The organism is Litoreibacter sp. (genome assembly GCF_058136045.1).
The window spans coordinates 166754-222900 of the sequence record NZ_JBYVDD010000004.1; the positions used below are offsets into that span (position 1 = coordinate 166754).

A 56147-nucleotide genomic window follows, 5' to 3' on the forward strand; every position below is an offset into this window, starting at 1 on the left:
CTATCTGGCCCTCTAGGTGCCCTCAAAGGTCAGCAGGTTAATCTTGCGGCGCGCCCGCATTTTTGACGGCGTAACCCCGTATTCATCCTTCACCGCTTTGGACAACGTGTTGCTGGACCCAAATCCCGTGGCCACGGCAATCTCGACCATCGGCATCAGCGTTTCCTCGATCATGGCGCGGGCTCTCTTGGCGCGCAGGCGTTTGTAGAACCGCGCCGGGCTATCATCGAAAACATTGCGAAACACCCGCTCCAAATGACGCGTAGACAGGCCTACCCGCGCGGTCAATTCTGCCATGGGCATCGGGTCCGCAATCGTGTCTTCCATCAGCCGGATAGCCTGTGTCACATGCGCATCAAACAGCCCCTCATTGTCGGCAATATCTTTGGGTTGCTCCGCATCACTTTTGCGGATCGTGTGGAGCAGCAAGCGATTGCCCAACTCAGCCACTTGCGATGATTTAAGTTGCGACGCAATGAGGCCAATGACCAATTCCGCCGTCGCTCCGGCCCCGGCCGCAGTGACAATCCCGTCGTTATTCTCAGAAAACCGAGTTGTAAGGTTAGGGTGATACCCCTCCTCGCGAAGCGCCGAAATATCGCGCCAATGGGTTGTGACACGCCCCGCAGGCGAGTTGGTCGATTTAATGTAGGCCGTGGCCGCGTCTGACAAAAGAACAACCAGCCGCGCCTTTTTCTGCATGGCACGCGCACGGCGCAACCAGTGCGGGGTTTTGGCGTGCTTGCCACCGACAACCACCATCAGGTCAGAGAACCCATAGTTGTCAATCGCAGGCTCCGCGCGCACCATCATACCGGTCTCTCCAGACACCAACCCCGGCGTGTCCGAGATATAGCGCCAAGTAAAAACTGCCTCGGATAGAATCTGATTGGCAAGCGTCAATGTATGGGTGACCGAAGACAACTCCTGCTCGGAAAACCTGTCGCTAACGTATAGCTCAAAGGCGCGGCGCGGTGTCATGTTAGCAATGCCCTCCCTCGGCTATCGTGCCCCAAGTGGCCATGATTTCGGTGCAGCCTCTAACACTGGGTTGCGCATTTCTACGACGAACGCGACATATCCATCAACCTTTGCCGCATCAAAGGGCCGGAGGAAACAAGAGTGGGGACTGGAGCGGGTAGCGGGAATCGAACCCGCGCCTTAAGCTTGGAAGGCTCTTATGATACCATTTCACCATACCCGCCCAGAGGGTTCAGGCTATATTTTGAGGGGTCTTGGTCGTCAAGGGGAGATTGGTGCTCACGCGGCAATTTTGCCCCGTAACTTCGCCTTACGGTGGCTGCCACCCGTCATAAAGTGCATGGGTACGTGGCAATGGAAGTTGTTCCTGCCTGCCAGTGCGCGCCGACGCATAAAGGGCCGTCACCAGCTCCACCGACGCGCGGCCTTGAGCCAAGGTCACCGGATCGTACTCGGTTGCGATTGCCTGTAAGAACCCCTCAAATCCCAGTGGCGGACTTTGAAAGCCGCTCAATGCCGCGTCGATCTCTGCTTTGGATGCACCACGCGGTGTGAACGTCCAAGGGTGTGCGGCTGGCGCGTAAGGAGACAGGCCGCTCTCGGCGGTAAACCCTTCAAACATCAGCTTAATTCGCGAAGTATCATTGCCCGCCCCAAGTGTGGCCGATGAACTCACCAACGCACCGCTTTCCATCACGAAACTCAGCGCCGCCGTGTCCTCGGTCTCGATCCCATTCACCCGCGTCGCCAATTGCGCGCTGACCTGCGCCACGGGCCCAAGAAGCAGGCAAATCAGATCATGCGCATGGATAGCGTGGCCAAGGATCACCCCGCCCTGCTCGCCCTTCCAAGTCCCGCGCCACGCCACGTCGTAGTAGTCGCTATCACGCCGCCAGTGGGTCTCGACAGAGGCGGCAAACGCCTTGCCCGCCAGCCCCGCACGGATCAGATGCAAAACTTGCCCGACGCCTATGCCAAAGCGGTATTGGAACACCGGATAGAGCGTCTGACCCGTCTGGGCGGCCACGGCTTCCAGCCGGTCCACATCGCACAAGGCTGTCGCCAGTGGCTTTTCGCAGATCACGTCTTTGCCCGCTTCCATCGCCGCAATAGCCGTCGAGACATGCAGGTGCGGCGGCAGGCAGACGTCGACAATATCCACATCCGCGCGCAGGGCTGCGGCCATATCTGTCTCGACAGGGATACCGTCTGCGATGCTCTCGGCGCGGCGCGCGTCAAGGTCACAGATCAACGAGACCTCGAAGGCGTCCGGAAACGCGCGGTAGGCCGCCAAGTGTTCACGCCCGATGCCCGCGCCAAATATCGCGACCCGCCGCTTCATTGCCCGTCCGCCATGGCCTGTGCACGCAGCGCCAACTCCATCACCTTAAAAGCGTGCGCCTGTGACATCGCGGTCTCGGTGCGGTCGCGAATATCTGCGGCGAGGCGCGCGAAATATGGCAACCCGGCACCGCTGGCATCAATGCGTTCGCAGCGCGTTGCATTCGTTAGAAGCAAGTGATCGGTGCCTTGCACGCCACCGACATCGACATATTTGCGCAACTCAATCGTCCCTTCCGTACCCAAAATCGTAAGCCGGCCATCGCCCCATGTGGGCAGCGCGTCGGGTGTGAACCAGTCCACCCGTATGTAGCCATGACCCTCGGGCGCGCGCAGGGCAATCTCGCCGAAATCTTGGAAGTCATGGTGCACACAAGACGCCGTGGCCAAAGTCACCTCGGCATCGCGCGCCCCCGTGAAATACAAAAACTGGTCAATTTGATGCGATGCAATATCAGTCAAAATGCCACCATTGCGCGCGGGGTCAAAGAACCAATCGGGCCGCGTCGGGCGGTTCAAGCGGTGCGGGCCAAGGCCAATAGTCTGGATAACACGCCCGATTGCCCCCGCCTGAACCAACTCCGCCGCCAGCGTGACACAAGGCACCTCAAAGCGCTCCGAAAAATCAACCGACCAGATGCGCCCTGTCCGGGCCACGCAGTCTTGAATGTCGCGGAGTTGCTCGGGCGTGGTGCAGCCGGGCTTGTCAGACATAACGTCGAAACCCGCCTCCATCGCGCGAATGGCCAACCCCGCGCGGTCACAGGGAATGGCCGAAATAATCACCAAGTCTGGCCGCGCCTCGAACACCGCCTCGACTGTCGGCAAGCGCGGAGCATCGGGGAAGCGTTTGCTAAACCCTTCAAGCGTTTCCGGGGTGCCATCAGTCCACCAGCCGACACAGCTCGCCCCCTGCTCCAACATATTGCCCAACATTCCAAACGCGTGGCGGTGATCAATGCCAAGGACGGCAATTTTTAATTCAGACATTTGGAACTTTCATACGTTTTCCCTCGATGGAGGATTCAGTTAACGCCTCGATCAGCGCATGGGTTTTCAGCGCATCACGCCCGGAAACCAGTGGCGCGCGCCCCGCATCCAACGCCTGCGCGAAATCATCAATGATGCCTTGATGCCACGCATGGGTGAACGCCATCGGGTCCGCACCACCGCCGGACTGTGCGGCGCCCCCGTGGCTCTCGACCCGCCCGTCTTGCCAATGAATGAGCAACTCCCCCGACGCCAATCGCGCCGAGCCTTTGGCGCAATGCAGCGTGATGCTTTCCGCCCCACCGGGGAAGCTGGCGGTCGAAGCGGTCAGCGTGCCAACCGCCCCCGATGCAAAATCCAAGCCTGCGGCAACCACATCCTCGCCCTCCATATTATGCAACTTACTGGTGCGCGCCATTGCTTGCACTTGCGAGACTGGCCCGGTTAGCGACAGGGCCAAGTCCAGCGAGTGAATGGCCTGCGTGATCAACACGCCGCCCCCGTCTTGCGAAAACGTCCCGCGGCCCGGCGCGTCGTAATAGGCTTGATCGCGCCACCACGGCACAGATATTTCCGCAACGGCCAGAGGGCCGAGGGCGTCGTGTTTTATCAGCGACGCCAGCTTTTGCGACGCTGCGCGCATCCGGTGCTGGAACACAATTCCCAATGGAACTTGAGCCACTTCGCATCGCTCAACGATTGTGGTTGCGGCATTCAGGCTGCGCTCGACGGGCTTTTCCATCAAGATAGGTTTGCGGCTCTGAACCAGTGCCGCGACAATCTCTGTGCGGGCATTGGGCGGAGTGGCAACGATCACAAAATCAATGTCAGGATCGGCCGCGATCTCTATTAGGGTCTTCGCACTCAGCCCGTGTTGCGCGGCGTAGGCATCAGCGTGCTCTGCCCTGCGCGCGCAGACCGCCACAAGCTCAGCGTGCTCCGATGCCTCTAGGGCCAAACGGTGGGTGTCAGCCACCATTCCCAACCCAATTAATGCTACTTTTTTCATTGCTTTCCCCTTGTCGGGAATACGGTGGGCCAATCAAGCCGAAGCGTCAATGTCGCGAAGCCTGCAATCCGCAACACGACCACTCATGAGAGGCTTTGCATCCGCGTACGCATCCAAATCAGCATGCCCGATCCGATAATTATAGCCGCCCCTGACAGGGTGGCTGCGTCAGGCACATGGCCCCAGATCACGTAGCTGGAAATTGTTAGGTAGATAAGGAATGCGTAGGAGTACGGCATCAAGGTATTGGCCGTCGCGAAGCGGTGCGCGCGGGTTAAAAGCTCATGCCCTGCCCAGCCAAAAAAGCCCAACGCTACCAGCAGTAGCCAATCCAGTGCTGAGGCTGGATTGGTCCAGAAATAAACCGCGAAGGGCAGCAAGACGACGCTGCCAAAGGCCCCGGCATAGAACTGCATGATCTCGGCCGAGACCACCCCGGACAGCTTGCGCGTCACGATAGAATAGAGCGCCATTGCCACGGCATTATGCGCGGTCAGCAGCATCGCCCAGTGGAAATCCGTGCCAAAGGGGCGCATCACAACCAGCACCCCAATGAAGCCAAGGAAGATGCCGAAGATACGCCATGGGCCGGCACGCTCGCCAAGCAATGGCCAACCTAAAAGGCATACCAAAATCGGAGACGTAAACATGATCGAGGCCGTGAGTGTGAGCGGCAGATAAAGCAAGGCCACGAAATTAAGGACCGTTGATGAGGTAAGAAGGTAGGCGCGAAAAAGGACCAACCCAAAACGATCCGATTTGAAGCGTTCCCGGTCCAAACCGCCGCGCGCGATCAGCCAAGTCGAGATGGCAAAATGGCCAATGTAGCGCATGAATGCCAGTTGCAGCGCAGGCAACCCTGCAAGTACCAACCACTTCACCGAGGTGTCGATGAAGGAAAAGAACAGCCACGCCGCCAATATCATTGCAATGCCAAGGCTTGCTCGGTCTTCTAACGCAGGTATGGCGACGCGGCTCATGTCTTATGGCTTCAGTTTTGCGGCGTAGAAGTCCACAATCTGGCCGACCATATCCTCACCACGGCCGTCGTCTCGTGCAGCTTCCAACGCGTTTAACGTGCCTTTCGACATGATGGATTCCACTCCGGCATCCCCCGCCATTTTGGCATAGTAGCCCACGTCTTTGGCCGCATTCTTGATGGCAAAGGCCAGCATGTTCGGGTCACCGTCCACACCGTAGGCCTTGACGAAATCCATCATGCCGGAATGCAGCGGCCCCGCACTCATCACGTCATATAGGGCTTGGCGCTCCACGCCTTGCACATCGGCCATGGCAAAAGCCTCGGCCATCGCGTTCGCCGTAGTCATGGCAAAGAAGTTGTTGATCAGTTTGATGGTGTGACCAGACCCAAGCGCCCCAAGGTGGAAGACGTTCTCGCCCAGATCATCCAGCACAGGGTTCACCGCATCAAATGTGGCTTTATCACCCGAGCACATAATATTCAGCAGCCCATCTTTGGCATGGGACGGCGTGCGGCCCAGAGGCGCATCCAGATAAGTCCCACCAGCGGCGGCGACCTCGGCCCCAAGCGCCTTGGTCGACGCTGGCAAAGAGGTGCCGAAGTCAACCACAACGCTCCCTGCCTTCAACCCTGCAATAACGCCATCAGCGCCGCGCATCCGGCTCTCCACCTGATCCGATGTCCCCATGCACAGCATGATTATGTCACTGCTTTCAGCTATTTCGCGGGCGCTCACGGCTTCGCGGGCGCCGCGCGCGATGGCCGCATCCAGATACGTGCGGTCAGTGTTGCCCAGCACGACCAACTCATGGCCCTTATCTTGCAACCGGCCCACCATTGCGCCGCCCATTAACCCTAGGCCAATAAATCCAATCTTACTCATAGCTCTTCTCCTGATTTTTCAAGTAATAATGCCGCTCCAAGGCGGCCAATTTCATCGCTGCATTTAGCCCCTGCCCCATTCCCACCCGCACAGATGGTTATGCGCTCAGACTGGCTGGAAATTTCGGGGCGCCGGTCTTTGGTCCATGAGGTCACACAGGCATCCATAGTGACAGAGCATACATCGAGATCCGGCATCAGCTCCATGATCATTGCGTGCAGATGGTCGCGCACTTGAGCGTTTCCACCTGACCGGAACCAGTCGCCGACATCCCCTTCCCCGACAAGCGGAACATCGGTAGGATCGCCCCCCAGTTTTACGTAAAACTTCCCGTCCGGATACCGGATCGGAGGCAACAGATATGGATCCTCCGGCATGTCATAAACTAGCGTCGGCATCGTTTGAAGGCGGTGGGCCTCCTGCTCTGAGACTTCGAAAAACGCCACCGTCCTTGCGAAGACATCAAGCTGCGAAGCACGCCCCAAGACCGCATCGCTATTATAACCCGCCGCAACAAGGACCTGCTCGAACCGATGCACCCCTTGATCCGTGTGCACGTCGATATGACCCGGTTGCTCATCCAGCCCCGTGACGGTGGCCGCGAGTATAGATGCGCCAAAATGCTGCGCAGCATTTACCTGCGCCGCGACCAGTTTCCGCGGGCTAATATGCCCCGCCTGATGTGGCTCGTGGGCGCCAGAAAAATGCTGCGGAAAGGTAAAGAACGCAAAGCGATTGGCCAAGGTGGCATGATCCATCACCTCACACGGCACATGGTATTTAGCGCGCCCAACCTCGATGCGGTCCATAAAGGACTGCCCGCCCGCCATGAGGGCACCACACTCGGTATAGAACCGAATGCCGCTTTGCGCTTCGATCTGCGCATATCGCTCAATTGCTGCGACTGAAACCTCGACCCAAAACGGGTCCAAAGCGTTCTTGCGGGTAATCCGGCCCTCATCATAATGCGACCCAAAAACGCCCGAGTGGGCCCGCTTGTCCTCAGGCTCCGGCGGCCCGACAAGCGTGACGTCATAGCCAGCCATCGCCAGATGACGCGCCGCAGCAGATCCCCAAAGCCCACGACCAATGACAGCAATTTTTCCGACATTCAAAGAGCCCGACATCATGGCCGCACCCCCTCAAGTCTTGGCAGGAATTCTTTGGCGTCTAGCGATATCCCTGTGAAGCCCGCAAAACTGCGAATAGCCATGTGCCGGAAAAGGTCAAACCCCGTCAAACACTGTAGACCCGCGGCCGCCGCATCTTGCAAAAACCTCGTGTTGGTAGGGGTATAGACGGCATCAAAAGCCCAGACCTGCGCCCCTAAATCATCCCTGTTGAATGCCGATCCGGGATACTCAACCATCCCCAAAGGCGTTGCATTCACAACGCCCGAAGCAGCACGAACAGCCTCGCGCAAATCTTCTTCAGGGATGGCGCGGGCGGGTGGGCCGAGGCCGCAGGCGAGGTCAGCCGCCCGTGCTCCATCCATGTCATAAATGGCCAGATCCGACACCCCTTCCCGCAGCAATGCAGCGGCAATGGAGCGTGCAACACCCCCCGCCCCCACCATCGCCACAGGACCCCGATCCGATATCTGCGCAAAAGCCGCTAAAAAGCCCGTGTAATCAGTGTTGAGCCCAACCAAAGGGTCGCGAAACACCAGTAAGTTTGAAGCCCCAAGATGTGACACATCGGCAGACATTCTCGCCCCAGCATATCCTGCCGCTCGGGTCTTGAACGGGTGGGTTACTGCGACCCCATCCCACCCTTGCATACGTTTTTCATCAACAGATTTCTCAAAGTCGAAACCCGTAATTTTCGCTGTATCAATCAATTCGAACTCCAGCTTCATCCCATGCGCATCACACAAAATCTGCAACGCTGCTGGCAATCTTGTGCGGGAAATATGCTCGCCAATAAGCCCCGTTTTCAACACAGTCATGCGGCCCTCCCCATTGGGGCAACAGCCGCCTCAATCGCCAAAGTCGTGTCGAGTGTTTTACGTCCTTCCACGGCATCTATCACCGGAAGAATATGGCCTTCACAAACTTGCTTAAAGTGGAGAATCTGCGCGACAAGTGGCACATTTCCCTCATAATTTTCCTGCCGACACGCAGGTGTCTGCGACCAATCCTCAGCCCCCGACCAAACCGTCAGTGAGGGGAACGATACCGCGCCTTTGGTCCCACAAATACGTAAATAATCTTCACCAGTCGTCGCTATGTTGGGGTTCTCGCCAGTGGCCGCTTCAAATCCGTAAGGGCTGGCGCAGGTGTCAGAGAAGGCGATGCTTGCGCTCACCCCACCCTCAAATCCCAACACTGCCACGCCACTTTCAACCCGCGCCGCGCCGCGCTGCGCATTTGAGCCGACACCTGCCACAGACATGACGTCACCAAATAAATAGCGCAGAAGATCAACCTCATGGACCAAGTTTAACGCCACCGGAGACCCATTCACCCCCGCCCGCCAAGGCACTGAAAAATAAGGGTCTGGTTTCTTCAGCGCCCAAATTATAGAGGCCAAAACGGGCACACCAACCACCTTTTCATCCAGCATCTCCTTAAGGCGCGCCACCCCTGCATGGTGGCGTCTGTGGTGCCCGACAAGGGTCTGAACCTGCGCCTGTTTTGCAGCCGCGATGATCCTGTCCGCCGCCTCCAGAGAATGGGCCACGGGCTTCTCAATCAACATGTGCCAACCGCGCGCGGCAGCGGCCTCGGCGTGATCAGCGTGTAGCTGGGACGGAGTGGCAATCACAATCGCATCAGCATCGACATCAACAGCATCTATACTGGCAAAATGCGGCACATGGTTTTGCTGCCGGCTTGGGTCGATAACCCCGACAACTTCGATCTCTGGCATCGCCAAAGCGTGCTGCAAATGCCGCGCGCCAATCAAGCCAATGCCAGCAATCAGCAGCTTCACATCACCGCCCCTATTTGCCACGGCACAAACTCATAATCGCCCAAACCCTGTGCCTCAGACTTTGAGACCTCCCCCGAGGCCACCCGCAAAATTTGCTCGTAAATCTCGCGCCCCTTTTCCTCCAGCGTCACCCCACCGCTCAGCATGTCGCCAGCATTCACGTCCATGTCACCCGTCATGCGCGTGAACATCTCGGTGTTAGTCGCGACTTTGATCGTTGGTGCAGGCTTGGATCCAAACGCCGAGCCGCGCCCCGTGGTAAACACCACCACCTGACAGCCCCCTGCAATTTGCCCCGTCACGGATGCCGGATCATAGCCGGGGCTGTCCATGAAGGTGAAGCCTTTGGCCGTCACAGGTTCCGCATATTTATAGACCCCCATCAGCGGCGAGGTGCCGCCTTTGGCTGCCGCCCCCAGAGATTTCTCCAAAATGGTCGTCAGCCCACCCTTTTTATTGCCCGGCGACGGGTTGTTATCCATCGAGCCCTTGTTGCGCTCGGTATAATCCTTCCACCACTCGATCAGCCCAACCAGCCGCTCGCCCACATCGCGAGACGCCGCGCGCCTTGTGAGCAGATGCTCCGCGCCGTAGATTTCCGGCGTTTCAGCCAACACCCCCGTGCCACCCTGCGCCGCCAGCAAATCGCACGCATAGCCCAGCGCCGGATTGGCCGTCACACCGGACCACGCATCAGAGCCGCCACATTGCAAGGCCACTTTCAACTCGGACACAGGGCATTCGCTACGCGTTGCCTGATTGGCAATCGGCAGCATCGCCTCGATTTTTTTGATCCCCAGATCAATGGTCTTTTGCAGGCCCGCAACGCCTTGGATATTCATCACTTGAAAGGTAGGCGAGGCCTTTAATCCGTAGGCCTCCAGCAGCCAATCAATCTGGTTCATCTCGCAGCCCAACCCGACCATCAACACGCCCGCATGGTTGGGGTGTTTGGCATAGCCCCACATGACGCGTTGCAATGCCTCGAACCCGTCGCCATCCCCGGCCATGCCGCATCCCGTGCCGTGAACAAAGGCGCAAACGCCATCCACATTGGGGTAGTCTTTCAAGCGCTCGGGGGTGAAATAATCGGCAATACGCCGCGCCGCAGTAGCCGAGCAATTCACCGAAGTTACAATGGCAATATAGTTGCGCGTGCCGACCATGCCGTTGTCGCGACGATAGCCCATAAACGTGTCGCCCTGCGCCGGTGTAACAGGACGCATATCAGTGCCGAACTCATAGGCGACACTGGTGTTTTGGAACGCACAATTATGGGTGTGTACATGGTCGCCAGCCGCGATATCTTGCGATGCAAGGCCAATAAACTGCGCGTATTTTCTAATCTGCTCACCTTGCGCAATAGCGCGTGTGGCGATCTTATGCCCCGAGGGGATCAGGCCCGTCGTAGCTGTATTCTCCACAGATTTCCCAGCCTCCAAGGCACGGGTTGCGGTGACGACATTGTCGTCCGGATCAAGTCGTATGGTGTCTTTCATAAGTCTTCTTTCAAGCGCAATACGGCGCGTCGGAGGTCCAGCGGTGAATATCTATATGGGGCTCTGAGGAGAGGCGCGCGCGCGCGTCTTCCCACAATTTACGCCACGCTTTCCAGTCATGCAATTCTGTCTCAGGGTTCGCGCGCGAGCGTGCCACAAAGTCGGGAAAATGACCGCGCCCTGTGGGCTGGCCCGTTTTGTTAAACCGCAAATCAAACGACCAGCGGATATTTTGCGACAGGTTGGGCCGCGATGCATGGGGCACCAGCGGATGGAAAATCACCACCCCGCCAGAGGGCACAGGCAATGGCACCGCGCCCTCTTCATTAATGAACTCGTCTGCAATGGCGGTTTGCAGCTTGGGGCAATGGGGCAATATATCTTGCGGGCCGGAAAAGGGCTGCACTTTGAGGCATCCGTTTTCAAGCGTCGCATCCGTCACGGCAAGCCAGACGGTGATCATTTCAGTCTCATCCGCCTCCTCCAAGGCCACCGCGCGGTCTTGGTGCCAATCCGTCGAGGCGATATGCGCGCGGACCTCGCCGTCGCGCAGGTCTGTGGCAGGCGGCTTGATGCGCACATGTTGGATCGGGTTGGAGGTGATCTCTGGCCCGATCAAATCCTCGACCATATCTAGCAAGCGCGGATGGGTCGCCATATCAAACACTTCTGGGCCAAGGTGCATGGGGGTGTCGGGCGCTATACGCTCGCCCGGAAGTGAAATATCCATCGGTTGAAACCAGTCACGCCCAGCCCGATAGGCGGTGATCAGCTTTTGTTCAAACCCCTGCACCTCGGGCAGGTCCCAACCGGCATATAGGGTGTCGAGAAGCGTCGCGTACTCCGCCCTCACACGGTTCAATACATCTTGCGGGATGACGTCTGGGACGACCAGATACCCATCTCGGTTAAAGGCAGAAATCTGGTCATCGCTTAGCATTTTCATCCCCTATGGAAGTAAGAGCGACACGATTGGCGGATAAATCAAAAGCACCGACAATGCGCAGAGTTGCAGCACGATGAACGGCAAGAAGCCTTTGAAGATATCCGTCAGCGAGATATGCGCCGGTGCTACTGATTTCAGGTAGAACGCCGCTGGGCCAAAGGGAGGCGACAAGAAGCTAACCTGCATGTTCATACAGAACACAACGCCAAACCAAATCGCAATGTGACGTGGGTTCAGGTCACCGAACATGCCGATTTCTTCAATCGGGAGGCGCTGCACAATTGGCAAGAACACTGGAATAATCAGCAACACAATGCCAACCCAATCCATGAACGCGCCCATGAACAATAAGATCAGCATCATCAGCAAGATGATCCCCATGGTCGGCAAGTCAGAGCCAACAACCATATCAGCCACGAAGACCGGACCGCCTGCAATCGTATAGGCCCCTGCAAGCGCCGCCGCCCCAATCGTCACCCAGATAATGGTGCCGGTAGATTTCAGCGTCCGCATCAGCGAATCCCAAACCAGATCAAACGAGGCTTCGCCACGTAAGATCGCCATGACCAGAACCGCAGCAGCGCCCATGGCAGCCGCCTCGGTAATCCCGGTGATCCCCATATAGATAGAGCCAAGCACCACGCCGATAATGATAATCGGTGGCACAAGCCCTTTGCCCATATCCCAGCCGGTTTTGGAGCGCTCTTTGCCGAACACAAATATGGTAAGCAACAAGGCCACCGCAATCATGCCGCCGAACCAAGGCAGGTAGTCTAGCGTGCCAAAACGAATAGGATCGCCGGTGCTCGCCGCATTTTGTCCCGTGAATTCAAAGAACAAAACCCGCACGAAAAAGAAGCCGCAAAAGCCCATGACGAGGCGTGCTAGGAATGCAAAGAAGAGCAATGACTTCTCAAGACCGCGTGGTTCGCCCTCGACAGGTTCAGGCAATGGCGCATCTTCTGGGCGCAGGCGTGTGCGCACGATGATGTAGATAATAATGAACGATGCCAACATGAAACCCGGCAAGAAAGACGCGGTGAATAGCGCTTTGATCGAGGTCTCGGTGATTAGGCCATAGATGATGAGCACAATAGAGGGCGGGATCATCGTGCCAAGGCAGCCAGACGCACAGATCGTGCCGATCGCTAAGTTCTGATTATACCCAAGCCTCAACATTTGTGGCAATGCAATTAAGCCTAGCAAAACAACTTCGCCGCCAATGATGCCAGACATCGCGGCCATGACCACAGCCATGATGGACGTCACGATAGCAATGCCACCACGGGTGCGGTTCAGCCAGACGTTCAGCGAGGAATACATATCTTTGGCAATGCCGGAGCGTTCAAGCAAAGCGGCCATGAAGATAAACAACGGGATAGATATAAGAACATAGTCCGTTAAGAGCCCGTATATCTTTTGCGCTAAGATATTGAGCGGCCCCGATCCCGGTCGCCCCGTCAATATCCCGTCGCCAAAGGCCATGGGGTTGGCCAGCAAGCCGGGCTCGAACTTCATAACCAGCACTAAAACTGCCAAGATGGCCGACGCAAAGCCAAGCGGCATCCCGATGGCGAGCAAGACAATCAAGCCCAGCATCAACACCAGTGAAATTGTTCCAATATCCATTACTCTGTCCCCACAGCTTTTTTCAGCCGCTCAATTTCGTCTTCATCAATGTCATCAGCGGCGGAATGCAAAACGGGCTCGGCATTCCAGTCCGAGAACAAATTGATCACAGCCTGCACCGCCACCAGCGACACAACGATCAACACCATAGGTTTGACCGTGGCCGGAATAGGTGGGTTAAAGGCCGAGCCGAACAACTCCCAACGCCCGAACTTTTTGAACGCCTCGCCGTAGCCGCCGTAGACCAAGAAGAAGGCAAACAGCGCAATCAAAAAGGTCGAAAGGATATCGCAAGCCCGCTGCAAGGGCCGCGGGAACAAGTCATAGATTAAGTAGATACGAATATGGCTGCGTTGCTGCATGGCATAAAGCCCGGCGCATAGGAAAACGAAACTGGCCAACCAAAGTGACAGCTCATTTGCCCAAAGCGTCCCAGCATTGAGCAAATAGCGCACGAAAACTTCGTAAAGCATAACGCTGGTCAGAAGGACAACCAGCAGCATGGTCACGCGACCAATAAAGATAGAGAGACGGTCCAGCGGGCCCCAAGCCTCAAATTCCATCGGCGCGCGGCGCACTGTCATAACGCCCCAAATGGCCATGAGCGGAATACCGATCAAAGCCAAAATATCAATGATGTCGATATGCTCTCCCATCACGACAGGCATGCCCGGCGCGACATCGGTACGTTCAAAATGCGCTGCGAGTTGATCCTGGTGCCCGCCCCAATCAAGAATAAAGGCCGGCATATGCCAGATCACCCACCCTGCGCATAAAATGAATGCTAAGGGCACAAGCCACTCAACAAGCGTGCCATATTTTTGCTTCACGATGTTCTCCCCTAACGACCACGCGCACCTGCGCTGGCCTGCCGTCCCTGATCGAAAATTTTACGGACAATGCCTGTACCAGTAAGACCTAATGAGAAGGGCGGACGCGGATGCGCCGCCCTTCCTTTTTGATCTTACTTAACCAGACCTAATTGAGTGAGGTACTCAATGTGCGATGCAACCAAAGCTTCTGCTTCTGGCGTATCGGCAAATTCACCCCAAGCTGATTGCGCAGCAGCGCGGAACTCAGCCATGTCTTCTGGAGCCCACTGAGACAAGGTAACACCTTGCTCACGCAGTTTTGCGGCAGCTTCAGCATTCTTCTTCTCGAATGTCAGTGCGGTGCGCAATGCAAGCGCTTCCATGGTGACTTTCATAATACGCTGATGCGCTTCTGGCATCGCGTCAAAGACAGCCTTGTTACAAGTAAGGTGATCAGATGGCATCGAGTGGAAGCCAGGGTAGTTGGCATATTTAACGATGTCATACAGACCCAAACCAACGTTGTTGGCCAGACCAGACGCGTCAGCGCCATCAATGATACCGGTTTCAAGCGCGGTAAAGATTTCGGTGAAATCCATCACGATTGGCTTGGCGCCCAGTTTTTCAAAGATTTTGGTTTCCATGCCTGGAGGCGAACGGAATTTCCAGTTTTTGAAATCAGCTACTTTTGTGATTGGCTTGCTGGAGGCAAAGGATTCTTGACCGTAGATCCACCAGCCGATCAGCTCCATGTCGTACTTGTTGTACAGTTTGGCTGCGGCTTCCAAGCCACCGCCGTAGTACAACCAGCTCAGCTGTTGGTATGGCGTGTCGTAGCCGCCCATGATGTCGCCCACGAATTGGAACGCCGAGTTTTTACCAGTTTGGTAGCCACCGCCGGTCATGTCGCAGTCAATGATGCCAGTCGCAGCCGCATCAAAGGTCTCAACTGATTTCACAACGGAGGACGAGTAGAACATTTCCACTTCGATGCCGCCACCTGACATGGTTTGAATGTCATCAATGTATTGCGCAGCCAATTTGCCGGACACAGTTTCAGGCGCATAGTGTGTTTGGATGCGGAGCTTTGTAGTTGCGCCCTCAGCCAGCGCACCCGAGGCAAGCAAAGCCACAGCGGCTACAGAGCTCGTAGCGGTTTTCAGAAAATTCATGATGTCCTCCCAGACGATTTATATCGGTGCCGCAAAGTGAATCAGCAAAGCAAATGCCCCGAACCACCCTAGCGTCCGGAAAACCTAGCAACGGAAATCGAAACTGCCAACAAAAAAACTTATTTTTCTTTAATTTTGAAATTTCTGTACAATTTCAAAATTCACCTGTACCAAAGGTCCGCAGCAGTTAATGTGCCCATATCAGCGCGAGCGCACACCAAATTTGATCGCCCACAGGGCAGGAGACCTAAATGGATTGCCCCACGATAAAAATGGACACCCCCGCCATCTACGATGATCTTCACAGAAAACTCGTCACAGCGCAATTCGGCCATGGCGAGAAGCTCAAATCCGAAGACTTGCGCCAAATCTACGGCTGTTCGGTCAACACGATTCGCGAAGTACTGTTCCGCCTGTCCACCGCCGGCCTCGTCTCGTTCGAGGAGCAACGCGGGTTTCGCGCCAGACGCACCTCGCCCAGTCGCCAGCATGACCTGACCCAGTTTCGTATTATGCTGGAGCAGGAAGGCGCGAGCCTGTCGATCAAACACGGCGATATCGAGTGGGAAGCCCGCCTGTCTGCCGCCCATCACAAGCTTCGCCATATCGAGGGTGAGATCCGCCGCAGCGGCAGCGTGGAAACCGTGCTGAACCTGTGGTCGAGCGCCGAGTGGGAATTCCACGACACGCTAATTTCAGCCTGCCGTTCGCCCCTGCTGCGCGAGACCTACAAAACCATCTACGATCAGTTCCGCCAACAATTGGTCTCCTGCGAGACCAATTATGGCTACTTCCCCGACAACATAGCGGAGCATTGCGCCATCCTCAAAGCCGCCCAGCAGCGTGACGAGGTTGCATGCCGCCAGCACATTCACAGCCATCTGGCGCGCAACCTCATCACGGCAAGCTAAGATCACATCCTACTTTTGCAGGTCATCATCCAGATAGGTTTGGATGATATCCCTAAAGCTGGTTTCTGCCTTGAACCCCAACGCAATCGCGCGTGTCGGCTCAAAATTACGCGGCCATCCCTCCACGATCTTCGCAATAGTCGCATCAGGTTTCGGCTTGATCAGCTTCACCACATCGTTGCCCGCCATGTCGCGCAATGTCTCGATTTGCTCGGCCACGGTGCAGCTCACACCGGGCATGTTCACGGCGCGGCGATTGTTAAGCCGATCCGTATCAAGCAAAGCCGCATGGGTCAGGAACCCGGTCGCCGCCCGTGGACTGGCATGCCAATGGCGCGTCGAATCCGCCACCGGCAAAATCGCCTCTTGCCCGTTCAGCGGCTCACGAATGATCCCCGAGAAGAACGACGATGCGGCGGCATTCGGCTTGCCGGGGCGCACGCAAATAGTCGGCAGGCGAATGGATATCCCGTCAATGAACCCCTTGCGCGAGAAGTCCGCAATCATCATTTCGCAAATCGACTTTTGCGCGCCGTAGCTGGTTTGCGGGGCGGATAAGAAATCATCCGATATCTTGTCGGGAAACGGCCCGCCAAATACCGCGATGGAGGAGGTGAAAACCATCCGAGCGCGATATGTCGGATCGGCCTCTTGCTCAGCACGAAGTCCCTCCAGCAAGGCCCACATCGGATGCATGTTGATGTTCCAACCCTTGGCAAAGTCAGCCTCAGCCTCGCCCGAGACGATGGAAGCCAGATGGAAAATCACGTCTGGCTTGGTCTTGGCCAGCTGCTCCGCCACGCCTTGATCGGCGATTGAGCCGGTGATTTGCGCCGCTCCGGCAATCGCCTGAGGCGGGAATGCGATGTCGTGCAGTGTGATCTCGACCGGGTTTCCATCAAGGCCGTGGGTGCTCAGATGACGGGCCAGTTTTTGACCAACCATGCCGCCACCGCCGAGGATCAGGGCCCTCATGTGCTCAACCCGTTGCGTTTAAGAAGCTCCAGATACAGGCCGGAATGATCCTTTTCCGCCCCATCCAAATTGGTGCAGAAATCCTCGAACCGGTCGCGAGTCATCTGGCTAACAGGCAGATCAAGCCCTAACTGGCCGCTCTCGTTCAGCAGGTTATCAAGATCCTTAAGTTGGAATTTGGACAGCCCACCCGGCACGAAGTTACCGGTGGTCATGCGCTCGCCGTGTTGTTGCAAAATGATGCTATCCGCGAAGCCGCCTTTCAGCGCCGCACGCACTGCCGCGGGATCGGCCCCGCCTTTTTGAACCAGTAACATCGCCTCGGCCACCGCCGCGATGGTTACGGCAACAATCGCTTGGTTGGCGAGCTTTGCCAATTGACCGGAGCCTGTCGGGCCGACATGAACTGGGCGCCCCATCGCCTCGAAAACCGGAACCACTTGGGCAAAAGTTTCTGGCACGCCGCCCGCCATTATCGCAAGCGTTGCCGCCTCTGCCCCCTTCGTGCCACCCGACACCGGAGCATCTAGATAGCCAAAACCAAGACCGCGCAAATGATCGCCTTGAGCACGCGCTTCTTCCGGCTTGATCGAGGACATATCAACCCAAATCGCTCCGGCCTTCATCGCATTGGTCACAGCCGGATCATTTATGAAACTTCCGACCGTCGCCCCATCAGAGAGCATGGTGATTACAACATCTGCATCGACGACGGCTTGGGCGGCCGTGTCGTGCACAACAGCCCCATCTGCAACCAACACTTCTGCCTTGTTTCGAGAGCGATTCCAGACCGACAAAGGGAAGCCTGATTTGGCGATATTTCGTGCCATCGGAGCCCCCATGAGGCCCGTCCCCAGCAGCGCAACTTTTTGGTTTTTCATGGTAACTCCTGACCAGTGATTGCCTTGTTTGCGCAAACACTAGGACAGAAATTATGGAGTGAAAAGCATTGCCGCCAGATTATTTTGCGCTTACCCATTGGCGCAAAGCCACGCCTTGGCAAGACAGATAGACAAAAAACACAAACTAAAATACGGAGATTTTTCGTGACTAACCAACGACTTGCTGGAAAACGCGCCTTAATAACAGCAGCGGCTCAGGGCATCGGCCGAGCAACCGCCATCGCAATGGCCAATGAGGGCGCAATGGTTTTCGCAACCGATGTGAATGCCGATGCCATGGCCGATCTTAGCCATGACAACATAGAAACTTTCGTCTTGGACGTGCGCGATGACGCCTCTGTTACCGAGGGTATTGGACGTGCAATCCCGGACATACTTTTCAACTGCGCCGGCTTTGTTCACGCAGGCTCTATTCTTGAAACCAGCGGCGATGATTGGGACTTTTCTTTTGACCTGAATGTGCGCTCAATGTTTCGCACAATGCAGGCCGCATTACCCGGAATGTTGGAGCGTGGAGCCGGCTCAATCATCAACATGTCGTCGGCGGCATCATCAATCATTGGTGCACCCAATCGGTTTGTGTATGGCACCACAAAGGCCGCTGTAATCGGCATGACAAAATCGGTTGCTGTCGAGTACATCAGCCAAGGAATTCGTTGCAATTGCATCTGCCCCGGCACCGTAGAAAGCCCCAGTTGGCACGATCGTGTGACCGCCTTGGGTAAAGAGCTAGGCAGCTACGATGAGGCCATGAAGCAGTTCGTTTCACGCCAACCTATGGGGCGCGTTGCCACCGCGGAAGAGATCGCCGCTTTGGTGGTTTATTTAGGTAGCGACGAGAGTGGCTTCACGACCGGACAGCCCCATGTCATCGACGGCGGGTGGTCCGGCTAAGCGACGGATTCCCGTATTTTTAAGAACAAAGAAGACAAGCCTTTCTCAAAGGTCAGGCGCAATTAATAGGAACTGAATGATGGCTGATAAGTTGAAATTGCGGTCGCAACAATGGTTCAATAACCCTGACAATCAGGAAATGACGGCGCTTTATTTGGAGCGTTATTTGAACTACGGGCTGACCCGCGAAGAGTTGCAATCTGGCAAGCCAATTATTGGGATTGCGCAGACTGGCTCGGACCTCAGCCCTTGCAACCGGCACCACATTGAGCTGACCAAGCGCGTGCGTGACGGAATTATCGAGGCTGGCGGGACAGTGATCGAAATCCCAGTGCATCCGATTCAAGAGACTGGCAAACGGCCGACTGCCATGCTGGACCGCAATCTTGCTTATCTGTCGCTGGTGGAGACCTTGTTTGGCTATCCGATTGATGGCGTTGTGTTGAATATTGGCTGTGACAAGACCACGCCTGCCCTATTGATGGCGGCGGCCACCGTTAACATTCCTGCGATTGCCCTAAGCGTTGGCCCCATGCTGAATGGCTGGTTCAACGGCGAGCGAACAGGCTCCGGCACCATCGTTTGGAAGGCCCGAGAGATGCAGGCGGCGGGCGAAATTGACGACGACGGGTTTATGGAATTAGTGGCCTCTTCCACGCCTTCCGTGGGCTATTGCAACACGATGGGTACGGCCACCACAATGAACTCTTTAGCAGAGGCTTTGGGGATGCAATTACCCGGCGCGGCGGCGATCCCAGCGCCCTACCGTGAGCGGGGGCAGATCAGCTATTACACGGGCCAGCGCATCGTGGAGATGGTCAATGAAGACCTACGGCCAGCGGACATCATGACACGCGAAGCCTTTGAAAACGCTATTGTTATCAACTCGGCTATTGGCGGATCAACCAACGCGCCGATCCATTTGAATGGCGTCGCAAAACACTTAGGCATCAAGCTAACTAACGATGATTGGCAAGGCATTGGCCTTAAGGTTCCGCTACTGGTTAATTTGCAACCTGCGGGCAAATATTTGGGCGAAGATTATCATCGGGCGGGTGGCGTTCCGGCGGTCATTGGGGAGCTGTTGAAAGCGGGTCTGCTGCCTCACCCTGATGCCATAACTGCCAACGGCAAAACCATGGCCGAGAATTGCAGCGGCGTGCTAACTGGCAATGATGACGTCATCTATTCCTCTGAGGCGCCTATGCTCCAAGATGCCGGTTTCATTAACCTTAAGGGCAACCTGTTCGACAGCGCCATTATGAAAACCTCTGTGATCTCGGATGAATTCCGCGACCGCTACTTGTCCAACCCGAGCGACCCGAATGCTTTTGAGGGGCGCGCCATTGTGTTTGAGGGCCCGGAAGATTTTCACCATAAAATCGACGACGAGAGCCTCAACATTGACGAGCATTGCATTCTAATCATGCGCGGTGCGGGCCCGAAAGGTTATCCCGGCGGCGCAGAGGTCGTGAACATGCGCCCGCCTGCCTATCTGCTAAAAAAGGGCATCCACGCGTTACCTTGTGTGGGCGACGGTCGCCAATCAGGGACGTCTGGTTCGCCCTCGATCCTAAATGCCTCCCCCGAGGCAGCAGACGGTGGCGGACTGGCGCTGGTGAAAACTGGCGACCGGGTGCGTATTGATCTGGCTAAGTGCACCGCCAACATGTTGGTGGATGACGCCGAGTTGAAAGCCCGCGCCGAAAAACTGGTAAACGGCTCTATTGAGGTGCCAGACAGCCAGACCCCATGGCAGGAAATTTTCCGCGACATGGTTCAGCCGTTCAGTGAAGGCATGACGCTGAGGGGTGCCGCGAAATACCAAGACATCGCGCGCAAACATATGCCGCGCGACAACCACTAACCCAAACACGGAAACTTAGGAGTAGAAGATGAAACTTGTCCGTTACGGAGCGCCGGGCGCTGAAAAACCGGGAATGATCGACGACAGCGGTGTGCTGCGAGATCTGAGCGGAGAGATCAGTGACATTAACGGCGCGGCCCTATCGGACGCGTCTTTGGATAAGCTGCGCTCTCTTGACCCCACGTCGCTGCCTGCGGTCGAGGGCGACCCACGCTTTGGTCCCTGTGTCGGGGGTATTGGCAAATTCATGTGTATCGGGCTGAACTATGCCGATCACGCCGCCGAATCCGGCCTTGATTTACCTGACCATCCGATCTTGTTCATGAAGGCGACATCCGCGGTTGTAGGCCCAAATGACGATGTGATGATCCCGCGCGGATCGAAGAAAACCGATTGGGAAGTTGAGCTGGGTGTCGTTATTGGCAAGCCCTGCAAATATGTCTCTGAGGCCGACGCGCTGGACTATGTGGCAGGCTATTGCGTCATCAATGACGTCTCGGAACGTGACTTCCAAACGCAACTGACGGGGCAATGGACCAAAGGCAAATCTTGCGACACCTTTGGCCCAACAGGTCCGTGGCTGGTCACGAAAGATGAAGTTGGCGACGTGCAAAACCTTGCCATGTCGTTGGACGTTAACGGCACGCGTAGGCAAACCGGGAACACCAACACCATGATCTTCACCGTGGCGCAGATCATTGAACATCTATCCCAATTGATGACCCTGCATCCGGGTGATGTCATCTCCACCGGCACCCCTCCGGGCGTTGGTATGGGGATCAAACCCGATCCGATTTACCTGAAAGATGGCGACACCATTGAGTTGACCATTGAAAGGCTTGGCATTCAACGCCAAGCCGTTGGGCAAGACGCATGAGCAACCCGGAGATGTTGCTGATCGGCGGTGCCACGCAGGAGATGCTCGCGCGTCTAGGGGCCGAGTTCACCATCCATCGGCTCTCCGAGATCGACGACTTCGATGCCTGGGCCAGCGAAAATGGCGCAGGTATCGAGGCTGTGGGAACGAATGGTCATGACGGGGTCAGCCCCGCCATCATGGCTGCGTTGCCGAACCTGAAGGTCGTGTCCGGATATGGCGTGGGTTATGACGCCATCGACACCGGCGCTTGCGTCGCGCGGGGCATCAAGGTGTCGCATACCCCAAACGTGCTAAACGGCGAGGTGGCCAACACCACCTTGCTGCTTTTGCTCGCGGCGCTGCGTAACTTTCGCCACGACGAGGCTTGGGCGCGCTCCGGCAATTGGGAGGCCAAGGGCAACGCGCCTTTGTCCACCTCGCCCGATGGCAAGACGATCGGCATTCTTGGCTTCGGTCGGATTGGGCAGGAAATTGCGGAACGCCTGTCGATTTTCAAGCCGAACATTCTATACCACACTCGATCCCAAAAGGACGTGCCCTATACCTATGTGGGTAATCTTGTGGACATGGCACAGGCTAGTGACGTGTTGATTTGCATCACGCCCGGCGGCCCTTCTACGCGTAAAATCGTGAACAAGGACGTGCTGGAAGCCTTAGGACCAAAGGGCCTGTTGATCAATGTATCGCGCGGCTCGGTGGTGGATGAGGATGCTTTGATCGCGGCATTGGATGGTGGCAAACTTGGGTTCGCAGCGCTCGACGTATTTGAGCGCGAGCCGCAGATCCCTGATGCCCTCAAAACCTCGGAGCGCACGTTATTACTGCCTCATGTCGGCTCTGCCACCCATGAGACCCGCGCCGCTATGGGGGCGCTGACCGTGGACAACCTGTTGCAATGGAAGTCGGACGGGACAGTACAAACCCCTGTGCCGGAATGCGCCCATTTGTAATACGGCCCCGGTGCCAATGGCTTAGGTGACAAGATTTTGAGTGGCTGCCTGTTTGGTGGCCGCTCTACTTATACTTACGGCGATACTCATGCTGAAACCGGCAACAGACTGTTTCCATAACTGGCATCAAATGCCCCATAATTGCCCAGTTTCCCATACATTAACCTAAACAGATTATGGGCGATTAAACCGTCTAAAAGTAACCCGTGAGGACTTGAATAATGCATAAATTAACTACGATCTGTGCCGCCTGTGCCATCGCCCTATCTGCTGGCGCGGCTGGAGCGACTGAACTAGGTGTCGGTAACGAACTAGACGAGCGTTTGATCGATATTAAGGGTGGCGTATTTTTCCCACCGATGCTTTTGGCCGCAACTGGCGAAGCAATCACCATTCGCAATACAGAAGACACGGTCCATGATGCCTCGGCTATCGACGGAACATGGTCGACAGGCCCAATTCAACCGGGTGCGCAGATTGTTGTTGTTATTACTCCGGCAATGACCAAATGCTTCAAATCGACCTATAATGAAGAATATAAAGGCGCTTTTGGCGACCCTTCAACAGGCGAAGCGCCGCTCTGCTTCGTGTTGTCCGGCGCTGGTGACGGCTCCCTATCTGACCTGAATTAAGTCAAATTTTCCTAAAATTTTTAAAGGTCCTGCCCATGCGGCGGGGCCTTTTGCGTTTCCAGTCGCTCAATCAAACGTGGCCCTGATGCCCGATTGGAGTTCACCTCAGGGCCGACGCGATAAAGCTTCATACAATCTTCGGGTGCTGAAACCATCAGGCTCGCGGCTCCATGCCCTGCTTCTCCAAGCCATTTCGCCCAACCTTGCTCTGCAAGAATGACGGGTTCGCGGTGGTGAATTCCCCGCATTATCTTTGATGCAGCAGTGGTCACAATCGCACATGTCGCATGTTCAACGCCTCCCGCGCGCCAGTTTTGCCAAATCCCAGCCAAGGCCATTGGTCGGTCATTTGTGGGATGAATGTACCAAGGCAAACGGTGGTCCGTCGCGTCTTTGGTCCACTCATAGAACCCTGTTACAGGGATCAAACAGCGACGCTCACGGGCGGCTTGGGCGAAGGCGGGCTTTTGGGCAATCATCTCGCCGCGCGCATTAATCAATAACGCGCCATCACTGGGCGTTTTGTACCAATGTGGAATAAAGCCCCACCGCAGCGATACCAGATGGCGCACCCCTTCGCGCGATATGACGGCACAGACCTGATCGGTCGGGCAAATATTATAGTTAGGAAGGTTTGGTAAATCATTGCTCGGCGTGGCCCCAAACATCTGCGCCATAGCGGCGACAGAGCTCGTCACTGAAAACCGCCCGCACATTTCCCATTCCTTTCAGATCATATGCTGTCTCAACAGTTGGAAAAGGCGACGCTAGACCCTCCAGCGTCGCCCAATATTACCCTCGTTTCAGAGGCTTACTTCTTAACGATGCGACCATCAATATATGGCTTTACCGGGCCAGAACCCGCCATATATTCAGCCAAAACATCCGCCAAGTCAGGACCGAAGTCATAGGCATTCATGCCATCCGACGAGAACATTTTGTAACCGTCACCGCCATTGCGCACGTAGTTGTTGGTCACGACTTTATAGGTCGCTGCGGGGTCGATCTCGGTGAAAACATCCCCGTTTTTAACAGAGACAGCCGTCACGCGCCCCTCGTTGGGGGCCACGGATGCATCCCAGCTAAACTGCAAACCCGCCACTTGTGGGAAGCGACCTTTGACGTCTTCGACCTGACTTACGCCATTCTCTAATGCGTCGATGATGATCTGCCCTTTGGCCTCAAACGTGGACAGCGTGTTTTGGAACGGAAGCACGCTCAGCACCTCGCCCATAGTCACATCACCCGCATCAATAGAGGCCCGAATGCCCCCCGAGTTGGCAATCGCAATGGTCACGCCTTGGTCCTTCACGCGGTCCAGCATCGCATCGGCAATCAAGTTGCCCATGGCGCATTCCTCGACCCGGCAAACCGCACGATCCCCAAGAATCACATCGCCCGCCTGTGCTACAACTTTAGTGCGAATTTCGTCCAAAGGCTCTGCCAGCTCTGCAACGCGCGCCAAAATAGCGGCGTCCTCGGCCACTTGCCCGTCAATCAGCAAAGGCTCGCCTTTGGCCTCGGTGATTTTGCCCTCGTCGTCGAACGTGACGTTCAGCTCACCTAGGAATTTACCGTAAGCATAGGCCTGCACGATGGCGGTGTCGTTGACCATAACAGGGTAGATATCGACCGCGCGCTCTTGCGTGTTGGACAGCAACGTATTGCTATGTCCGCCCACAATCACATCGACGCCAGTGGTGTTCGCAGCGACGATTTTATCCACGTTAAAGCCCGAATGGCTGAGCACGATGATCTTGTTCACCCCCTCGGCAGTCAATTTATCAACCTCGCCCTGAACCGCGCCGGACGGGTCGGTGAAGGTGATGTTTTTACCCGGAGACGCCAGATCTGGCGTGTCTTGTGGTGTCAGGCCAATTAGGCCGATTTTCTCTCCGCCGCGCTCGATCACCACGGATTTCATCAGCTTACCTGCCAGCGCAGGCTCGCCGGATACGTCAGCATTGGACATAACAACGGGGAAGTTTACCGAATCCATGAAGCCGGCCAGCACTTCGGGGCCGTCGTCAAATTCGTGGTTGCCGACGGTCATGCCGTCATATTTCAGCCCGTTCATCATCTCGGCCGCGACCTTGCCCTTATAGTAGGTATAGAACAGCGAGCCTTGGAACTGATCACCACCATCCACGAGGATGGAGTTATTGGTTTTCGCACGCGCGGCATTCACCGTGCTAACAAGGCGCGCCCAACCGCCAAAGCATTTGCCCTCAGTGTTATCCTCGGCCGAACAAGCGCTGTCATATTTGCTGATCGGCTCAAAGCGCGCGTGGAAGTCATTGGTGTGCAGGATCGTCAGCGAGTAATCCGCAGCAGCGATCCCGGTGGTCAGGGTCAAAGCGGCAGCGCTGGTGAGAAGGGTCTTAAGCATGTTGGTGGTCCCCCAAAGGTTTGAATTTTCTGCGCCCAGAGTGGCGCTATTGGATCGAGGAGTCAAAGCCCCACGCGCCCTTGCCTTAACGTCACTTTGTGACAGGCTCATATCAGGGCAATATCTGTGCAGTGACTTGACCAAATAACTGGCAACGGGCATGTGGGTCATATGCTTATTTACAAAATCATGACCGCCTCTGCATGGGCCGACTTTCAAGCTCAAGGCCGCTTTACTGGCGCGCCTATTGATCTGGCAGACGGCTACATTCATTTCTCAACCGCCGCACAATCGCGCGAGACGGCAGCGAAGCATTTTGCAGGTCAGCAAGATTTGTGGCTGGCCTGGGGTGACGCGCCCAGTGATGGCGCGCTGAAATGGGAAGTCTCGCGCGGCGGGGCGGAATTCCCACACCTTTACCGCGATTGGCTGTTGTCTGAGACATCTGGCAACGCAGCCCTTCCATGGGATGGCGCGGCACATATTTTCCCAAAGGACATGGCATGAGCATTTTAGAACATCTTGCTGTTGCCGCCATGCGCCAACTTGATCCAGAGCGCGCGCATAGCATGGCTGTCCTCGCGTTAAAGGCGGGCTTGGGCGGTGGTCGTGGGCCTGTGCGCTCGCCCCGACTGGCAACCACATTGGCCGGAATGCCGTTGGAAAACCCGGTTGGTCTTGCCGCAGGGTTTGACAAAAATGCCGAAGTCATCGGGCCATTGGCCGGTGCTGGTTTCGGGTTCATCGAGGTCGGGGCCGCCACCCCGCGCCCGCAACCCGGAAACCCGAAGCCGCGCCTGTTTCGCCTCTCGGAAGATGAGGCTGCCATCAACCGCTTTGGCTTTAACAATCAAGGCATGGATGCCATTGCTGATCGCCTATCGGCGCGCGTTGTTGGCATTCCAGTGGGGCTAAATCTGGGGGCCAATAAAGACAGCAGCGACCGCGCCGCTGACTTTGCCACCGTGCTGCGCCGCTGTGGGCCGCATGTGAGTTTTGCCACCGTCAATGTCTCGTCCCCCAACACCGAAAAGTTGCGCGATTTGCAGGGCCGTGCTGCCCTATCCGCGCTGCTTGCAGGTGTGATGGAGGCGCATGCTGAGTTGACGCGCCCGATCCCGGTCTTCTTGAAAATCGCGCCTGATCTGGATGATGACGCACTAGGAGAGATCGCAGAAGTTGCACTCGAGGCCAAGTTAGCAGGCATCATCGCCACCAACACAACGCTATCGCGCGACGGGTTAAAATCGCCGCACCGCGATGAGGCAGGCGGGCTATCTGGCCAACCTGTGTTTGAGAAAAGCACCCGTGTTTTGGCGCGGCTATCACAGTTATTAGACGGCAAAATGCCACTGGTCGGCGTTGGCGGCGTCAGCTCGGCCGAGCAAGCCTATGCCAAAATTCGCGCCGGAGCCTGCGCCGTGCAACTTTATACGGCCATGGTTTATAGTGGGCTGTCACTGGCAGGTGAAATTGCCCGCGGGTTGGATGATTTATTGGCGCGTGATGGTTTCGATAATGTGTCGGATGCCGTTGGCACTGGTCGCGGGGAGTGGCTATAGGCTTCTCTCCGCCTCGGCCTCTAGCGCGGGGTAGCGCAGCCCAAGCGTGACACCGCGCGCCACAAACGAGATCAGCAACGCCAGCCATAACCCGTGATTGCCAAGAAGCGGCACTAAAATCACCACCGCCATGGCGTATATGACGAATGAGACCGCCATCATGTTGCGCATATCGCGCGTGCGGGTGGCGCCGATGAAAATCCCGTCTAAAATCCATGCGGCCACCCCAAGGAAAGGCGCCGCAATCATATAGCCCAGATAACGTCGTGCCTCGGATTGCACGTCTGGGGCTGTTGTCATCACATCAATAATTGCCCCGCCAAATCCTGCAAAAGCTATGGCCAGCGCGGCGACCACAATCCCCGCCCAAAGCGATGTCAGATAAGCCGCACGCCGCAAACGCACCCGATTGCGCGCGCCCAATGCCTGCCCGACCAGCGCCTCAGCGGCAAAGGCAAACCCGTCCATGGCATAGGCGGTGATGAACAAGAATTGCAGCAACACCTGATTAGCCGCCAATGTCACATCGCCGAAATCAGCCCCTAAGAACATGAACGACATGAACATGATTTGCAGCAGGACCGAGCGGATCAAAATATCGCCGTTCACCACCCCCATATGCACCAAGCGCGCACGGTCAAAAACCTGCACCCAGTTTTTCCATGCATCGGTATTGAAGACATCACGACACAGATATAGCCCTAAGCCAAGCGCGCTCCACTCCGCCAAAAAGGTGGCAATTGCCACACCTTCGACGCCCCACCCCATGCCCAGCACAAAATACATATCCAACACAATGTTGAGACCATTCATCCAGAGCTGAATAATGAAAATGGCCCGCGTGCGTTCTTGCGCGACCAGCCAGCCGGTGATGCCATATAATGCAATCGCTGCGGGCGCAGAAAATATACGGATCTGCATATAGCTATGGGCAAGGCTCTCCACTTCCGCGCTTGCTGGTGCAAGCCGAAAAGCCACGGCAAAAAGTGGGATTTGCAGCGCCATAATGGCAAGTCCGGCCCCGATGCCAATCATAATAGAGCGGGTCAGCAGCGCCGAGACCTCGCCCGCGTCACCTGCCCCGATGGCCTGCGCACTCAGCCCCGCAGTCCCCATGCGCAAAAAACCAAATATCCAGTAAACGCCGCTTAGAATAATCGCGCCAAGCCCCACCGCCCCAATCGGCGCGGCAAGGCCAAGCTGGCCCACGACCCCTGTGTCCACCGCGCCCAGGATCGGGACCGTGGCATTAGAGATCACAATCGGCAGTGCAATTTTCAGCACCCGACTGTGGGTTAGGCTGTCAGCCATCGCGCGCATCATCGCGCAGCGGCATCAAGAAATGCCCCGTTGCCTGCGCAAACAAGCGCGTGCGGTTATCTTGCCATGCCTCTACATGAACCGAGGCATAGCGCCGCCCAGAGCGGTTCACCCGCGCGCGCGCATAAGCATCGCGCGGCAGGCCAGAGCGCAGGTAATCCACGGTGAAGTCGATGGTTTTTGGCATAAGCGGCATCGGCGCGGTTTCCGGCTCCAGCCGCCCTGCCTCGAGATCGGCCCAAAGGGTGGACCATGTAAGCTCGATAATTGCGGTGACTTCTAAGAACGCCGCTGTCACGCCACCATGAATGGCGGGCAGCATCGGGTTGCCGATCAAATCGTCACGAAAGGGCAAGACCGCCGTTAACTCGTCGCCGCGCCGCTCGAACTGAATGCCCATATATTGGATATAGGGCACGCTCTCGACCAAGGCACGCAGGGCGCCATCACGGCGGGTTTTAATCACTTGCACGGGTTCGGGTTTACGCATGGATCAGCCCCCATTTTCGCGCTGAAACGTGAACGCACCGGTGGCGGTGGCAACTGGGTTCTCGCGATCCTCATCAAAGGCGGTTGCGCGCACAAAGGCCACCGCGCGGGTGGTATGATAGCACTCGGCACGCGTCGTAATGCGCTGCCCCGGCGTTGCCGCACGCATATAGTCGATGCGCAAATCCATCGTCGCCGTCGAGATCGGCTCGTCCGGGTGGCAAATTACCGCCGCCCCCGCGCAAGTATCCAACAATGCCGAAACCGCCCCCCCGTGGATCACCCCTGTCGCGGGATCGCCCACGAGGCGCTTGTCATAAGGCATAGAAATAACGGCGATTCCCGCCCCGATTTTCTCTAGTTCCATCCCCAAAGCACGCGAATGCGGGATGGCTTCGACAAATTGCCGGGCTATTTTAATACGATCAGGTGTCTTACTCATTCAAGATATGTGGCAGCTTTCGGGTCCGAGGCCAAGCATGCTCCGATCTGTCACAGGAAGTTTTTTGCCATCGACTGCGCAACAGACTTGGCGCAGTCGCTTTGTAAATGCTACTTTAGGGGCGGGTAGTTCACGAGAGAAAGCCAAACGCAGATGCCAAACATGCGCCTAACCTTCAAAGAAATGTGTGCCGCATTTGATGTGACCCCCCGAACTTTGCGCTATTATGAATATATCGAGTTGCTATCCCCCGAACGCGATGGGCGTTCTCGCTACTACCATCCACGCGAAGTTGCGCGCATGAAGTTGATCATGCGCGGGCGTCGATTCGGGTTTCCACTCGAAGACATACGGCAATGGCTTGACCTATATGATGCCGATCCGGAAAATCGCACCCAAATGGAAGCCTGCATCGCAATGGCAGACACCCAAATCAACGAGCTGAGATCACGCCGGGCACAAATTGAAGATGCCATTACAGAGTTACAAAATCTGCGCGACAATGTTGCAAAAGGACTGTAAGAGCCTCGGTTCTGCAAAACCACAGCGTGAATATCACGCCTATGGAGGCCGCGGATCATGCACTGGGGCGCGATTAATGCACATATTTCCCCTTATTTTATAGAATTTGAGGGGAAACCTGACTGCCAGACCTCACAAACCAAATTGCTCAACTTTGCAAAAGTTGCGCAAAAAATCATTTTCGTTTCCTGACATTACGTCACCGTACTTCTGACGCCACGTTACATTTACGTTAACGTCAAGAATGCTTGTATGGTGTGGTCACGTTCAACATGTCCATCACAACGAAACTGTGTAGTGGAAGGACATATCTGATGTCTGAGGATACAATGACTATTCGAGAGATGTGCGATGCCTTTGGGGTCACCCCCCGGACCTTGCGTTTCTATGAAGCAAAAGAACTGCTGTTCCCGAACAGGGACGGACAGCGCCGCCTATTCACCAATAGCGACCGTGCTCGATTGAAGCTAATCATGCGCGGCAAGCGTTTTGGCTTCTCTCTAGAGGAAATTCGCCAATTGCTGGATCTTTACCATATCGGTGACCAGCAAGTGACCCAACTGTCGCATACATATGAGATCGGAAAGCTCCGTTTGGCCGACATGATCAAACAGCGCGACGAGTTGAACGAGGCTATCACAGACTTAACCGCGCAATTACACTGGGGCGAAAACATGATCGCCTCTTTACAAACATCCGAGGCCGCTTCCGGCTAACCTAGACACCTAACCGCAGGAATACACTCATGCCCAGCTACACCGCTCCCGTCAAAGACATGCAATTCGTGCTACATGATTTGCTAAAAATCACGGAACAGGATGTTCCCGGATATGACGAGCTGGAGGCTGATTTTACCTCGGCCATTCTGGAAGAGGCTGGCAAAATCTGCTCCGAGGTTCTGCAACCTCTGAACCGCGTGGGTGATGTCGAAGGCTGTACGTTGGAAAACGGAATTGTACGCACACCGACAGGGTTCAAAGCGGCATTTGAACAAATGAAGGAAGGCGGCTGGACCGCGCTGGATTGCGATCCAGAGTATGGTGGCCAAGGCATGCCCTACCTGATGGGAACCGCCGTGGGCGAGATGTTCGTCTCCGCCAATATGGCGTTCAACATGTATCAAGGTCTGACGCACGGGGCCTATTCGGCCATCCACGCACATGGCACAGACGATCAAAAGGCCAAGTATCTGCCCAAAATGGTCAGCTGCGAATGGACTGGCACAATGAATTTGACCGAGCCTCATTGCGGCACGGATTTGGGCCTAATGCGCACCAAGGCCGCACCACAGGGTGATGGCAGCTTCAAAATCTCGGGCCAAAAGATATTTATCTCCGCGGGCGATCACGACATGTCCGACAACATTATCCACCTCGTACTTGCCAAGATTGAGGGCGGCCCCGAGGGCATCAAAGGTGTATCACTGTTCATCGTCCCCAAGTTTATTGTCGAAGAAGATGGCTCTCTTGGCGCGCGCAATGGTGTCTCCGTTGGCTCCCTCGAGGAGAAAATGGGCATCCATGGCAACTCCACCTGCGTGATGAACTATGACGAGGCAACGGGCTTCCTGCTCGGCACCGAGCATAAAGGCATGCGCGCGATGTTTACCATGATGAACGAGGCTCGCATGGGCGTTGGCCTGCAAGGCTACGCACAAGCTGTCGTCGCGTACCAAAACGCAGTGATCTATGCCAATGACCGCCTGCAAGGGCGCGATGTGACGGGCGTCAAAAACCCTGACGGGCCTGCTGATCCGCTGATTGTACACGCCGATATTCGTCGTAATTTGATGGATCAAAAATCCTTTGTAGAGGGCGCGCGCGCATTCACATTCTGGGGCGCCAACATGATCGACCGCCATGTGCGCGCCGATGATGAGGAAATTGATGGGGTGATCTCACTCCTAACGCCAGTCATTAAAGGTTTCTTGACCGATAAAGGCTTTGAATACGCCACAGCCGCACAGCAAGTTTATGGTGGCCACGGCTATATCGAGGAATGGGGCATGTCCCAATTCGCCCGCGATGCCCGTATTACGCAAATCTATGAGGGTGCCAATGGCGTTCAGGCACTCGATCTTGTCGGCCGCAAGTTGGCGCAGGATGGTGGCAAGCATGTCATGACATTCTTTGGGATGGTAAAAGACTTCATCAAAGAAAATGGTGGCGATGACACCTATGATAAAACTTTCCTTGAACCATTGAAGAGTGCGTCCAAAGATTTGCAGGCAGCCGCGATGTATTTCATGCAAAATGGCATGAAGAACCCTAATAACGCGCTGGCTGGTTCCTATGACTTCATGCATATGTTTGGCCATGTTTGCCTTGGCCTGATGTGGGCGAAAATGGGCAAGGCCGCGATGGAAGCTCTTGAAGCCGGTGCATCTGATACCGAGTTCTACGAGACCAAAATTGCCACGGGTCGCTATTACATGGCCCGCCAACTACCTGCCACGAAAATGCATCTAGCCCGCATCGAAAGCGGCGCAGATACAGTCATGGCGCTGGATGCGGCAAACTTCTAGGCTCTCAAGGGTGGGGGCTTCCTCCACCCTACCACTCAGGAGTGACCAATGCCCAAACGCCTAAAGCTAACCCGCCGTGTGAACCTCGCTATGACCGAGGATGCTTGGCGCAAGCTGAAAAAATTCAGTGCTGAGGCGGGGCTGGATGAGGGGGAAGCACTATCATTTCTCTTTGAAAACTTCTCCTCTGTTACCGATGAGAGCAATCTCACGCACCGTTTGCGTATCTTCAATTCTGAGTTGGAGTCCCGCAAAAAATGAATGTGGCACAACAAGGCAGCGTAGGATTTGAGTATTTTTGGCAAAAAGAAACCCATGCCACCCGCTCCAAAAGGCGCGGCGCGTTAAGGTTAATGGGGCATTTCAGTAAGAAAGCTGAAGCGTCTGATCCTAACCGGAACCCGTTCTTCCGTATGAAATCAGGACCAGACGGCTTCTCCTTGCACGGCCATCGGCTCTCCAGCCTGTACCGCACTAATAAAACTGCCCGAGATTGGTTAAAACAACGTAACTTGGTTTCTTTTTGCCAAAAATACTCAAATTCCGTCCCCTCGATTGAGAAAGTACATTCGTTATGACCGCAAAGCTTTACTGTTTCGGAGAAAGCGGCAACGCCTATAAGGCCGCGCTAACGATGGAATTATCGGGCATAGATTGGCAGCCAATCTTTGTGGATTTTTTCAAAGGGGAAGCCCGCTCGGAGGCATTTAAAGAGATCAATCCAATGGGCGAAGTCCCGGTCATGGTCGATGGCGATGTGACCTTAACCCAGTCTGGCGTCATCCAACAATATGTCGTCGATAAAACCGGAAATTTGGGCGGTGCAGATGCCGACAAATATGAAATCCTACGTTGGGTCCTGTGGGACAATCACAAGATGTCCAGCCAAGCCGGAACCACACGGTTTTTGATGAATTTCCTACCAGAAGACAAGCGCCCTGCGGACGTGATCAAGTTCATGCAAGCACGCATGGCAGCGGCGTTTTCAATTTTAGACACACATCTTGCTGATCGTGACTGGCTTGTGGGCAACTCTCTGAGCGTGGCTGACATCTCCAATTGCAGCTACTTGTTCTATGAGGAACCCTTTGGTTTCAATCGCTCTGACTGGCCTAATATTGACGCATGGCTAGAACGCATTTCGCAGACCCCTGGGTGGAAGCACCCCTATGATCTGATGCAAAGGGCCTTGCCCGCATGATCCACCGCGACGCGCCCTCCCCTCTAGACCTGAGAGCCTGTTCAGGCCACATTGCCTGTGACGGTAGTGAGGTAGGGTATCAATGTTTAGCAAGTTGGTACTGGGTGCAATCTGGGGATATCAACAATACCTCTCGCCCCAAAAAGGATTTCGATGTGCGTATTCGCTCCGCCATGGTGGGACGGGCTGTTCAGGCTATGCAAAGCACGCAATCAAAGACGCTGGAATTTGGCGCGCGTTGCCCTCTATCCGGCAGCGCCTACGCGACTGCCGCATCGCCCATCAAGACATCCGCGAAAACTGCACATGCAACGAAGCCCCCCTCGATGATGACGAGCGCGCAGAGCTGGAGCATCACCGCCGCAAAGGCGGCTGCGCCGATAAATACGATTGTAGCTTCGCTTGCTGTGACTGTAGCTCCTTGGGCTGGTTCCGAGGGCCGGCAAGCAGCGGCTCATCCAACGGCTGCGACATTTCTCCATGCAATGGGGACTGTGGCGCGCCGGATTGTGCCGCATGTGATTGCGGTGGCTGCGATTGTGGCGGATGTTCTTGCGGCTAGGCATGGGGTACGCGCATGATCCTCGCAGCCTTCCTTCTTGGCATGATCCTATGCACCTTAACGCTGGCGCTCATCCGCGCCGAGGACAACGCGCCGCGTGATAAATTCGGCTCTGCCGTCGCAATGTTTACAGGCTGGTGCGCATTTTTCATGTTGCTGATGGCAGGTGCTTATGGCTTGGGACTCGTCCTGCCAGCCATCGCTGGCGCCATCGTGTTGGCTTTACGAACACCGAAATTTGGCAAGGCAATCATCGCCTTAGCCATCTACAAACTCCCGCTTGGAGTGGGGGCGCTGATATGCAGCGTCGTCGCTTGGGTCGGGATCCTAAATTTAATGGAGGAGATTCCCTATGGCTGAAGCCTATATCTATGACGCCGTGCGCAGCCCGCGCGGCAAAGGCCGCAAAGACGGCAGCTTGCACGAGGTAACAGCGGCACGGTTGTCCGCCCAAATTTTGAACGCCCTCAAAGATCGCAACGGCCTAGAGGGTCACGCCGTCGAGGATGTGATCTGGGGCAACGCCACCCAAGTTATGGAGCAAGGCGGCTGCCTCGCACGTACCGCAGTGCTGGCCTCGGAGTTGGATCAATCCATCCCCGGCCTGTCGATCAACCGTTTCTGCGCCTCGGGCATGGAAGCCGTGAACATCGCCGCAAACCAGATCAAAGGTGGTGCAGGTGACGCCTATATCGCGGGTGGTGTCGAGATGATGGGCCGCGTTCCCATGGGCTCCGACGGGGCGGCAATCGCTGTTGACCCAAGCATCGCGATGGACACGTATTTTGTACCGCAAGGCATTTCTGCCGACATCATTGCGACCGAATACGGCTTCAGCCGCGAGCAAGCCGACGCCCTTGGTGTAGAAAGCCAGCGCCGCGCCAAGGCTGCATGGGATGACAACCGCTTTACCAAGTCGCTGATCACTATCCGCGACCAAAACGGCTTGGAAATTCTGAGCACCGACGAATACATGCGCCCGCAGACCGACATGCAGTCGCTTGGCGGCCTGAACCCTGCCTTCCAAGCGATGGGGGAAATGATGCCCGGCTTCGATAAAATCGCATTGATGAAGTATCCGCATCTGGAGAAAATCAACCACATCCACCATGCGGGGAATTCGTCAGGGATTGTTGATGGCTCTGCGGCTATTTTGATCGGCTCCAAAGAATTTGGCGAGGCAAATGGCCTGAAACCACGCGCCCGTATTCGCGCCACGGCCAAGATTGGCACTGACCCTACCATCATGCTGACTGGGCCAGTACCCGTAACGCACCACATCTTGAAGACCTCAGGCATGAGCATCTCCGACATTGATCTGTTTGAGGTCAATGAGGCTTTTGCTTCTGTTGTCTTGCGCTTCATGCAGGCTTTTGATGTCGATGACAGCAAGGTCAACGTCAATGGCGGCTCGATCGCTATGGGTCACCCGCTGGGTGCGACTGGTGCAATCATCATCGGCACGTTGCTTGATGAGTTAGAGCGCTCTGACAAAGAAGTTGGCCTTGCCACGCTTTGCGTTGCCTCCGGCATGGGCGCAGCCACAATCATCGAAAGGGTATAGGAAAACTCATGGGGTCTGATTTAACTAGTTTTGATTTTCAAGCATGGCTCGACACTGTGACGGGCTACTTCATGGCAGGCGACTTTGACGCTTTTGCCGACACGACGTCTTTACCCGCTACCGTGTGGACCGCAGAGGGGGCCTCCGTCATATCGACCCGCAAAGATTTGCTAGATCGGTTCGAATTTTGGATGCGCCTTATGAAAGCACAGCAAGCCACCGACATGATCCGAACCATGCGTTCTTCAACGCGCTTGGGCCCGGATATTATTCGCGGGAAATATGAGACCGAACTGTTACGCCGTGGCACCCGTGTAATTGACCCTTTCCAATCCGAGATGATGCTGCGGCGCGAAGATGGCGTTTGGCGCACCATTTCACTTGAACACTCACTCATGAAGCAGTTTTGGGCTCTGACACCCTAGGCATAACCCCCATGCCAATCAGCGCCTTCTGTTTTGACAAGAAACACATCTACTCCGCCACAAGGGAGATACATAAATGACCGATTTTACAATGAAAACAGACGCCGATGGCGTCGCCACCATCACTTGGGACACGATCGGCAAGTCGATGAATGTCATGAACCAACAAGGGTTCTATGACCTCGACGCGCTGATTGATCAGGCCTTGGCAGATGATGCCATCAAGGGCGTGATCATCACCTCTGGGAAGGAGGGGTCATTTGCCGGTGGCATGGACCTCAACATCATCGCCAAGATGAAAGAAAGTGCGGGCGACAACCCCGCGCAAGGCCTTATGGACGGGCTGATGGCAACCCACGCCGTGTTGCGCAAGATCGAGCGCGGCGGCATGGACCCGAAGACCAACAAAGGCGGTAAACCCATTGCTTGCGCCATGCAGGGCACCGGCCTTGGCATCGGGTTTGAGATCCCGTTGGCCTGCCACCGCATCTTTGTGGCAGACAACCCTAAGGCCAAAATCGGCCTGCCAGAAATCAAGGTCGGCATCTTTCCTGGTATGGGCGGCACCACACGCCTTGTGCGCAAAATGGGGGCCATGGCTGCCTCGCCGTTCCTGCTGGAAGGCAAATTAAGCGACCCGAAGAAAGCTAAAATGGCAGGGCTAATCGACGAGGTTGTGCCAGCCGATAAGCTGCTCTCGGCCGCCAAGGAATGGGTGCTGTCGTCGCCTAGCATCGTGAAGCCATGGGACGAAAAAGGCTACAAAATGCCCGGTGGCGCGCCTTACCACCCCGCTGGTTTCATGACCTTCGTTGGTGCCTCTGCCATGGTCAATGGCAATACCAAAGGCGTCTACCCAGCCGCCAAAGCGCTACTGTCTGCGGTCTATGAGGGGGCAATGGTGCCGTTTGACACCGCCATCAAAATCGAGGCGCGCTGGTTCACCAACGTGCTGATGAACCCCTCCTCGGGCAACATGATCCGCACGCTGTTCATCAACAAAGAGGCGCTGGAAAAAGGCGCTGTGCGCCCTGACGTAGCCGACCAAAAGGTCTCTAAGGTTGGCGTCATCGGCGCGGGCATGATGGGGGCCGGCATCGCGTTGGTCTCGGCATTGGCTGGGATCGAAGTTGTCTTGATCGACGCCAAACAAGAGTCCGCTGACAAGGGCAAAGCCTATTCCGCAGACTATATGGACAAGGGCATCAAACGCAAAAAAGCCACGCCAGAGAAGAAAGAGGCCATGCTGGCCCTGATCAACGCCACGACTGACTACGACGCGCTGAAAGGCTGTGATCTGGTCGTCGAAGCTGTGTTTGAGGACATGGGTGTGAAGGCTGAGGTGACCAAGAAAGTGCAAGCCATCACCGGGCCGGATTGCATCTTTGCCTCCAACACCTCGACCTTGCCGATCACAGAATTGGCCAAAGCCAGCGCAGATGAGGAACAGTTCATCGGCATCCACTTCTTCTCTCCGGTTGATAAAATGCTGCTGGTCGAGATTATCAAAGGGGCTAAAACTGGCGACCGCGCTGTAGCTAAGGCACTGGATTTTGTGCGCCAAATCCGCAAAACGCCCATCGTGGTCAATGATGCGCGCTTCTTCTATGCCAACCGTTGCATCATCCCCTACATCAACGAGGGCATTCGTATGCTCAAAGAGGGCGTGAACCCCGCTTTGATCGAGAACGCCGCCAAATTGGTAGGCATGCCGCTGGGTCCATTGCAGCTGGTCGATGAGACCTCGATTGATCTGGGCGTGAAGATTGCCAAAGCCACCAAAGCCGCCATGGGCGACGCCTATCCTGACGGTGCCGTGGACGATGTTTTGTTCTGGATGGAAGCCGAAGGTCGTTTGGGCCGCAAGTCCAACGCAGGCTTCTATTCTTACGATGACAAGGGCAAACGCCAGCTATTATGGGACGGGCTCGCGGCTAAATACCCACAATCTGACGCGCAACCAGAGCTAACAGAAGTGCAAAACCGCCTGTTATTCGCACAAGTTCTGGAAGCCGTGCGCGCTCTGGATGAAGGCGTTCTGATGGACATTCGCGAAGGCGATGTGGGCGCAATTTTGGGCTGGGGCTTCGCGCCATGGTCGGGCGGGCCGCTGTCATGGCTCGACATGGTTGGAACACCTTGGGCGGCCGAGACCACAAATGCCTTGGCACAAAAGCATGGCGAACGGTTCAAGGCCCCGGATTTACTGGAAGACATGGCCGCGAAAAACCAAAGCTTTTATGGCCGGTTCGATCCAACAAAAACCGCAGCGTAAGAATTTGGAAAAGCCCGGAAAGACGCTGGGCTTTTCCACCCCTCGCCTAGAAGTATTCTGCTTTGCATATAAGGCCGCCACAATCGCGACATAGCCAATTTCTCACAGAGAAATTGTTTTCAAAGTTTCGGAGAAACTTTGACTTCGCCTCATATCCAGCCGGCAGCCATGGGGCGTGCACGTTCCTTACGATCAGCTTCGCCCATGTTGCGCATCAGCAAACGCGATTGACGATCATTTAAGGGAGTAAAGCGCTGCACGCCGTTGGCTGCGGAAATATCTAGAAATACGCCACCCTCAACAACCAAGGTCTGCGCATCCTCGAAACCGATCGTCACATGGGTCAGGTCGCCCTTCACCCGGGCACGGGAGATACCGCGGTAACCAATCAGGTTTTCAGCACGAACTGACACACAAGCCTCGCCAAACAGCACACCTGCGGCCTCATCCTCAATCACAAGGCGGGCATCGGGGGCCACCAACATAGCGTGGTCATTGCCAATCGCGCCCTCAGGCACCAACAACGGCCATTGACCAGCGGCTGCTTTGGCCGAGACCAAACTCAGATCACGCACTTCAATGTCAATGACTTCCTGCTCGCCGTTTTCTGCGGTTAGCACCATGTCGCCAACTTCCAGCTCTTCAACCGGTACCCAGCGATTGCGGGTGGCAATCTTTGTGCCTGCGAAAATGCCCGCGCTTGGGGCGGTTGTCAGAACCAACGGTTCTACATTGGAAGTCTTACGGCTCGATTTGAAAAACATGTCCCACACCTGTCAGTTCATTTCTGATTGAGGTTAGGATGCCCTTCACTCGCGACCTTGGTTGGGCAGCAAAAAGGTCATTTTGAGGCGAATTGTGTTCGAATTGAGAACAATCAGAACCGATAGTTAAAGCGCGCAACATCAGGAGCCGCCATCTCCGTCACCAAATTTCTATCGGCAAGACTATAGGCATCGCGGTAATCCCCGCGCTCGGACTTATTGTCGTGGGGGAAGTCGCCCAGCTTGCAACCAATCAAAGCCTCCAGTTTCGGCAAATCCTCGTCCAGATGCTCTAACCTGACATAAAGCGCGCAATGCTCGCGCCCCTGTGCGGTCGTCACATATGCACTGTAAGGCGTGGTCCGAAAAGCTGCCACAGTCTGCGGATGATGCACAAACTGGCTGAACGTCAGCTCTTGTGCCAACCTCACAGCAGAGTGCTCAAAGCTTTGCGCGCGCAGCCAGTGGTAATAGCTCACCATGCGATCCCACGGGTTTCGCACCATGGTAAACACCCGGGCCTCGTCAACTTGGCTTTGCGGGATCAACCCAACAATATCGCGCAGTGTTGAATGCTTCCAAAGCCGCCCCGCCGCCTCAACATCTTGAACCCGACGCCTGCGCTTGCGCGCCTTTGGCGTGTCGCCCAGCATGATATCATCTGCCATCGCCTTGCCTTCCAAGGCCAGCGCCATGGACGTCCCCCCGGTCTTAGGGATGTGCACAAAGATGAAATTACGCCCCTTTGAGATAATCATTTACCACTCTCCAACAGATTACCCCTTCCCAACTCAAACCACGTTAGGCAAGCTCACCTATAGATTTACCTGCAACGAGGGAAATGACAATGGGTTGGATGTCTGACGAGGTAGGGCTGCAAAAACATGCCGCCAATTACGTACCACTTACGCCACTGTCACACCTCAACCGCGCGTGCCTCGCGTTTCCCACCCAAGAGGCACTGGTCTATGGCTCTGCCCGCCTCACTTACCCCGAATACCACGCGCGGGTCTCGCGCCTCGCCTCAGCCCTAACGGCACATGGCATCAAACCGGGAGACGTGGTTTCAACGATCATTCCCAATCTGCCCGCGCAGGCCGAGGCCCATTTCGGCGTGCCTGCTTGCGGCGCGGTTCTCAATACCATCAACACGCGCCTCGACCCCGGCACGGTGGCCTATATTTTTGCACATAGCGAGACCAAGCTGGTCCTCTGCGACACCGAATTTCTGCCACTGGCCGAGGCCGCCAAATATGCTTGCGATGGCGGTGGCCCTGACATCATCGAAGTGCCGGACACACAGGCAGGCTTTCCCGCTACGGGGCGCCATCCGACCTATGAAGACCTACTGGCAACTGGGCAACCCGACGCCCCTTGGCACATGCCCGAAGACGAGTGGGAAAGCCTCGCGCTCAACTACACTTCCGGCACCACGGGGCGGCCTAAAGGCGTCGTATACAGCCACCGCGGAGCCTACCTGATGACCATGGGCACGGTGATCTCGTGGCGGATGCAATTGCGCCCGAAGTTCCTTGCCATCGTGCCGCTGTTTCACTGCAACGGGTGGAACCACACTTGGATGATGCCCGTGCTGGGTGGGACGGTGCATTGCTGCCGCGATGTCACTGCCGCAGCCATCTACACCGCCATCGCGGACGAGGGCGTCACACATTTTGGCGGCGCGCCGATTGTGCTAAACATGATCGTCAACGCCCCGCCCGAGGATCGAAAACCCTTCACCCAGCAGGTCGAGGTCTTCACCGCAGGCGCCCCGCCCGCACCGACAACCTTGCACGCCATCGAAGCCCTCGGCTTCAACGTCACACATGTCTACGGGCTGACCGAAACCTACGGTCACGTTACCGAGGCCCTGTGGAATCCCGATTGGGACGCGACCCCAGAAGAGGACAAACCGTCCCTAAAAGCCCGCCAAGGCATCGCCATGCCAATGATGGAATATGTCACCGTGGTGAACGAGGAAAACACGCAAATCCCTATGGATAAGGCCACTCAGGGCGAGATCGTCATGCGCGGGAACTCGGTGATGAAAGGCTACTATAAGAACCCGTCAGCCACCGAGGAGGCTTTCCAAGGGGGCCATTTCCATTCCGGTGACATCGCCATCCAACATCCCGACGGCCACATCCAAATTTCCGACCGCGCCAAGGACATCATCATCTCCGGTGGCGAAAACGTCTCTTCGGTCGAGGTCGAAGCGGTCCTCATGTCCCACCCTGCCGTGTCCCTTTGCGCCGTGGTGGCAAAGCCCGACGACAAATGGGGCGAGGTGCCCTGCGCCTTTGTCGAACTGAAAGACACAGCGCAGGTCAGCGAGGCTGAGCTGATTGCCCATGCACGGGCCAGTTTGGCAGGGTTCAAGACCCCAAAGCAGATAATCTTCCAAGAGCTACCAAAAACCTCGACCGGTAAAATCCAAAAGTTTGAACTGCGCACACAGGCCAAATCTCTTTAAACATCACCTGACTAAAGCGCTCTGGGGTTTGGGGCAAAGCCCCATCAAAACATCTAGGGCCACAGGCACATTTAGGCACATTTAGGTCAAAACCCGCGCCCTCACACCCCCATTGAGTGGGCAGGCGCAACACGCTACACTGCCCTCAATAAATAAAAATAACATCGAGCAAGGAAGCGGACCGCAGATGACGGCGCTCAAAGAATACGAACGGTTGGACTCTACCGGCATTTGGCGCGAAAGCCCCGATGCCCAGCGTCGTGACGTGCTGATTTCCTTCGGAGACGCCACGTTAATCATCCGTGACAAGACCGACACCGCACTGGCCCACTGGTCCCTGCCGGCAGTCGAGCGGATCAACCCCGGCGCGCGCCCTGCCCTGTTTCGCCCCGGACCTGACGCCTCTGAGGAATTGGAGCTGGAAGACGCGACCCTGATCGACGCCATCGAAAAGGTCCGTAAAACCGTCGCCAAGCGCCGTCCTCAACGTGGCCGTTTGCGGCTCTATATTTTCACCGGCCTGATCACTGCAATCGGTGCTTTGGGGTATTTGTGGCTTCCCGGCGCACTTGTGCGTCACGCGGTCTCTGTAGTGCCAGACAGCAAACGTTTGGCGATTGGCACCGCCCTTCTGGGTCACATGACACGGCTCACTGGCGACACCTGCCGCTCCACCCTTGGCACCGCTGCTTTGGCGCGCCTTAAGTCGCGGGTCATGGACGATGATCTGCGCAAGGTTTATGTCGTTCCGTCCGGGCCGCAAAATGCGTTGTATTTACCCGGCGGGCTGCTGCTGCTGAACCGCACCGTGGTCGAGGATCATGACGCCGCCGACGTTGCTGCGGGCCATATGCTTGTCGCCACTGAACAAGCCCGCGCGACGGATCCGATGCAAACTTTACTTACCTCCACAGGTGGTTTTGCGACGTTGCATCTACTGACCACAGGGCAGATTGAGGATGATGTGCTGCGCGATTACGCCGAGACCCTTTTGGCGGCCCCGCTCCCTATCCCTAGCGCCGATTTTCTGCTGGAGCGCTTTGCCGCTGCAAAAGTTGCCTCGACCCCATATGCGTACGCAATCGACATCACGGGAGAGAGCACATTAGATTTGATCGAAGCTGACCCGTTTCGAGGGGCCGAAACCCCACGCCTGCTATCAGACGGTGACTGGATCAGCCTGCAAGATATTTGCGCCCAATAACCGCTCTCAAAAAAGACCAAAGACCTTCTTTTGGGCAGGAGTAGCCCGTTTTCCCGTGGCAGGGTCAACCAGATGGCGCGGCACGGTGTTTGACCAAACCAGCGACATTTGCGCTTTTCCAGACGACGTGCCGACACCGCGCAACGGGTTCAAGCGCCCATCAGTCCAAGCCTTTTTATGCCCCTTAGGCAGCGGCAACCGGGCTTCCGCGATCTTACGGTTCACGCCCTTGGGGCCCGCCAGCTGCCCGCGATAGGTGTTGCTGCTTTGCGGTGATATTTCTTCACGCACAACGTTACGCGGGCTTGTCCTTTGCGGTCCACAACGCGCGCCCTTGTTGATGAATTGCGAGCTGAAATCGCTGGCATCGGAGCAGCGATAGACCACCCGCGGCTGCGCTGTGGCACGACGTGGTGCCGCTTGCTGGCGCACCACACGGGTCTGTACTTTTGGTGCAACAACCGTCCGGCGGGCAACGCGAGTTTGTGGCTGTGGCGCTACGCGGCGCACCACACGGGTTTGCGTCCGGGGGCCCGCAACGGTTTTGCGCGCGATGCGAGTGGTGGTGGTTCGTTGTGGCGGGATCACCTTCACCTTGCGGCTCACGATCTTGGCGTTAGCCGGAACACGGGACGTCGTCTTGCGCACAACTTGTGGTGCCTTCGCGGTTCGGGTTTTGGACTTCACAACCGATGTCGTGCCACAAACAAGCTTGCGAGACCGCGTCACCCGCGGCACCCAAGTTACATTGCCGGAATAGCCAGCGCGAATGTAGACACACCCACGACTGTCTACGTATTGCTTCCCCTTGTAGGAGGCGGGCGGCGTCTCCGCCGGGCCGTTGTCGCCGCGCAAATTTTTCGCATCCGCGCCAATGAGCCCCATGCTCAACGCCAACGTCACTACAGAAAGCAGTCGCAAAAGTCGCATATCAGTCCCCACTAAATATAGTGGTTACAATGCAACAGCCACACAATCAAAGCAAGGCAGAAACTACCTTATTTAGTGCCAAACATCCGGTCACCCGCATCCCCTAGCCCCGGAACAATATATCCATTGTCATTCAAGTGACTATCCACCGAAGCTGTCACAATCGGCACGTCTGGGTGGGCCTCTTTCATCCGCGCAATGCCCTCAGGCGCTGCCAGCAGGCATAAGAATCGGATGTTCTTTGCACCAGATTTTTTCAACAAATCAATCGCCGCGACCGAGGAATTACCGGTCGCCAGCATCGGATCAACAGCAATCACCATGCGCTCGTCCATATGCTCTGGCACCTTAAAGTAGTACTGGACCGGTTTCAGAGTTTCCTCGTCGCGGTACAGCCCGACAAAGCCCACGCGGGCGCTTGGGATCAGCTCTAGCATACCGTCCAGCAACCCGTTGCCCGCACGCAGGATCGAGATCAGCGCCAGTTTTCGCCCCGCCAGCGTTGGCGCATCCATGGCCTCTACCGGGGTCTCGATACGCTTGGTTTCCATCGCAAGGTTGCGGGTCACCTCATAGGCCAAAAACTGGCTGATCTCGCGTAACAACTGACGAAACACTGCCGTAGAGGTCGTCTTTTCACGCATGAGGGTCAGCTTGTGCTGCACCAAAGGGTGATCAACAATGGTCAGGTGCGGGGTATCATTCATGTGACTGGCTCCAGTTTCTTAAGTAATTTTTCGCGGGTCGGCTCGTCACAGAACGCGGCCTTCGCGGCGGTGACATTGACCTCTCGCACGGTCTCATCATCCCAGCCGAACGTATCCGCAAGGCGATCGTATTCGTCACGCAAAGTGGTGTGAAAAAATGGAGGGTCATCCGTTGAAACGGTCACTGGAACACCGCGCGCGCGCAGCTGCTCAATCGGGTGCTTGTCCCACGCAGGATACACCCCAAGAGCCACGTTCGAGCCGGGACAAACTTCTAACACGATGCCATGTTCAATTAGATAATCAATCAGCTTGGGGTCCTCAATGGACTGCACGCCATGCCCCACGCGCTCAACCTTCAAATCACGCAGGGCCTGCCAAACGGAGGTGGCTCCACCCCATTCGCCAGCGTGGGTGGTCAGGCGCAAACCGGCCTCGCGGGCCATATCAAAACTATAGGCAAAGTCGCCCTGCTCCCCATGGCTCTCGTCACCGCCCATGCCGAAACCGGTGATAAAATCACCCGCGGTCTCAGCCGCACACATAGCTGCCGTTTTGGCCTGATCCGGCCCGAAATGGCGAATACAGGTCACGATGCCACGCATCTCAATGTCCGGCACACTGGCGGCGGCCTCTTGCATCGCCTGCGCATATTCCCGCCATGCGCCAACATCCCCGCCGCCGCAAAAATCGGGGGACAAGAACATCTCGGTATAGATCACACCCTGCTCAGCCGATTGCTCCAACACCGCCGTGGTCAGGCGCGCGAACTCTTCAGGGCCAGTCAAAACGGTGCATGCGGCCTCGTAAGTGCGCAGAAATTGGGCAAAATCCTCAAAGCAGTAGGATCCATCTTCAGCAAACACCCCCGCGAGGTTAACGTCTTTCTCTTGCGCCAAACCGCGAATGAAATCGGGTGGAGCAGCCCCCTCGATATGTAAATGCAGCTCTATTTTAGGGATTTCAATCACAGAAAACTCCGCCCTGGGCCGCGATTAGACAGCCCCAAATGATCCGCGACCGAGGCTGCAACGTCTACAAACATAACTTGTCCAATGTCGCGCGTACCAACACCAATGGCCACGACCGGGACTTGCTCACGCGTGTGTTCTGTGCCGCGCCAAGTGGGGTCATTTCCATGGTCTGCGGTGAACAACATCAAGTCACCTTCGCGCAATTTGGCCATCACCGGCCCGATTGCCGCGTCAAACCATTCCAGATGCGCCGCATACCCGCTCACATCGCGACGGTGGCCATAAAGGCTGTCAAATTCCACAAAATTTGCAAATACCAGCGCGCCATCTGGGGCCTCGTCAACCAAATCCGACAAGTGCCCCATCAAGGCATCATCGAAACCTTTACGACTCTCATCAATGCCGCGATCCGAGAAAATATCGCCAATCTTGCCGATCCCATAGGTGGCGCGACCATCACTTTTGGCCCAATCCAACAGTGTCGGCAACGGAATTTCCATTGCAAAATCATGCCGGTTTTTCGTGCGCTCGAAGCTCGTCTTATCCGTCCCGACGAAAGGCCGCGCGATAACCCGGCCCACGTTCATACCATGCAACATGGGGGCTATGTGGCGGCACAAATCCATCAAACGCTCCAGCCCGAAGCTCTCCTCATGGGCCGCTATTTGAAACACGCTGTCCGCAGAGGTATAGCAAATCGACAGTCCGCTGCGCATGTGCTCCTCACCCAGCCGCGCAATGATTTCCGTGCCCGATGCATGGCAATTCCCCAAGATGCCGCTCACCCCACAAAACGCAGCAACGGCGTCTGTGATCTCTGAGGGAAAACTAGGCTGCGTGTCGGGAAAATAGTGCCAATCCCAAGGGACCGGAACGCCCGCCAACTCCCAATGCCCCGATGGCGTATCTTTGCCCAACGAGACCTCGCGCGCGACGCCGTATAGACCCTGCGGCGCGATGCCATTTTGAAGCTTTGCAGCCTGTCCCAACCCCAGACGCATAAGGTTTGGCATAGACAGTGGGGTTTGCGCATGGATGTGGCCCAAGGTGTTTGAGCCTTCGTCGCCAAACAGTGCCGCATCGGGCGCGCCACCGCAGCCGACCGAGTCGAGAACGACCAGAAAAACCCGGCTCACACGGCCACCCGATCAAGGAATAAATCAGGCGCAGCAACACTTGCACCGCTTATTTGAAAGGCCTTTCGGACTGCGCGTTCGGCTTTGGCCGCAGCCTCTTCCGTGGCGGCATGAACCATTGCCAAGGGTGTTGTTTTATCAACTTTCGCCCCAATACGGCTTAGATTCGACAGGCCAACCGAGGGATCAATTCTATCTGTTTCGCGGCGACGCCCGCCGCCCAACTCAACCACCGCAAACCCCAAAGAGCGTGTATCAATCGCGCGAATGTAGCCTGTCGCCAAAGGCAGAACTTCGCGCACGATGTTGGCCTCGGGCAGGCAAAACCGCCAGCTCTCGTCAAAGTCTGTCGGGCCACCAAGTGCGGCCACCATCCGGCAAAACTGCTCGGCGGCGGCCCCGGATGTAATGGCAGTGTTGAGCATATTCCACGCGGCCTCGGTGTCGACCTTCATCTGTTTGCAATTGCCCAGCAATTCAGCCCCCAAAGCCAGCGCCACCTCGCGCAATCGCGACTGCTTGCTGCTGGTCAGCGCCTCCATAACGGCACGGATTTCAACCGCGTTGCCCGCAGCGGTCGCCAAGGGTTGAGACATATCTGTGATCAGCGCGGTTGTGGGGCAGCCTGCCCCTTTGGCCACCTCAACCAACGAGTAGGCCAAGCGCTTGGCCTGCGCCGGATCGGACAAAATAGCGCCGGAGCCAGTTTTAACATCCAGCACCAACCCTTGCAGCCCCGCCGCCAGCTTTTTGGCAAGGATCGAGGCGGTGATTAAGTCGATGCTGTCCACGGTCGAGGTCACATCGCGGATCGCATAAAGGCGGCGATCGGCGGGGGCGACTTGGCCAGACGCGCCGACGATGGCGCAGCCCACATCGCGCACCACATTTTGCAACTTAGAGGGCGAGACATTGCTGACATACCCCGGTATTGATTCCAGCTTGTCCAGCGTGCCGCCCGTGTGGCCCAAACCACGCCCCGAGACCATCGGAACATAGGCACCACAGACGGCCAATGCCGGGGCCAAAACCATCGAGACCGGATCACCCACCCCGCCCGTGGAGTGCTTATCCAAGACCGGACCGGGCAGTTTCCAGCGCAACACATCGCCGCTGTCGCGCATGCCTTCCGTCAGGCCCACGCGGCCCTCAGCGCCCAGCCCTTCCATCGCCACAGCCATCGCGAAGGCGCCGGCCTGCGCGTCGCTCACGCCGTGTTCTTCCGCCAAGGCTTTGCCAAACCAGCGGCACTCGGCGGCGCTCACGCCTTGGCGCATGCGAATTTTTCCTATGATCTGAGCTGCGTCCATATTCTACGCCATATGCCCCGCATCAAATGCGCCGGGCAACAGGCCCGCAACCGTGGAGCGTTCCGACACGCCACCAACTGTGGCCATCGTCACCGGTACATCGCCGCTCGCAAATTCTGCCAGCTTTTGGCGACACCCACCACAGGGCGGCACTGGCGTGGGGGACCCTGCCACGACGCAAACCTCAACAATCTCCCGCTCGCCCGCGGCGACCATGGCTGCAATTGCTCCGGCCTCGGCGCAGGTGCCCTCGGGGTAGGCCACGTTTTCTACGTTGCAGCCCACAAAGACTGTGCCAGCCTTGGTCCGCAAAGCAGCACCGACTTGAAACTTGGAATAGGGCGCATGAGCGTTCTCGCGAACCGACAGCGCATGAGGCAGCAGATCAGACATTTCCATCCCCTTAGACATTCCGCGCGATAGTGAAGCGCACAGCCCAGAGTTTCAATGCCTCGCAACCGGAAAAACATGGGGAAACGACATGTCAAAGAGAGCTTTTGTGGCGCCCGCCCGCGGGAGCTATCCCATCGGGCGGGGCCAAGCGGCCTATGTTGCCGGGTAACCCAAGCCTTTAAGCGCCACCGTGATCTCGTCGAGAATAGCCGGATCATCAATGGTCGCAGGCATTTTGTAGTCCTTGCCATCCGCAATGGACACCATCGTCGCACGCAAAATTTTGCCCGAACGCGTCTTGGGCAAACGGTCCACGACACAGGCCAGCTTGAATGCTGCCACCGGGCCGATTTGGTCACGCACCCGTTTGACGATCTCTTTAACGATATCCTCGTGCGGGCGATCTACGCCACTGTTCAGGCACACAAAACCCATCGGGGCTTGCCCTTTCAGCGCATCGGCAACACCGATCACGGCGCATTCGGCCACGTCCGGGTGGCCTGCGAGAACTTCCTCCATGCCGCCCGTTGACAGGCGGTGACCTGCCACGTTGATCACATCATCTGTGCGCGCCATGATATAGAGGTATCCGTCCTCGTCGATCATGCCCGCATCGCCAGTCTCATAGTAGCCAGGGAAGGCTGTGAGGTAGCTTTTGACGAACCGCTCTTCGGCGTTCCACAGGTTTGGCAACGTCCCCGGAGGCAGCGGCAATTTAATCGCAATCGCGCCCAGCTCTCCGGGTTCCATCGGGTGGCCACCCTCATCCAAGACCTGCACATCATAGCCCGGCATCGCCACCGTGGGCGAACCAACCTTAACCGGCAGCGGCTCGATCCCCATCGGGTTTGCCGCAATGGCATAGCCCGTCTCGGTCTGCCACCAGTGGTCGATGATCGGCTTGCCAAGATGGGTTTGCATCCACTCAATCGTATCGGGGTCCGCGCGCTCGCCCGCCAGATAGACGTTCTTCAGGCAAGACAGGTCGTAGTTTTTGATCAACTCCCCTTCGGGGTCTTCACGTTTCACTGCACGAAATGCTGTCGGCGCAGAGAAGAAGCTTTTGACTTTATACTCCTCAACCACACGCCAGAATGTGCCTGCGTCAGGTGTCCCGATCGGCTTACCTTCAAACACCACGGTGGTATTCCCGTGGATCAGCGGACCGTAGCAAATATAGCTATGCCCCACGACCCAGCCGACATCTGAGGCCGCCCAGAACACATCGCCCGGCTCCAGATCATAGAGGTTTTTCATCGTCCAGTTCAGCGCCACCAGATGGCCCGCAGTTGGCCGAATAACGCCCTTGGGCTGGCCCGTGGTGCCAGAGGTATACAAGATATAGGCGGGGTGATCGCCGGACACTGGCACACATTCCGCAGGCTCGACGCCAAACTGGAAGCCGTGCCAGTCATAGTCGCGCCCCTCAATCAGTTGCGCCACTTCCTGCTCGCGCTGGAAAATCACGCAGAACTCAGGCTTATGGCTGGCCAGCTCGATCGCGCCGTCCAGCAGGGGTTTGTAATGCACAACGCGCCCCGGCTCGATGCCGCAAGAGCTGGCGATGATGGCTTTAGGCGTCGCGTCGTCAATACGCACGGCCAGCTCGTTGGCAGCAAACCCGCCAAACACCACCGAGTGGATCGCCCCGATGCGAGAACACGCCAGCATCGCCTCCAAGGCCTCTGGCACCATCGGCATATAGATGATCACGCGGTCACCAGCTTCGACACCTTTGGCGCGCAACGCCCCCGCAAGCGAGGCCACGCGGGTCAGCAATTCGGAATAGGTGATCTCGTGTTTGGTATGGGTGACCGGGCTGTCATAGATGATCGCCACACGGTCGCCATTGCCTGCCTCAACATGGCGGTCGATGGCATTATAGCAGGTGTTAACCTTGGCATCCTTGAACCATTCATACAGCGGAGCATTGTCGGAAAACAGCGCCTTGGAAGGTTTTTGCACCCAATCAATGGCCTCTGCCTGCTCCATCCAAAACCCGTTTGGGTCGTCAAGCGAGCGCTTATATACGTCTGAATATGTCATTTTGATCCCTCCTCCTCCGGTCGTTGACGCTAGGTCTACGCTGCCGAGTGAGACGGGTGCAAGTAACAGGACGCCGCACCCATTGCGGGGCACGGCGTCACTATCTTATTGTTTGCGCTATCAATTCAGGCGCGTCAGGCGAGTTTAGCTATAAAGACGCGGCACGCCAAAGCTGTCGTGGATTTCATTGGCAGTTGCCTGACGAATGCCCAGCGAAGTTGCCAACTCGTGAAGGAACTTGGCCTCTGCCTGATTGCTTGGCTCAATCGCCATCACCGACATTGAATAAACCTGTGTCTCCACACCTTTCGGAGTGTCCGCAGCCAAAGCGGCCGCATCGACCGGCGCATTCAAGGCCTCGCGCACAAACGCCATGTCTTCAGCGCTTGCATCCTCACCGATGGTCGCCATCAGTGTTTCTTTCTCGGTGGCATCAATTTCCCCATCGCTACGCGCAGCCATAACCATAGCGCGGACCATCAGCCCTGCGGTATCTTCTTCCGCAGGCTCCTCGGCCGGATTGTCTTGGCCCAGCAAATCTTCAAGCGAGCCTGCCGAGGCCCCCGTGCGCGCATTCGCCAAACCGCCAAGCAAGCCACCAAGGCCACCAAGGCCGCCCGCAGCCGCGCCACCAGCGCCGCCCGTCAAGCCGCCCAAAATGTCACCAAGGCCGCCCATGCCACTTGTCGCAGCACCGCCCGCACCTTTCGTCAGGCCACCTAAAATATCGCCCAGCCCGCCAAGGCCACCAGCCGCTCCACTAGAGCTTCCGCCGGTCAAGCTGCCCATGATGTCACCCAGTCCACCAAGGCCGCCTGCACTGCTTGTACCACCGCGCGCACCGCCAGCAGCCCCCGAGAGGCTCTCCATTATTTTACCAAGCCCACCAGATTTTTGGACCTGTTGCATCCCCTTAGCGACAGCAAAACCAACGGCCATTTTGGCAACCATATTCATCATCGACATTATATATTTCTCCGTTCAAGGCAGCAGGCCACCGCAACGGGGCCCTTCCCGACCAAGAATGAGGGCAAGGGTCCCAGCCGTCTAGGGGGAAAGTTAGACCAGTTCCGGCTCACGCCCCAAACGGGTCGCCAAGGGGGCTACGGTCAGGCCCTGCACGATGATTGAGAAGATCACCACCACATAGGTCGCGGTCAGGATCAGCGGTTTCCACTCGTTTTCCGGCAACGACAGCGCCAATGCGACCGAAATGCCCCCCTTCAATCCGCCCCAAGTCATGATCGGGATCACGCCTTTTGAAAACTCGCGAAACGGGCGCAAAATCATAATCGGCACAGCCACCGCCACCAGCCTTGCCAGCAAGGCCAGCACAATTGCCAAAGCCCCCGCAGTCAGCCCCTCCATGGAGAACGCAACCGCGAAAACCTCAAACCCGATCAACAAAAACAAGACCGCGTTCAATATCTCGTCGATCAGCTTCCAAAAGCCATCCACGTATTGGCGGGTCAGTTTTGACATGCCATATTTGGTGCCAACATCCCCGATGAACAGCCCTGCACACACGGCCATGACCGGGCCAGACACATGCAGATACACCGCGAGCGAATAGCCGCCGAAGGCCAGCGCCAAGGTGATCAAAACCTCTAGCGAGTATTCATCAATCCGCCGCATCACGCGAAATGTCAGCCAGCCCAGCACGACACCCAAAAGCGCGCCGCCGACGGCCTCTTGCAAGAACAGCTTCGCCGCATCCGCCAACCCGCCGCCGCCATGGCTCTCGCCGTGGGCATCCATGGCCGGAAAGGCAATGCCCACCAACACCAAGAACACCACATAGCCCACGCCATCGTTGAACAGGCTCTCGCCCGCGATCTTGGTCTCCATGCTTTTCTTAAGGTTCGCTTGACGCAACACCCCCAGCACCGCCACCGGATCCGTGGGCGAGATCAGCGCGCCGAATACCAGCGCGATCATAATCGGCATGCCAGTAAGCCACGCGAACCCGAAGCCCGCAACCACGGTAGAAAGCCCCACCCCCAAGGTCGCCATCAGGGCCACCACGCGCCATTCACCGCGCAAATCTGCCAGTTTCACATGCAGCGCACCGGCAAATAGCAACAGACCCAACATGCCCTCCAGCAAGGCTTGCGAGAAGTCGATGGACTTGACCACCGAACGCACCTGATCCGCCATGCCAAGTTGCGGCGCGACCAGATCAACCCCCATCACTCCAAGCGAGGCCAAAAGTGCCACGATCAAAATGCCGATGGAGGACGGCAACTTGAGAAACAGGTAGTTCAGGGTGCCAAAGGCCGCCGCCAATACCAGCAATAGCGATGCGATCTGCAAAAGGGTCATGTGTGGCTCCGTCACTGTTTTGCCTTGGTACCCGCGTGAATACGGCGGGGGCATGTTTCGGCCAACTTATCTTATTTAGTCCCGCAAGCCAGCCGCAATTGCGCGCCAAGATTGACAACCTTAGCCATTATCGCATTGGAATAGGCCAACCCATCCGGAGCCCCCATGCACCCCAAAAATCACATCGACACATTTGGCGCGACATCGCTGATCGGCCTCGCGCTGCTGCTGGCCTTTAACCAAGTGGTCATCAAAGTCGCCAGCGAGGCTTTCCAGCCGGTGTTCTTTGCTGGCGCGCGCTCGGCGGGGGCGGTGTTTTGCATTCTCATCTGGATGTGGTGGCGCGGCATGAGCGTGTCGTTGCCGCGTGCGGTGATCCCGTCCGCCATCCTTATCGGCTTGGTGTTCTCGGTCGAGTTCTTGATGCTGTTCACCGCGCTAGATCTGACATCGGTTTCGCGCGCCTCGGTGATCTTTTATTCCATGCCCGTTTGGCTGGCTCTCTCCGCGCATTTCATCATCCCCGGAGACCGCCTTACCGCGCGCAAATCCTTCGGCTTGTTGATTGCCTTTACGGGTGTGGCTTGGGCCATCTTGGATCAAAACACGGGCGGCGAGACCTCGCTAATTGGCGATCTTTGCGCGCTCGGGGCCGCCATTGGGTGGGCCATCACGATCTTGCTGGTGAAGGCCACGCCATTAAAGACCGTCCGCCCGGAGGTGCAGCTCTTTTATCAAGTGCTGATCTCGGCGGTGGTGTTGCTTGCCGTGGCCCCGTTGTTCGGCCCGCTCATTCGCAATCCAACACCGATCCACTACGCCGCAATGGCATTCCAAATCGTGGCGATTGCCACCTTTGCCTTCATCTTTTGGCTTTGGCTGATGTCGATTTACCCTGCCTCGGGCGTCGCGAGTTTCTCGTTCCTGTCGCCGGTGTTATCGGTGCTGATGGGCTGGTTCCTATTGGGCGAAAAGATCAGCGTCTCGATCATCGGCGCGCTGATTTTAGTGGTGGTGGGCATCGCACTCATCAACCGCGCGCCTAAGGCTCAGGTGCCGCAAAAGGTCTGACGCACGCGTTGCTGCTCGGTCGGGGGTTGGCGTAAATCTGCGTGCTCTGGCTGGTCCTCAAAGGGGTGTTTCAGCACCTCAACGAGGCGGTGGAATGGCGCGTCGTCGCCCGCAATCCCCGCTTGAATGGCATCCTCAATGCGGTGATTGCGCGCAATAAACGCCGGATTAGCCGCGCGCATAAGTACCTCATCACCACCGCCCCAGCCCTTAGCCCATGCGTCATAGCTTGTCGGGTCAACAAACTGATCGCGCGCGCCCTGCCCCTGCGCCATAGCGCGAAACGTCAGGGTGAAATCCGCCTGATTATCGGCCATACGGATCAGTAGATCTTGGATCAGGGCCACCTCGCCATCCCCGCCGATCGCACGGCCAATCTTGGCGAGAAACACCTGCTTCCAAGCGGCAGTATAATGCGTGCCAAACTCCGCCAGAACGTCCTGTGCGGCGGCCACTGCCTTGTCGCTGTCGTCCTCAATCAACGGCAATAAGCACGACGCCAATTGCGCAAGGTTCCACACCAATATCTCTGGCTGCCCCTGATAAGCATAGCGCCCCTGCTGGTCGATGGACGAGAACACCATTGCCGGATGATAGGCATCCATGAAGGCACATGGCCCGTAATCAATCGTCAGCCCGCCCACATGGGTGTTGTCGGTGTTCATCACGCCATGGATAAAACCAACCCCCATCCATTTCGCCACAAGAGCCGCCTGCGCCTTGACCACGGCCTCTAGAAACCCCAACGCGTCGCCCTGCTCAACCTCTGGGTAATGACGCCTGATTGCCTCACCCAACAGCAATTCTAAAGCCTCGCGGTCATGGCGCGCAGCAAAGTATTGAAACGTCCCCACCCTGATATGAGAGGCCGCCGTGCGGGTCAAAATGGCCCCCGGCACACCCGTTTCACGCTGCACCCGCTCACCTGTGCGCACGGCCCCAAGGGCGCGCGTTGTTGGCACCCCAAGAGCGTGCATTGCTTCACTGACGATGTATTCGCGCATCACCGGACCAAGCCCCGCACGCCCGTCACCGCGCCGAGAAAATGGCGTCGGGCCGGAACCTTTCAACTGAATATCCCAGCGCGCGCCATCAGGACCTACGACCTCGCCTAAAACATTCGCACGCCCGTCGCCCAACTGTGGTGACCAACCGCCAAATTGATGCCCCGCATAGGCCTGCGCCAATGGCTCCGCGCCCGCAGGCATCACATTGCCCGCCAACATCGCCAGCCCCGCAGACGAGCGCAGCCAGTCAATGTCCAACCCCATTTGGGTCGCTAGGCTTTCATTCACCGCCAAAAGGCTCGGATCACGTACTGGAGTGGGCGACAGCTTGGCGTAAAACCGCGCGGGCAATCGAGCATAGGAGTTATCGAAACAAGGCACATGCGTCTCAGCCATGACTACTTTAATTCCCAATTAAGGTGACCGCACCGATGCTAGTGTTCACCGCACCGCCCCAAGATCATCGTCATCTTTGTTCTTAAAAATACGGAAAAACCGCCCTCACAACCGGCCGATCCGCTCGCTCAGAAGCGCAAAGAAGCCCGCCGCGTCGATGTCACCCATAAAGGTCACATTGGGCGCGCGGTCCGTGACCCCCCACCAATCCGCCACCGTCATCCCAAGGGTCAACTCCGATCCGGTCTCGACCTCCACATTGACCAAGCGGCCGGAAAACAGCTCGGGCTGCAACAGGTAGGCAATCACGCAAGGGTCATGCAACGGCGCGCCTTCCGAGCCGTATTTTTCCTTGTCAAAACGCTCGAAAAAGTCGGTCCACTCAGACACCATCCGCCCGGCCTCATTGCCCAAGGCCCGGAATGCATCGACCCGCGCGCGGTTGGTCAAAGCCTTGTGCGTCACGTCCAGCGGCATCGCCACCAAAGGCACCCCCGCCCCAAACACAATCTTGGCGGCCTCGGGGTCCACATAGATATTGAACTCGGCGGTGGGCGTGATGTTGCCCACCTGAAAATAAGCCCCGCCCATCAGCACAATTTCTTGTACCCGCTCGATAATGTCAGGGGCGCGGGTGAACGCCTCGGCAATATTGGTCAGCGGCCCCAGCGGGCAAAGCGTCACCGTACCAGCGGGCTGCGTGCGCAGGGTTTCAATGATGAAATCCACCGCATGGGCCTCTTGCAACGCCATCACAGGGTCCGCCATCACGGGACCATCAAGGCCGGTTTTTCCGTGCACATGTTCAGCGGTGACAAGCTTGCGCGATATAGGCGCATCGCACCCCGCGAACACCAAAACATCCGGCCGCCCCGCCAATTCACACACAATACGCGCGTTCTTTTGGGTCAGCGGCAACGGCACATTGCCCGCCACGACAGTGATGCCCA

General features: G+C 56.7%; 57 protein-coding genes and 1 tRNA gene (2 of these 58 running past the window's edge). 23 read left to right on the forward strand and 35 right to left on the reverse strand.

Going from position 1 to position 56147, the window contains the following annotated elements:
- Positions 1 to 16: the 3' end of an EamA family transporter gene (locus AC3Y7R_RS06220; protein WP_490041158.1), read on the forward strand. It extends 830 nt beyond the left edge of the window; the window shows 16 of its 846 coding nt (coding positions 831-846); its start codon lies off the left edge, out of view; it ends in the stop codon at positions 14 to 16.
- Here the strand turns inward: AC3Y7R_RS06220 and AC3Y7R_RS06225 are convergent.
- From AC3Y7R_RS06225 to AC3Y7R_RS06295, 15 genes are all read right to left on the reverse strand, one after another.
- Complete coding sequence (locus AC3Y7R_RS06225; protein WP_490041159.1) at positions 13 to 981, reverse strand: GlxA family transcriptional regulator; 969 nt, start codon at positions 979 to 981, stop codon at positions 13 to 15. The genes AC3Y7R_RS06220 and AC3Y7R_RS06225 overlap by 4 nt on opposite strands.
- Positions 982 to 1130: 149 nt before the next feature.
- Positions 1131 to 1204, reverse strand: a tRNA-Gly gene (locus tag AC3Y7R_RS06230).
- 87 nt (positions 1205 to 1291) lie between these two features.
- Positions 1292 to 2323, reverse strand: coding sequence for a Gfo/Idh/MocA family protein (locus tag AC3Y7R_RS06235; protein WP_490041160.1), 1032 nt, complete (start codon positions 2321 to 2323; stop codon positions 1292 to 1294).
- A complete protein-coding gene (locus AC3Y7R_RS06240; RefSeq protein ID WP_490041161.1) occupies positions 2320 to 3312 on the reverse strand; it encodes a Gfo/Idh/MocA family protein in 993 nt (330 codons plus the stop codon). The genes AC3Y7R_RS06235 and AC3Y7R_RS06240 overlap by 4 nt, the downstream gene beginning before the upstream one ends.
- Entirely contained in the window at positions 3305 to 4321 is a 1017-nt protein-coding gene (locus tag AC3Y7R_RS06245) for a Gfo/Idh/MocA family protein (RefSeq protein ID WP_490041162.1), read from the reverse strand. The genes AC3Y7R_RS06240 and AC3Y7R_RS06245 overlap by 8 nt, the downstream gene beginning before the upstream one ends.
- 83 nt (positions 4322 to 4404) lie before the next feature.
- Positions 4405 to 5301 carry a DMT family transporter gene (locus AC3Y7R_RS06250; protein ID WP_490041163.1) on the reverse strand — a complete coding sequence of 299 codons (897 nt, stop codon included), beginning with the start codon at positions 5299 to 5301 and terminating at the stop codon, positions 4405 to 4407.
- Positions 5302 to 5304: 3 nt separating this feature from the next.
- Positions 5305 to 6186 carry an NAD(P)-dependent oxidoreductase gene (locus AC3Y7R_RS06255; RefSeq protein ID WP_490041164.1) on the reverse strand — a complete coding sequence of 294 codons (882 nt, stop codon included), beginning with the start codon at positions 6184 to 6186 and terminating at the stop codon, positions 5305 to 5307.
- Entirely contained in the window at positions 6183 to 7316 is a 1134-nt protein-coding gene (locus tag AC3Y7R_RS06260) for an NAD(P)/FAD-dependent oxidoreductase (RefSeq protein ID WP_490041165.1), read from the reverse strand. Before AC3Y7R_RS06260 ends, AC3Y7R_RS06255 begins: the two co-directional genes overlap by 4 nt.
- Positions 7313 to 8134, reverse strand: a complete 822-nt coding sequence (locus tag AC3Y7R_RS06265; RefSeq protein ID WP_490041166.1) for a shikimate dehydrogenase family protein — start codon at positions 8132 to 8134, stop codon at positions 7313 to 7315. Before AC3Y7R_RS06265 ends, AC3Y7R_RS06260 begins: the two co-directional genes overlap by 4 nt.
- Positions 8131 to 9120, reverse strand: a complete 990-nt coding sequence (locus AC3Y7R_RS06270; protein WP_490041167.1) for a Gfo/Idh/MocA family protein — start codon at positions 9118 to 9120, stop codon at positions 8131 to 8133. Before AC3Y7R_RS06270 ends, AC3Y7R_RS06265 begins: the two co-directional genes overlap by 4 nt.
- Positions 9117 to 10619: a UxaA family hydrolase gene (locus tag AC3Y7R_RS06275; RefSeq protein ID WP_490041168.1), complete on the reverse strand. Its 1503-nt coding sequence runs from the start codon at positions 10617 to 10619 to the stop codon at positions 9117 to 9119. Before AC3Y7R_RS06275 ends, AC3Y7R_RS06270 begins: the two co-directional genes overlap by 4 nt.
- 10 nt (positions 10620 to 10629) lie before the next feature.
- Positions 10630 to 11559 (reverse strand): phytanoyl-CoA dioxygenase family protein, encoded by a 930-nt coding sequence (locus AC3Y7R_RS06280; RefSeq protein WP_490041169.1) that lies wholly within the window; start codon positions 11557 to 11559, stop codon positions 10630 to 10632.
- A gap of 9 nt (positions 11560 to 11568) precedes the next feature.
- Positions 11569 to 13194 carry a TRAP transporter large permease gene (locus AC3Y7R_RS06285; protein ID WP_490041170.1) on the reverse strand — a complete coding sequence of 542 codons (1626 nt, stop codon included), beginning with the start codon at positions 13192 to 13194 and terminating at the stop codon, positions 11569 to 11571.
- Positions 13194 to 14024, reverse strand: a complete 831-nt coding sequence (locus AC3Y7R_RS06290) for a TRAP transporter small permease subunit (RefSeq protein WP_490041171.1) — start codon at positions 14022 to 14024, stop codon at positions 13194 to 13196. Before AC3Y7R_RS06290 ends, AC3Y7R_RS06285 begins: the two co-directional genes overlap by 1 nt.
- Positions 14025 to 14158: 134 nt before the next feature.
- Entirely contained in the window at positions 14159 to 15178 is a 1020-nt protein-coding gene (locus tag AC3Y7R_RS06295) for a TRAP transporter substrate-binding protein (protein WP_490041172.1), read from the reverse strand.
- Between the two features lie 251 nt (positions 15179 to 15429).
- Here AC3Y7R_RS06295 and AC3Y7R_RS06300 point away from each other — a divergent pair, with 251 nt between their 5' ends.
- Positions 15430 to 16089, forward strand: coding sequence for a GntR family transcriptional regulator (locus AC3Y7R_RS06300; protein WP_490041173.1), 660 nt, complete (start codon positions 15430 to 15432; stop codon positions 16087 to 16089).
- 9 nt (positions 16090 to 16098) lie between these two features.
- Here the strand turns inward: AC3Y7R_RS06300 and denD are convergent, their stop codons facing one another.
- Together denD and AC3Y7R_RS06310 are read right to left on the reverse strand one after the other, a co-directional pair.
- A complete protein-coding gene (gene denD / locus AC3Y7R_RS06305; protein WP_490041174.1) occupies positions 16099 to 17064 on the reverse strand; it encodes a D-erythronate dehydrogenase in 966 nt (321 codons plus the stop codon).
- Positions 17061 to 17981 carry an NAD(P)-dependent oxidoreductase gene (locus AC3Y7R_RS06310; RefSeq protein WP_490041175.1) on the reverse strand — a complete coding sequence of 307 codons (921 nt, stop codon included), beginning with the start codon at positions 17979 to 17981 and terminating at the stop codon, positions 17061 to 17063. Before AC3Y7R_RS06310 ends, denD begins: the two co-directional genes overlap by 4 nt.
- 129 nt (positions 17982 to 18110) lie before the next feature.
- Between AC3Y7R_RS06310 and AC3Y7R_RS06315 the strand changes: the two genes are divergently transcribed.
- The 5 genes from AC3Y7R_RS06315 to AC3Y7R_RS06335 all read left to right on the forward strand — a co-directional run bounded on the left by AC3Y7R_RS06315 (position 18111) and on the right by AC3Y7R_RS06335 (position 23189).
- Positions 18111 to 18860 carry an SDR family oxidoreductase gene (locus AC3Y7R_RS06315; protein WP_490041176.1) on the forward strand — a complete coding sequence of 250 codons (750 nt, stop codon included), beginning with the start codon at positions 18111 to 18113 and terminating at the stop codon, positions 18858 to 18860.
- Between the two features lie 79 nt (positions 18861 to 18939).
- Positions 18940 to 20727 carry an IlvD/Edd family dehydratase gene (locus AC3Y7R_RS06320; protein ID WP_490041177.1) on the forward strand — a complete coding sequence of 596 codons (1788 nt, stop codon included), beginning with the start codon at positions 18940 to 18942 and terminating at the stop codon, positions 20725 to 20727.
- Between the two features lie 28 nt (positions 20728 to 20755).
- Entirely contained in the window at positions 20756 to 21604 is an 849-nt protein-coding gene (locus AC3Y7R_RS06325; RefSeq protein ID WP_490041178.1) for a fumarylacetoacetate hydrolase family protein, read from the forward strand.
- Entirely contained in the window at positions 21601 to 22557 is a 957-nt protein-coding gene (locus AC3Y7R_RS06330) for a 2-hydroxyacid dehydrogenase (RefSeq protein ID WP_490041179.1), read from the forward strand. The genes AC3Y7R_RS06325 and AC3Y7R_RS06330 overlap by 4 nt, the downstream gene beginning before the upstream one ends.
- 221 nt (positions 22558 to 22778) lie before the next feature.
- Positions 22779 to 23189: a cupredoxin domain-containing protein gene (locus AC3Y7R_RS06335; RefSeq protein WP_490041180.1), complete on the forward strand. Its 411-nt coding sequence runs from the start codon at positions 22779 to 22781 to the stop codon at positions 23187 to 23189.
- A 20-nt stretch (positions 23190 to 23209) separates the two neighbouring features.
- Here AC3Y7R_RS06335 and AC3Y7R_RS06340 read toward each other — a convergent pair whose 3' ends face one another.
- Together AC3Y7R_RS06340 and AC3Y7R_RS06345 are read right to left on the reverse strand one after the other, a co-directional pair.
- Positions 23210 to 23905, reverse strand: coding sequence for an SOS response-associated peptidase (locus tag AC3Y7R_RS06340; protein ID WP_490041181.1), 696 nt, complete (start codon positions 23903 to 23905; stop codon positions 23210 to 23212).
- Between the two features lie 95 nt (positions 23906 to 24000).
- Positions 24001 to 25578: a bifunctional metallophosphatase/5'-nucleotidase gene (locus AC3Y7R_RS06345; RefSeq protein WP_490041182.1), complete on the reverse strand. Its 1578-nt coding sequence runs from the start codon at positions 25576 to 25578 to the stop codon at positions 24001 to 24003.
- Positions 25579 to 25749: 171 nt separating this feature from the next.
- Between AC3Y7R_RS06345 and AC3Y7R_RS06350 the strand changes: the two genes are divergently transcribed.
- Both AC3Y7R_RS06350 and AC3Y7R_RS06355 read left to right on the forward strand, forming a co-directional pair.
- The gene (locus AC3Y7R_RS06350; RefSeq protein WP_490041183.1) at positions 25750 to 26085 is read left to right on the forward strand and encodes a DUF952 domain-containing protein; all 336 of its coding nucleotides are present in this window, start codon (positions 25750 to 25752) and stop codon (positions 26083 to 26085) included.
- The gene (locus AC3Y7R_RS06355; RefSeq protein WP_490041184.1) at positions 26082 to 27140 is read left to right on the forward strand and encodes a quinone-dependent dihydroorotate dehydrogenase; all 1059 of its coding nucleotides are present in this window, start codon (positions 26082 to 26084) and stop codon (positions 27138 to 27140) included. The genes AC3Y7R_RS06350 and AC3Y7R_RS06355 overlap by 4 nt, the downstream gene beginning before the upstream one ends.
- Here the strand turns inward: AC3Y7R_RS06355 and AC3Y7R_RS06360 are convergent.
- Genes AC3Y7R_RS06360 through AC3Y7R_RS06370 form a run of 3 tightly spaced genes read right to left on the reverse strand, consistent with a single transcriptional unit; the run spans position 27135 to position 29391 of the window.
- The gene (locus AC3Y7R_RS06360) at positions 27135 to 28451 is read right to left on the reverse strand and encodes an MATE family efflux transporter (protein WP_490041185.1); all 1317 of its coding nucleotides are present in this window, start codon (positions 28449 to 28451) and stop codon (positions 27135 to 27137) included. The genes AC3Y7R_RS06355 and AC3Y7R_RS06360 overlap by 6 nt on opposite strands.
- Positions 28444 to 28950, reverse strand: coding sequence for a PaaI family thioesterase (locus AC3Y7R_RS06365; RefSeq protein ID WP_490041186.1), 507 nt, complete (start codon positions 28948 to 28950; stop codon positions 28444 to 28446). Before AC3Y7R_RS06365 ends, AC3Y7R_RS06360 begins: the two co-directional genes overlap by 8 nt.
- 3 nt (positions 28951 to 28953) lie before the next feature.
- Positions 28954 to 29391: a PaaI family thioesterase gene (locus AC3Y7R_RS06370; protein WP_490041187.1), complete on the reverse strand. Its 438-nt coding sequence runs from the start codon at positions 29389 to 29391 to the stop codon at positions 28954 to 28956.
- Positions 29392 to 29544: 153 nt separating this feature from the next.
- Between AC3Y7R_RS06370 and AC3Y7R_RS06375 the strand changes: the two genes are divergently transcribed.
- The 11 genes from AC3Y7R_RS06375 (at position 29545) to AC3Y7R_RS06425 (ending at position 38464) form a co-directional block, all read left to right on the forward strand.
- A complete protein-coding gene (locus tag AC3Y7R_RS06375) occupies positions 29545 to 29913 on the forward strand; it encodes a MerR family transcriptional regulator (RefSeq protein WP_490041188.1) in 369 nt (122 codons plus the stop codon).
- A gap of 314 nt (positions 29914 to 30227) precedes the next feature.
- Positions 30228 to 30629, forward strand: coding sequence for a MerR family transcriptional regulator (locus AC3Y7R_RS06380; protein ID WP_490041189.1), 402 nt, complete (start codon positions 30228 to 30230; stop codon positions 30627 to 30629).
- A gap of 29 nt (positions 30630 to 30658) precedes the next feature.
- Positions 30659 to 32437: an acyl-CoA dehydrogenase C-terminal domain-containing protein gene (locus tag AC3Y7R_RS06385; RefSeq protein ID WP_490041190.1), complete on the forward strand. Its 1779-nt coding sequence runs from the start codon at positions 30659 to 30661 to the stop codon at positions 32435 to 32437.
- A gap of 48 nt (positions 32438 to 32485) precedes the next feature.
- The gene (locus AC3Y7R_RS06390) at positions 32486 to 32698 is read left to right on the forward strand and encodes a hypothetical protein (RefSeq protein WP_490041191.1); all 213 of its coding nucleotides are present in this window, start codon (positions 32486 to 32488) and stop codon (positions 32696 to 32698) included.
- The gene (locus tag AC3Y7R_RS06395; protein WP_490041192.1) at positions 32695 to 33015 is read left to right on the forward strand and encodes a hypothetical protein; all 321 of its coding nucleotides are present in this window, start codon (positions 32695 to 32697) and stop codon (positions 33013 to 33015) included. Before AC3Y7R_RS06390 ends, AC3Y7R_RS06395 begins: the two co-directional genes overlap by 4 nt.
- Positions 33012 to 33638 (forward strand): glutathione S-transferase family protein, encoded by a 627-nt coding sequence (locus tag AC3Y7R_RS06400; protein ID WP_490041193.1) that lies wholly within the window; start codon positions 33012 to 33014, stop codon positions 33636 to 33638. The genes AC3Y7R_RS06395 and AC3Y7R_RS06400 overlap by 4 nt, the downstream gene beginning before the upstream one ends.
- Positions 33639 to 33720: 82 nt before the next feature.
- Positions 33721 to 34200, forward strand: a complete 480-nt coding sequence (gene yidD, locus AC3Y7R_RS06405) for a membrane protein insertion efficiency factor YidD (RefSeq protein WP_490041194.1) — start codon at positions 33721 to 33723, stop codon at positions 34198 to 34200.
- A 15-nt stretch (positions 34201 to 34215) separates the two neighbouring features.
- Entirely contained in the window at positions 34216 to 34560 is a 345-nt protein-coding gene (locus tag AC3Y7R_RS06410; RefSeq protein WP_490041195.1) for a hypothetical protein, read from the forward strand.
- Positions 34553 to 35764: an acetyl-CoA C-acetyltransferase gene (locus AC3Y7R_RS06415; protein ID WP_490041196.1), complete on the forward strand. Its 1212-nt coding sequence runs from the start codon at positions 34553 to 34555 to the stop codon at positions 35762 to 35764. Before AC3Y7R_RS06410 ends, AC3Y7R_RS06415 begins: the two co-directional genes overlap by 8 nt.
- A gap of 8 nt (positions 35765 to 35772) precedes the next feature.
- Positions 35773 to 36189, forward strand: coding sequence for a hypothetical protein (locus tag AC3Y7R_RS06420; protein ID WP_490041197.1), 417 nt, complete (start codon positions 35773 to 35775; stop codon positions 36187 to 36189).
- Between the two features lie 76 nt (positions 36190 to 36265).
- Positions 36266 to 38464 carry a 3-hydroxyacyl-CoA dehydrogenase NAD-binding domain-containing protein gene (locus AC3Y7R_RS06425; RefSeq protein WP_490041198.1) on the forward strand — a complete coding sequence of 733 codons (2199 nt, stop codon included), beginning with the start codon at positions 36266 to 36268 and terminating at the stop codon, positions 38462 to 38464.
- 149 nt (positions 38465 to 38613) lie between these two features.
- Here the strand turns inward: AC3Y7R_RS06425 and AC3Y7R_RS06430 are convergent, their stop codons facing one another.
- Positions 38614 to 39228, reverse strand: coding sequence for a Hint domain-containing protein (locus AC3Y7R_RS06430; RefSeq protein WP_490041199.1), 615 nt, complete (start codon positions 39226 to 39228; stop codon positions 38614 to 38616).
- 113 nt (positions 39229 to 39341) lie between these two features.
- The gene (locus AC3Y7R_RS06435) at positions 39342 to 39986 is read right to left on the reverse strand and encodes a sulfotransferase family 2 domain-containing protein (protein ID WP_490041200.1); all 645 of its coding nucleotides are present in this window, start codon (positions 39984 to 39986) and stop codon (positions 39342 to 39344) included.
- A gap of 89 nt (positions 39987 to 40075) precedes the next feature.
- Here AC3Y7R_RS06435 and AC3Y7R_RS06440 point away from each other — a divergent pair, with 89 nt between their 5' ends.
- The gene (locus AC3Y7R_RS06440) at positions 40076 to 41701 is read left to right on the forward strand and encodes an AMP-binding protein (RefSeq protein ID WP_490041201.1); all 1626 of its coding nucleotides are present in this window, start codon (positions 40076 to 40078) and stop codon (positions 41699 to 41701) included.
- A 187-nt stretch (positions 41702 to 41888) separates the two neighbouring features.
- Positions 41889 to 42905: a hypothetical protein gene (locus tag AC3Y7R_RS06445; RefSeq protein ID WP_490041202.1), complete on the forward strand. Its 1017-nt coding sequence runs from the start codon at positions 41889 to 41891 to the stop codon at positions 42903 to 42905.
- A gap of 6 nt (positions 42906 to 42911) precedes the next feature.
- Here the strand turns inward: AC3Y7R_RS06445 and AC3Y7R_RS06450 are convergent, their stop codons facing one another.
- The 9 genes from AC3Y7R_RS06450 to AC3Y7R_RS06490 form a co-directional block, all read right to left on the reverse strand.
- Positions 42912 to 43835, reverse strand: coding sequence for a hypothetical protein (locus AC3Y7R_RS06450; RefSeq protein ID WP_490041203.1), 924 nt, complete (start codon positions 43833 to 43835; stop codon positions 42912 to 42914).
- Positions 43836 to 43903: 68 nt separating this feature from the next.
- The gene (gene upp / locus AC3Y7R_RS06455; RefSeq protein ID WP_490041204.1) at positions 43904 to 44542 is read right to left on the reverse strand and encodes a uracil phosphoribosyltransferase; all 639 of its coding nucleotides are present in this window, start codon (positions 44540 to 44542) and stop codon (positions 43904 to 43906) included.
- The gene (locus AC3Y7R_RS06460; RefSeq protein ID WP_490041412.1) at positions 44539 to 45510 is read right to left on the reverse strand and encodes an adenosine deaminase; all 972 of its coding nucleotides are present in this window, start codon (positions 45508 to 45510) and stop codon (positions 44539 to 44541) included. The genes upp and AC3Y7R_RS06460 overlap by 4 nt, the downstream gene beginning before the upstream one ends.
- Positions 45510 to 46652 (reverse strand): phosphopentomutase, encoded by a 1143-nt coding sequence (locus AC3Y7R_RS06465; protein ID WP_490041205.1) that lies wholly within the window; start codon positions 46650 to 46652, stop codon positions 45510 to 45512. The genes AC3Y7R_RS06460 and AC3Y7R_RS06465 overlap by 1 nt, the downstream gene beginning before the upstream one ends.
- Positions 46649 to 47962: a thymidine phosphorylase gene (locus tag AC3Y7R_RS06470; protein WP_490041206.1), complete on the reverse strand. Its 1314-nt coding sequence runs from the start codon at positions 47960 to 47962 to the stop codon at positions 46649 to 46651. The genes AC3Y7R_RS06465 and AC3Y7R_RS06470 overlap by 4 nt, the downstream gene beginning before the upstream one ends.
- A 3-nt stretch (positions 47963 to 47965) precedes the next feature.
- A complete protein-coding gene (locus AC3Y7R_RS06475) occupies positions 47966 to 48355 on the reverse strand; it encodes a cytidine deaminase (RefSeq protein WP_490041207.1) in 390 nt (129 codons plus the stop codon).
- 153 nt (positions 48356 to 48508) lie between these two features.
- Positions 48509 to 50401, reverse strand: coding sequence for a propionate-CoA ligase PrpE (prpE, locus tag AC3Y7R_RS06480; RefSeq protein ID WP_490041208.1), 1893 nt, complete (start codon positions 50399 to 50401; stop codon positions 48509 to 48511).
- 144 nt (positions 50402 to 50545) lie between these two features.
- Positions 50546 to 51367: a DUF533 domain-containing protein gene (locus AC3Y7R_RS06485; RefSeq protein WP_490041209.1), complete on the reverse strand. Its 822-nt coding sequence runs from the start codon at positions 51365 to 51367 to the stop codon at positions 50546 to 50548.
- A 93-nt stretch (positions 51368 to 51460) separates the two neighbouring features.
- The gene (locus tag AC3Y7R_RS06490; RefSeq protein WP_490041210.1) at positions 51461 to 52723 is read right to left on the reverse strand and encodes a cation:proton antiporter; all 1263 of its coding nucleotides are present in this window, start codon (positions 52721 to 52723) and stop codon (positions 51461 to 51463) included.
- A 165-nt stretch (positions 52724 to 52888) separates the two neighbouring features.
- Between AC3Y7R_RS06490 and AC3Y7R_RS06495 the strand changes: the two genes are divergently transcribed.
- Positions 52889 to 53794, forward strand: a complete 906-nt coding sequence (locus tag AC3Y7R_RS06495; protein WP_490041211.1) for a DMT family transporter — start codon at positions 52889 to 52891, stop codon at positions 53792 to 53794.
- Here AC3Y7R_RS06495 and AC3Y7R_RS06500 read toward each other — a convergent pair.
- Together AC3Y7R_RS06500 and AC3Y7R_RS06505 are read right to left on the reverse strand one after the other, a co-directional pair.
- A complete protein-coding gene (locus AC3Y7R_RS06500; RefSeq protein ID WP_490041212.1) occupies positions 53773 to 55197 on the reverse strand; it encodes a protein adenylyltransferase SelO in 1425 nt (474 codons plus the stop codon). The genes AC3Y7R_RS06495 and AC3Y7R_RS06500 overlap by 22 nt on opposite strands.
- 105 nt (positions 55198 to 55302) lie before the next feature.
- A protein-coding gene (locus tag AC3Y7R_RS06505) for a nucleoside hydrolase (RefSeq protein WP_490041213.1) crosses the window boundary here: on the reverse strand, positions 55303 to 56147 show its 3' portion. Its footprint extends 100 nt past the window's final position; the window shows 845 of its 945 coding nt (coding positions 101-945); the start codon falls outside the window, past its right edge; it ends in the stop codon at positions 55303 to 55305.

What these genes read in the sequence shown, in the direction of transcription:
- AC3Y7R_RS06225 (WP_490041159.1), bottom strand. Translation starts at nt 981, where the DNA reads ATGACACCGCGCCGCGCCTTTGAGCTATACGTTAGCGACAGGTTTTCC.
- AC3Y7R_RS06235 (WP_490041160.1), bottom strand. Translation starts at nt 2,323, where the DNA reads ATGAAGCGGCGGGTCGCGATATTTGGCGCGGGCATCGGGCGTGAACAC.
- AC3Y7R_RS06240 (WP_490041161.1), bottom strand. Translation starts at nt 3,312, where the DNA reads ATGTCTGAATTAAAAATTGCCGTCCTTGGCATTGATCACCGCCACGCG.
- AC3Y7R_RS06245 (WP_490041162.1), bottom strand. Translation starts at nt 4,321, where the DNA reads ATGAAAAAAGTAGCATTAATTGGGTTGGGAATGGTGGCTGACACCCAC.
- AC3Y7R_RS06250 (WP_490041163.1), bottom strand. Translation starts at nt 5,301, where the DNA reads ATGAGCCGCGTCGCCATACCTGCGTTAGAAGACCGAGCAAGCCTTGGC.
- AC3Y7R_RS06255 (WP_490041164.1), bottom strand. Translation starts at nt 6,186, where the DNA reads ATGAGTAAGATTGGATTTATTGGCCTAGGGTTAATGGGCGGCGCAATG.
- AC3Y7R_RS06260 (WP_490041165.1), bottom strand. Translation starts at nt 7,316, where the DNA reads ATGATGTCGGGCTCTTTGAATGTCGGAAAAATTGCTGTCATTGGTCGT.
- AC3Y7R_RS06265 (WP_490041166.1), bottom strand. Translation starts at nt 8,134, where the DNA reads ATGACTGTGTTGAAAACGGGGCTTATTGGCGAGCATATTTCCCGCACA.
- AC3Y7R_RS06275 (WP_490041168.1), bottom strand. Translation starts at nt 10,619, where the DNA reads ATGAAAGACACCATACGACTTGATCCGGACGACAATGTCGTCACCGCA.
- AC3Y7R_RS06280 (WP_490041169.1), bottom strand. Translation starts at nt 11,559, where the DNA reads ATGCTAAGCGATGACCAGATTTCTGCCTTTAACCGAGATGGGTATCTG.
- AC3Y7R_RS06285 (WP_490041170.1), bottom strand. Translation starts at nt 13,194, where the DNA reads ATGGATATTGGAACAATTTCACTGGTGTTGATGCTGGGCTTGATTGTC.
- AC3Y7R_RS06295 (WP_490041172.1), bottom strand. Translation starts at nt 15,178, where the DNA reads ATGAATTTTCTGAAAACCGCTACGAGCTCTGTAGCCGCTGTGGCTTTG.
- AC3Y7R_RS06300 (WP_490041173.1), top strand. Translation starts at nt 15,430, where the DNA reads ATGGATTGCCCCACGATAAAAATGGACACCCCCGCCATCTACGATGAT.
- denD (WP_490041174.1), bottom strand. Translation starts at nt 17,064, where the DNA reads ATGAGGGCCCTGATCCTCGGCGGTGGCGGCATGGTTGGTCAAAAACTG.
- AC3Y7R_RS06320 (WP_490041177.1), top strand. Translation starts at nt 18,940, where the DNA reads ATGGCTGATAAGTTGAAATTGCGGTCGCAACAATGGTTCAATAACCCT.
- AC3Y7R_RS06325 (WP_490041178.1), top strand. Translation starts at nt 20,756, where the DNA reads ATGAAACTTGTCCGTTACGGAGCGCCGGGCGCTGAAAAACCGGGAATG.
- AC3Y7R_RS06330 (WP_490041179.1), top strand. Translation starts at nt 21,601, where the DNA reads ATGAGCAACCCGGAGATGTTGCTGATCGGCGGTGCCACGCAGGAGATG.
- AC3Y7R_RS06335 (WP_490041180.1), top strand. Translation starts at nt 22,779, where the DNA reads ATGCATAAATTAACTACGATCTGTGCCGCCTGTGCCATCGCCCTATCT.
- AC3Y7R_RS06340 (WP_490041181.1), bottom strand. Translation starts at nt 23,905, where the DNA reads ATGTGCGGGCGGTTTTCAGTGACGAGCTCTGTCGCCGCTATGGCGCAG.
- AC3Y7R_RS06345 (WP_490041182.1), bottom strand. Translation starts at nt 25,578, where the DNA reads ATGCTTAAGACCCTTCTCACCAGCGCTGCCGCTTTGACCCTGACCACC.
- AC3Y7R_RS06350 (WP_490041183.1), top strand. Translation starts at nt 25,750, where the DNA reads ATGCTTATTTACAAAATCATGACCGCCTCTGCATGGGCCGACTTTCAA.
- AC3Y7R_RS06355 (WP_490041184.1), top strand. Translation starts at nt 26,082, where the DNA reads ATGAGCATTTTAGAACATCTTGCTGTTGCCGCCATGCGCCAACTTGAT.
- AC3Y7R_RS06360 (WP_490041185.1), bottom strand. Translation starts at nt 28,451, where the DNA reads ATGGCTGACAGCCTAACCCACAGTCGGGTGCTGAAAATTGCACTGCCG.
- AC3Y7R_RS06365 (WP_490041186.1), bottom strand. Translation starts at nt 28,950, where the DNA reads ATGCGTAAACCCGAACCCGTGCAAGTGATTAAAACCCGCCGTGATGGC.
- AC3Y7R_RS06370 (WP_490041187.1), bottom strand. Translation starts at nt 29,391, where the DNA reads ATGAGTAAGACACCTGATCGTATTAAAATAGCCCGGCAATTTGTCGAA.
- AC3Y7R_RS06375 (WP_490041188.1), top strand. Translation starts at nt 29,545, where the DNA reads ATGCCAAACATGCGCCTAACCTTCAAAGAAATGTGTGCCGCATTTGAT.
- AC3Y7R_RS06380 (WP_490041189.1), top strand. Translation starts at nt 30,228, where the DNA reads ATGTCTGAGGATACAATGACTATTCGAGAGATGTGCGATGCCTTTGGG.
- AC3Y7R_RS06385 (WP_490041190.1), top strand. Translation starts at nt 30,659, where the DNA reads ATGCCCAGCTACACCGCTCCCGTCAAAGACATGCAATTCGTGCTACAT.
- AC3Y7R_RS06390 (WP_490041191.1), top strand. Translation starts at nt 32,486, where the DNA reads ATGCCCAAACGCCTAAAGCTAACCCGCCGTGTGAACCTCGCTATGACC.
- AC3Y7R_RS06395 (WP_490041192.1), top strand. Translation starts at nt 32,695, where the DNA reads ATGAATGTGGCACAACAAGGCAGCGTAGGATTTGAGTATTTTTGGCAA.
- AC3Y7R_RS06400 (WP_490041193.1), top strand. Translation starts at nt 33,012, where the DNA reads ATGACCGCAAAGCTTTACTGTTTCGGAGAAAGCGGCAACGCCTATAAG.
- yidD (WP_490041194.1), top strand. Translation starts at nt 33,721, where the DNA reads ATGTTTAGCAAGTTGGTACTGGGTGCAATCTGGGGATATCAACAATAC.
- AC3Y7R_RS06410 (WP_490041195.1), top strand. Translation starts at nt 34,216, where the DNA reads ATGATCCTCGCAGCCTTCCTTCTTGGCATGATCCTATGCACCTTAACG.
- AC3Y7R_RS06415 (WP_490041196.1), top strand. Translation starts at nt 34,553, where the DNA reads ATGGCTGAAGCCTATATCTATGACGCCGTGCGCAGCCCGCGCGGCAAA.
- AC3Y7R_RS06420 (WP_490041197.1), top strand. Translation starts at nt 35,773, where the DNA reads ATGGGGTCTGATTTAACTAGTTTTGATTTTCAAGCATGGCTCGACACT.
- AC3Y7R_RS06425 (WP_490041198.1), top strand. Translation starts at nt 36,266, where the DNA reads ATGACCGATTTTACAATGAAAACAGACGCCGATGGCGTCGCCACCATC.
- AC3Y7R_RS06430 (WP_490041199.1), bottom strand. Translation starts at nt 39,228, where the DNA reads ATGTTTTTCAAATCGAGCCGTAAGACTTCCAATGTAGAACCGTTGGTT.
- AC3Y7R_RS06435 (WP_490041200.1), bottom strand. Translation starts at nt 39,986, where the DNA reads ATGATTATCTCAAAGGGGCGTAATTTCATCTTTGTGCACATCCCTAAG.
- AC3Y7R_RS06440 (WP_490041201.1), top strand. Translation starts at nt 40,076, where the DNA reads ATGGGTTGGATGTCTGACGAGGTAGGGCTGCAAAAACATGCCGCCAAT.
- AC3Y7R_RS06445 (WP_490041202.1), top strand. Translation starts at nt 41,889, where the DNA reads ATGACGGCGCTCAAAGAATACGAACGGTTGGACTCTACCGGCATTTGG.
- AC3Y7R_RS06450 (WP_490041203.1), bottom strand. Translation starts at nt 43,835, where the DNA reads ATGCGACTTTTGCGACTGCTTTCTGTAGTGACGTTGGCGTTGAGCATG.
- upp (WP_490041204.1), bottom strand. Translation starts at nt 44,542, where the DNA reads ATGAATGATACCCCGCACCTGACCATTGTTGATCACCCTTTGGTGCAG.
- AC3Y7R_RS06470 (WP_490041206.1), bottom strand. Translation starts at nt 47,962, where the DNA reads ATGGACGCAGCTCAGATCATAGGAAAAATTCGCATGCGCCAAGGCGTG.
- AC3Y7R_RS06475 (WP_490041207.1), bottom strand. Translation starts at nt 48,355, where the DNA reads ATGTCTGATCTGCTGCCTCATGCGCTGTCGGTTCGCGAGAACGCTCAT.
- prpE (WP_490041208.1), bottom strand. Translation starts at nt 50,401, where the DNA reads ATGACATATTCAGACGTATATAAGCGCTCGCTTGACGACCCAAACGGG.
- AC3Y7R_RS06485 (WP_490041209.1), bottom strand. Translation starts at nt 51,367, where the DNA reads ATGTCGATGATGAATATGGTTGCCAAAATGGCCGTTGGTTTTGCTGTC.
- AC3Y7R_RS06490 (WP_490041210.1), bottom strand. Translation starts at nt 52,723, where the DNA reads ATGACCCTTTTGCAGATCGCATCGCTATTGCTGGTATTGGCGGCGGCC.
- AC3Y7R_RS06495 (WP_490041211.1), top strand. Translation starts at nt 52,889, where the DNA reads ATGCACCCCAAAAATCACATCGACACATTTGGCGCGACATCGCTGATC.
- AC3Y7R_RS06500 (WP_490041212.1), bottom strand. Translation starts at nt 55,197, where the DNA reads ATGGCTGAGACGCATGTGCCTTGTTTCGATAACTCCTATGCTCGATTG.